The organism is Halobacillus aidingensis, assembly GCF_900104185.1.
Lineage (GTDB): Bacteria > Bacillota > Bacilli > Bacillales > Halobacillaceae > Halobacillus > Halobacillus aidingensis.
In genome coordinates this window covers 64,783-122,453 of the sequence record NZ_FNIZ01000006.1, presented here as the reverse complement: position 1 = coordinate 122,453, position 57,671 = coordinate 64,783, and the positions used below count along the sequence as shown (strand labels likewise).

50 protein-coding genes (2 of these 50 only partly in view) are annotated in these 57,671 nt (G+C 42.3%); 27 read left to right on the top strand and 23 right to left on the bottom strand.

Annotated elements, in window-relative coordinates; genetic code table 11:
* A protein-coding gene (locus BLS23_RS07830; protein ID WP_089651991.1) for a MurR/RpiR family transcriptional regulator crosses the window boundary here: on the bottom strand, positions 1 to 852 show its 5' portion. 6 nt of this gene lie to the left of the window's left edge; only the first 852 of its 858 coding nucleotides appear in the window; it begins with the start codon at positions 850 to 852; its stop codon lies off the left edge, out of view.
* Positions 853 to 1,198: 346 nt separating this feature from the next.
* On the opposite strand from BLS23_RS07830, the gene BLS23_RS07825 reads away from it, so the two are divergent.
* From BLS23_RS07825 to BLS23_RS07800, 5 genes are all read left to right on the top strand, one after another.
* Positions 1,199 to 2,248 carry a TRAP transporter substrate-binding protein gene (locus BLS23_RS07825; RefSeq protein WP_089651990.1) on the top strand — a complete coding sequence of 350 codons (1,050 nt, stop codon included), beginning with the start codon at positions 1,199 to 1,201 and terminating at the stop codon, positions 2,246 to 2,248.
* 75 nt (positions 2,249 to 2,323) lie between these two features.
* The gene (locus BLS23_RS07820) at positions 2,324 to 2,863 is read left to right on the top strand and encodes a TRAP transporter small permease (protein ID WP_089651989.1); all 540 of its coding nucleotides are present in this window, start codon (positions 2,324 to 2,326) and stop codon (positions 2,861 to 2,863) included.
* Positions 2,860 to 4,140 (top strand): TRAP transporter large permease, encoded by a 1,281-nt coding sequence (locus BLS23_RS07815; RefSeq protein ID WP_089651988.1) that lies wholly within the window; start codon positions 2,860 to 2,862, stop codon positions 4,138 to 4,140. The genes BLS23_RS07820 and BLS23_RS07815 overlap by 4 nt, the downstream gene beginning before the upstream one ends.
* A 733-nt stretch (positions 4,141 to 4,873) precedes the next feature.
* The gene (locus tag BLS23_RS07805; protein WP_089652073.1) at positions 4,874 to 5,770 is read left to right on the top strand and encodes an AEC family transporter; all 897 of its coding nucleotides are present in this window, start codon (positions 4,874 to 4,876) and stop codon (positions 5,768 to 5,770) included.
* Between the two features lie 15 nt (positions 5,771 to 5,785).
* Positions 5,786 to 6,049 (top strand): HPr family phosphocarrier protein, encoded by a 264-nt coding sequence (locus BLS23_RS07800; RefSeq protein ID WP_089651986.1) that lies wholly within the window; start codon positions 5,786 to 5,788, stop codon positions 6,047 to 6,049.
* 23 nt (positions 6,050 to 6,072) lie between these two features.
* Here the strand turns inward: BLS23_RS07800 and BLS23_RS07795 are convergent, their stop codons facing one another.
* From BLS23_RS07795 to BLS23_RS07780, 4 genes are all read right to left on the bottom strand, one after another.
* Positions 6,073 to 6,633: a transposase gene (locus BLS23_RS07795; protein WP_089651985.1), complete on the bottom strand. Its 561-nt coding sequence runs from the start codon at positions 6,631 to 6,633 to the stop codon at positions 6,073 to 6,075.
* 206 nt (positions 6,634 to 6,839) lie between these two features.
* The gene (locus tag BLS23_RS07790; RefSeq protein ID WP_089651984.1) at positions 6,840 to 7,037 is read right to left on the bottom strand and encodes a hypothetical protein; all 198 of its coding nucleotides are present in this window, start codon (positions 7,035 to 7,037) and stop codon (positions 6,840 to 6,842) included.
* A gap of 35 nt (positions 7,038 to 7,072) precedes the next feature.
* Positions 7,073 to 7,357 (bottom strand): hypothetical protein, encoded by a 285-nt coding sequence (locus BLS23_RS07785; protein WP_089652072.1) that lies wholly within the window; start codon positions 7,355 to 7,357, stop codon positions 7,073 to 7,075.
* Positions 7,358 to 7,401: 44 nt separating this feature from the next.
* Entirely contained in the window at positions 7,402 to 7,878 is a 477-nt protein-coding gene (locus tag BLS23_RS07780) for a sigma-70 family RNA polymerase sigma factor (protein ID WP_089651983.1), read from the bottom strand.
* A 162-nt stretch (positions 7,879 to 8,040) separates the two neighbouring features.
* On the opposite strand from BLS23_RS07780, the gene BLS23_RS07775 reads away from it, so the two are divergent.
* Positions 8,041 to 8,535: a sigma-70 family RNA polymerase sigma factor gene (locus BLS23_RS07775; protein ID WP_244157118.1), complete on the top strand. Its 495-nt coding sequence runs from the start codon at positions 8,041 to 8,043 to the stop codon at positions 8,533 to 8,535.
* A 32-nt stretch (positions 8,536 to 8,567) separates the two neighbouring features.
* On the opposite strand, the gene BLS23_RS07770 is transcribed toward BLS23_RS07775, so the two are convergent.
* Positions 8,568 to 8,948, bottom strand: coding sequence for a hypothetical protein (locus BLS23_RS07770; protein ID WP_089651982.1), 381 nt, complete (start codon positions 8,946 to 8,948; stop codon positions 8,568 to 8,570).
* A gap of 200 nt (positions 8,949 to 9,148) precedes the next feature.
* Between BLS23_RS07770 and BLS23_RS07765 the strand changes: the two genes are divergently transcribed.
* The gene (locus BLS23_RS07765; RefSeq protein ID WP_089651981.1) at positions 9,149 to 9,601 is read left to right on the top strand and encodes a VanZ family protein; all 453 of its coding nucleotides are present in this window, start codon (positions 9,149 to 9,151) and stop codon (positions 9,599 to 9,601) included.
* Between the two features lie 186 nt (positions 9,602 to 9,787).
* Here BLS23_RS07765 and thrB read toward each other — a convergent pair whose 3' ends face one another.
* The 3 genes from thrB to BLS23_RS07750 are packed head-to-tail and all read right to left on the bottom strand — an operon-like array spanning position 9,788 to position 13,045.
* On the bottom strand, positions 9,788 to 10,699 hold the full coding sequence (thrB, locus tag BLS23_RS07760) for a homoserine kinase (RefSeq protein WP_089651980.1): 912 nt from the start codon (positions 10,697 to 10,699) through the stop codon (positions 9,788 to 9,790).
* Entirely contained in the window at positions 10,696 to 11,751 is a 1,056-nt protein-coding gene (gene thrC, locus BLS23_RS07755) for a threonine synthase (protein WP_089651979.1), read from the bottom strand. The genes thrB and thrC overlap by 4 nt, the downstream gene beginning before the upstream one ends.
* Before the next feature lies 1 nt (position 11,752).
* Positions 11,753 to 13,045, bottom strand: a complete 1,293-nt coding sequence (locus BLS23_RS07750) for a homoserine dehydrogenase (RefSeq protein ID WP_089651978.1) — start codon at positions 13,043 to 13,045, stop codon at positions 11,753 to 11,755.
* A gap of 448 nt (positions 13,046 to 13,493) precedes the next feature.
* Here BLS23_RS07750 and BLS23_RS07745 point away from each other — a divergent pair, with 448 nt between their 5' ends.
* From BLS23_RS07745 to BLS23_RS07705, 9 genes are all read left to right on the top strand, one after another.
* Positions 13,494 to 13,733, top strand: a complete 240-nt coding sequence (locus tag BLS23_RS07745; RefSeq protein WP_089651977.1) for a hypothetical protein — start codon at positions 13,494 to 13,496, stop codon at positions 13,731 to 13,733.
* Positions 13,734 to 14,204: 471 nt separating this feature from the next.
* Positions 14,205 to 15,911, top strand: coding sequence for a phospho-sugar mutase (locus BLS23_RS07740; protein ID WP_089651976.1), 1,707 nt, complete (start codon positions 14,205 to 14,207; stop codon positions 15,909 to 15,911).
* A 317-nt stretch (positions 15,912 to 16,228) separates the two neighbouring features.
* Positions 16,229 to 16,684, top strand: a complete 456-nt coding sequence (locus BLS23_RS07735; RefSeq protein WP_089651975.1) for an IDEAL domain-containing protein — start codon at positions 16,229 to 16,231, stop codon at positions 16,682 to 16,684.
* Between the two features lie 271 nt (positions 16,685 to 16,955).
* Entirely contained in the window at positions 16,956 to 17,093 is a 138-nt protein-coding gene (locus BLS23_RS07730; RefSeq protein WP_089651974.1) for an anti-repressor SinI family protein, read from the top strand.
* A gap of 77 nt (positions 17,094 to 17,170) precedes the next feature.
* Complete coding sequence (locus tag BLS23_RS07725) at positions 17,171 to 17,821, top strand: hypothetical protein (protein ID WP_089651973.1); 651 nt, start codon at positions 17,171 to 17,173, stop codon at positions 17,819 to 17,821.
* Positions 17,761 to 18,357 (top strand): helix-turn-helix domain-containing protein, encoded by a 597-nt coding sequence (locus BLS23_RS07720; RefSeq protein WP_089651972.1) that lies wholly within the window; start codon positions 17,761 to 17,763, stop codon positions 18,355 to 18,357. The genes BLS23_RS07725 and BLS23_RS07720 overlap by 61 nt, the downstream gene beginning before the upstream one ends.
* Positions 18,358 to 18,566: 209 nt before the next feature.
* Entirely contained in the window at positions 18,567 to 18,800 is a 234-nt protein-coding gene (locus tag BLS23_RS07715) for a helix-turn-helix domain-containing protein (RefSeq protein ID WP_089651971.1), read from the top strand.
* Positions 18,801 to 18,824: 24 nt separating this feature from the next.
* Entirely contained in the window at positions 18,825 to 18,941 is a 117-nt protein-coding gene (locus tag BLS23_RS07710; RefSeq protein WP_115823905.1) for an anti-repressor SinI family protein, read from the top strand.
* Positions 18,942 to 18,976: 35 nt separating this feature from the next.
* A complete protein-coding gene (locus BLS23_RS07705) occupies positions 18,977 to 19,540 on the top strand; it encodes a hypothetical protein (protein ID WP_089651969.1) in 564 nt (187 codons plus the stop codon).
* A 479-nt stretch (positions 19,541 to 20,019) separates the two neighbouring features.
* Here the strand turns inward: BLS23_RS07705 and BLS23_RS07700 are convergent, their stop codons facing one another.
* Genes BLS23_RS07700 through BLS23_RS07685 form a run of 4 tightly spaced genes read right to left on the bottom strand, consistent with a single transcriptional unit; the run spans position 20,020 to position 22,729 of the window.
* Positions 20,020 to 21,282 (bottom strand): ArnT family glycosyltransferase, encoded by a 1,263-nt coding sequence (locus BLS23_RS07700; protein WP_089651968.1) that lies wholly within the window; start codon positions 21,280 to 21,282, stop codon positions 20,020 to 20,022.
* A 13-nt stretch (positions 21,283 to 21,295) separates the two neighbouring features.
* On the bottom strand, positions 21,296 to 21,667 hold the full coding sequence (locus BLS23_RS07695; protein WP_089651967.1) for an EamA family transporter: 372 nt from the start codon (positions 21,665 to 21,667) through the stop codon (positions 21,296 to 21,298).
* Between the two features lie 9 nt (positions 21,668 to 21,676).
* Positions 21,677 to 22,036 carry a DUF2304 domain-containing protein gene (locus BLS23_RS07690; RefSeq protein ID WP_089651966.1) on the bottom strand — a complete coding sequence of 120 codons (360 nt, stop codon included), beginning with the start codon at positions 22,034 to 22,036 and terminating at the stop codon, positions 21,677 to 21,679.
* Between the two features lie 9 nt (positions 22,037 to 22,045).
* Positions 22,046 to 22,729, bottom strand: coding sequence for a glycosyltransferase family 2 protein (locus BLS23_RS07685; protein ID WP_089651965.1), 684 nt, complete (start codon positions 22,727 to 22,729; stop codon positions 22,046 to 22,048).
* A 217-nt stretch (positions 22,730 to 22,946) separates the two neighbouring features.
* On the opposite strand from BLS23_RS07685, the gene BLS23_RS07680 reads away from it, so the two are divergent.
* Entirely contained in the window at positions 22,947 to 24,029 is a 1,083-nt protein-coding gene (locus tag BLS23_RS07680; protein ID WP_089651964.1) for a glycosyltransferase family 4 protein, read from the top strand.
* A 45-nt stretch (positions 24,030 to 24,074) separates the two neighbouring features.
* On the opposite strand, the gene BLS23_RS07675 is transcribed toward BLS23_RS07680, so the two are convergent.
* Together BLS23_RS07675 and BLS23_RS07670 are read right to left on the bottom strand one after the other, a co-directional pair.
* Entirely contained in the window at positions 24,075 to 25,091 is a 1,017-nt protein-coding gene (locus tag BLS23_RS07675) for a GNAT family N-acetyltransferase (RefSeq protein WP_089651963.1), read from the bottom strand.
* An 88-nt stretch (positions 25,092 to 25,179) separates the two neighbouring features.
* Positions 25,180 to 26,631: an O-antigen ligase family protein gene (locus BLS23_RS07670; protein ID WP_167356042.1), complete on the bottom strand. Its 1,452-nt coding sequence runs from the start codon at positions 26,629 to 26,631 to the stop codon at positions 25,180 to 25,182.
* Positions 26,632 to 27,164: 533 nt separating this feature from the next.
* Here BLS23_RS07670 and BLS23_RS07665 point away from each other — a divergent pair.
* Positions 27,165 to 28,442: a nucleotide sugar dehydrogenase gene (locus tag BLS23_RS07665; protein WP_089651961.1), complete on the top strand. Its 1,278-nt coding sequence runs from the start codon at positions 27,165 to 27,167 to the stop codon at positions 28,440 to 28,442.
* A gap of 16 nt (positions 28,443 to 28,458) precedes the next feature.
* Positions 28,459 to 29,172: a WecB/TagA/CpsF family glycosyltransferase gene (locus BLS23_RS07660; RefSeq protein WP_089651960.1), complete on the top strand. Its 714-nt coding sequence runs from the start codon at positions 28,459 to 28,461 to the stop codon at positions 29,170 to 29,172.
* Between the two features lie 24 nt (positions 29,173 to 29,196).
* On the opposite strand, the gene csaB is transcribed toward BLS23_RS07660, so the two are convergent.
* The 4 genes from csaB to BLS23_RS07640 form a co-directional block, all read right to left on the bottom strand.
* Positions 29,197 to 30,267, bottom strand: coding sequence for a polysaccharide pyruvyl transferase CsaB (gene csaB / locus BLS23_RS07655; RefSeq protein ID WP_167356041.1), 1,071 nt, complete (start codon positions 30,265 to 30,267; stop codon positions 29,197 to 29,199).
* Positions 30,268 to 30,369: 102 nt separating this feature from the next.
* Entirely contained in the window at positions 30,370 to 31,920 is a 1,551-nt protein-coding gene (locus tag BLS23_RS07650) for a putative polysaccharide biosynthesis protein (protein ID WP_089651958.1), read from the bottom strand.
* Positions 31,917 to 32,648 (bottom strand): WecB/TagA/CpsF family glycosyltransferase, encoded by a 732-nt coding sequence (locus BLS23_RS07645; RefSeq protein ID WP_089651957.1) that lies wholly within the window; start codon positions 32,646 to 32,648, stop codon positions 31,917 to 31,919. Before BLS23_RS07645 ends, BLS23_RS07650 begins: the two co-directional genes overlap by 4 nt.
* Before the next feature lie 105 nt (positions 32,649 to 32,753).
* On the bottom strand, positions 32,754 to 34,667 hold the full coding sequence (locus BLS23_RS07640; protein ID WP_089651956.1) for an S-layer homology domain-containing protein: 1,914 nt from the start codon (positions 34,665 to 34,667) through the stop codon (positions 32,754 to 32,756).
* A gap of 356 nt (positions 34,668 to 35,023) precedes the next feature.
* On the opposite strand from BLS23_RS07640, the gene BLS23_RS07635 reads away from it, so the two are divergent.
* The 4 genes from BLS23_RS07635 (at position 35,024) to BLS23_RS07620 (ending at position 44,311) form a co-directional block, all read left to right on the top strand.
* Complete coding sequence (locus BLS23_RS07635) at positions 35,024 to 36,460, top strand: N-acetylmuramoyl-L-alanine amidase (RefSeq protein ID WP_167356040.1); 1,437 nt, start codon at positions 35,024 to 35,026, stop codon at positions 36,458 to 36,460.
* A 73-nt stretch (positions 36,461 to 36,533) separates the two neighbouring features.
* On the top strand, positions 36,534 to 38,183 hold the full coding sequence (locus tag BLS23_RS07630) for a S8 family peptidase (RefSeq protein ID WP_089651954.1): 1,650 nt from the start codon (positions 36,534 to 36,536) through the stop codon (positions 38,181 to 38,183).
* 425 nt (positions 38,184 to 38,608) lie between these two features.
* Complete coding sequence (locus tag BLS23_RS07625; protein WP_089651953.1) at positions 38,609 to 41,866, top strand: S-layer homology domain-containing protein; 3,258 nt, start codon at positions 38,609 to 38,611, stop codon at positions 41,864 to 41,866.
* A gap of 237 nt (positions 41,867 to 42,103) precedes the next feature.
* Complete coding sequence (locus tag BLS23_RS07620; protein WP_089651952.1) at positions 42,104 to 44,311, top strand: 5'-nucleotidase C-terminal domain-containing protein; 2,208 nt, start codon at positions 42,104 to 42,106, stop codon at positions 44,309 to 44,311.
* 125 nt (positions 44,312 to 44,436) lie between these two features.
* Here the strand turns inward: BLS23_RS07620 and BLS23_RS07615 are convergent, their stop codons facing one another.
* Entirely contained in the window at positions 44,437 to 44,676 is a 240-nt protein-coding gene (locus BLS23_RS07615) for a DUF3006 domain-containing protein (RefSeq protein ID WP_089651951.1), read from the bottom strand.
* Between the two features lie 4 nt (positions 44,677 to 44,680).
* Positions 44,681 to 46,324, bottom strand: a complete 1,644-nt coding sequence (locus tag BLS23_RS07610) for an S-layer homology domain-containing protein (RefSeq protein ID WP_089651950.1) — start codon at positions 46,322 to 46,324, stop codon at positions 44,681 to 44,683.
* A 173-nt stretch (positions 46,325 to 46,497) separates the two neighbouring features.
* Here BLS23_RS07610 and BLS23_RS07605 point away from each other — a divergent pair, with 173 nt between their 5' ends.
* Positions 46,498 to 48,624: a S8 family serine peptidase gene (locus tag BLS23_RS07605; protein WP_089651949.1), complete on the top strand. Its 2,127-nt coding sequence runs from the start codon at positions 46,498 to 46,500 to the stop codon at positions 48,622 to 48,624.
* A 382-nt stretch (positions 48,625 to 49,006) separates the two neighbouring features.
* Positions 49,007 to 49,225: a ribbon-helix-helix domain-containing protein gene (locus tag BLS23_RS07600; RefSeq protein ID WP_089651948.1), complete on the top strand. Its 219-nt coding sequence runs from the start codon at positions 49,007 to 49,009 to the stop codon at positions 49,223 to 49,225.
* A 32-nt stretch (positions 49,226 to 49,257) separates the two neighbouring features.
* Here the strand turns inward: BLS23_RS07600 and BLS23_RS07595 are convergent, their stop codons facing one another.
* Positions 49,258 to 50,145, bottom strand: coding sequence for an accessory Sec system S-layer assembly protein (locus BLS23_RS07595; RefSeq protein ID WP_089651947.1), 888 nt, complete (start codon positions 50,143 to 50,145; stop codon positions 49,258 to 49,260).
* Positions 50,138 to 52,525 (bottom strand): accessory Sec system translocase SecA2, encoded by a 2,388-nt coding sequence (secA2, locus tag BLS23_RS07590; protein WP_089651946.1) that lies wholly within the window; start codon positions 52,523 to 52,525, stop codon positions 50,138 to 50,140. The genes BLS23_RS07595 and secA2 overlap by 8 nt, the downstream gene beginning before the upstream one ends.
* A 215-nt stretch (positions 52,526 to 52,740) precedes the next feature.
* Between secA2 and BLS23_RS07585 the strand changes: the two genes are divergently transcribed.
* Both BLS23_RS07585 and BLS23_RS07580 read left to right on the top strand, forming a co-directional pair.
* Positions 52,741 to 57,075 (top strand): S8 family serine peptidase, encoded by a 4,335-nt coding sequence (locus tag BLS23_RS07585; RefSeq protein ID WP_089651945.1) that lies wholly within the window; start codon positions 52,741 to 52,743, stop codon positions 57,073 to 57,075.
* 289 nt (positions 57,076 to 57,364) lie between these two features.
* On the top strand, positions 57,365 to 57,671 hold the 5' end (the start) of the coding sequence (locus BLS23_RS07580) for an N-acetylmuramoyl-L-alanine amidase (protein ID WP_089651944.1). 1,073 nt of this gene lie beyond the right edge of the window; 307 of the gene's 1,380 nt are visible here — the first part of the coding sequence; it begins with the start codon at positions 57,365 to 57,367; its stop codon lies off the right edge, out of view.

Below are 57,671 nucleotides of genomic sequence, written 5' to 3'. Positions count from 1 at the left end.
ACGCTTCCTTGAGATCGCATCACGCATGCGCTGCGTAGCGGTCTGTGCTTGTTCCTTCATTTTCACACTATAATTGACAAAAAGCGAGTCGATCAGCGAGAGGCCGGCGATCCTTGAAGCGAGGGCTTCCGAACGGAATTCCGTTTCCTCTGCGACGGTGTATAAAGACAAATCGACCACTTTTGTCAGTGGAGATTTAGCGAAGTTCGTAATGGCGATAATCTTCACATTGTTTTCCTTCGCGACATCCACAATATCAAGAATATCCTGGTTCGATCCGGTATGGGAAATGACGACCGCCACATCCGTTTCTCTCATTTGAGAGGCAGACATCAACTGCAAGTGCGTGTCCGGATATGCATACGCTTCCATTCCTGTCCGCATAAACTTGTGCTGAGCATCCATAGCAAGGATGTTCGAGCCACCACTTCCGAAAAAGAACACCCGATCGGCTTCAACCAAATATTCCATCGCTTTTTTTAAAGAAAGCGGGTTTTGGACATCACGTGATGTTTCGAGCGCTCGGATATTCGCTTGAAATACTTTTTCAGTAATTTCAAAGTCCGTGTCTTCTTCAGATATCTTTTCATGGATATCCTGGATCGGATTGACGATTTCGGATGCTAAAGCAATTTTCATGGCCTGGTAGCCTTTAAAACCTAAGCGCTTACAAAATCTGAAAACGGTTGCATCAGCGACCATAAGATCATCCGCGACCTGGTTAATGGTAGAGTGAACAATATCTTCTGTATTTTCTAAAATGTAATCAGCGATCAGTTTTTCTTTTTCACTGAACTGTGAATAAGAAGAACGGATTCTGCTAATGACGTGTTTCGTGGGAGCTTCAATCATAGGGATTCCTCCTTCGAATTTCCACTTTCTCTTATTGTATATGAAATTTATTTCAAAAGAAAGATTGGGGTCGGTGAAATTTTTTTCTAAAAAACTATTGAACTAAAAAAGATTTATTGTATAATCGGAATTACAGAAAATAATTTTCAGAGTTTTCCACAGCTTTTTTTTAGGTAATCTTTGAAAGCGCTTCTATTAGGGGGCGGGTGGAACTTGAACAAATGAAAGCTATTTTCTATGGAATCGATTCCTGTTTTTTGGCTTTTTGTTGAAAGCGGTTACTAGGAAGACGGGATGCACGCAAGCTTTGTGAAAAAAATTTTATATACAAGGGGAGAGGTAGAACATGAAGAAATTATTTGGTTTATTGTCGATGGTCCTTTTGATTACAGTATTAGCTGCTTGTGGTAACGGCGGAGCAGAGTCCAGCAGTGGCGATGGTGAAAGCGCTTCAGGTGACAGCGGCGAAACAAAAACGATTAAAGCCGGTATCGGTCTGAACAGTGATCACCCTCAGTACAAAGGTCTATTGAAGTTTAAAGAAATTGTTGAAGAGAAAACAGACGGCGCGATTAAAGTAGATACATATCACAGTGGTCAGCTAGGTGACGACCGTTCCATGACGGAAGCGCTTCAGCTTGGTACACAGGAAGTGGTTGTTCCATCTACAGCACCACTAGCGAACTTTGTACCAGAATTCAGCGTATTCGACATTCCGTTCCTTTTCCCTAACGAACAAGTAGCGGACGAAGTATTAGACGGTGAAGTTGGACAAGAATTGCTTGGAAAACTGGAAGAACAGAACCTTGTCGGGCTGGCATATTGGGAAAATGGTTTCCGTGACCTTACAAACAGTGAGCGTGCGGTAGCATCCGTTGATGACTTCGATGGTTTGAAAATCCGTACAATGGAAAACGATCTGCACTTGGATGCCTTCAAGGCACTAGGAGCAAACCCTACACCAATGGCATTCACAGAATTGTTCACAGCGATGCAGCAAGGTACGGTTGACGGTCAGGAAAACCCTTATGCAACAATCTATCTTCAAAAGTTCTATGAAGTTCAAGATCACGTATCAAACACACACCACATCTACAGCCCATTCGTATTCTTGATGAGCAAATCTTTCTATGATGGTTTGTCAGAAGATCAGCAGAAGATTGTAAAAGATGCAGCGGTAGAAGCAGGTAAGCATGAGCGTAAGTTGAACCGTGAAGCGAACGAAAAGTATTTGAAACAGCTTCAAGAAGAAGGCATGGAGTACACAGAAATCTCAGATGAAGCTCGCCAGGAAATGGTCGATGCTGTAGCTCCTGTCATTGAAGATTACAAGAGCAAGATCGGTGAAGAAACAGTAGACAAAGTTTACAAAGCGATTGAAGAAGCGCAAAAATAATAGAATGACAGAGGGTACGCTGTAGCGGGACTGCAGCGTATTCTTCTCCATTCAGGGTCAGTTGAGGTGAAGAAAATGAACATCATTCGAGCGATCGACCGCAGATTTGAAGAAGTATTGCTTGTCATTTTCTCGACCATCATGGTCAGTGTCATTTTCCTGCAAGTCGCAATGCGTGTGTCAGGAAATTCATTGTCCTGGTCAGAGGAACTCGGACGGTACTGCTTCATCTGGTTAGTGTATATCGGAATCAGTTACGGAGTGAAGAAACAGCGTCATATCAAAGTGGACGTCATGCTGCTTTTACTTAAAGGAAAAGCAAAATTGTTGCTCGCTATCATTGCGAATCTACTATTCTTAGTTTTCAGTTTGTATGTTGTCGTCAATGGCTACAGCATTGCTTCCCAGCTGCTATCGTTCGGCCAGCAGTCACCGGCCTTACATATACCGATGGGACTTGTTTACATGGCGACACCCGTCGGATTTGCCCTAACAGCGATCCGTCTCGTACAAAACTTGATTGTGCAGATCAAAATGTTGATTGGTAAAAAAGAACTCGATGTCGACGATGAACGCGATCGTATGCAGAAGCAGGAAGGAGAGGATGAATCATGACAACAATCGTATTATTCGGGACATTCGCCCTCTTCCTTTTGCTTAGTGTACCGATTGGAATCGCTCTCGGATTATCGACACTTGCGACCATCTTCTATACTGGCGCCATTCCGGTCCAGTTTTTAATGAAGGAACTCGTCACATCTGTCGACTCATTCCCATTAATGGCCGTTCCCTTTTTCATCTTAGCCGGTGAAATCATGGGGAAAGGCGGCATATCCGAAAGACTGTTCAACTTCGCGAACGCCCTCGTTGGTAACAAAACGGGTGGATTTGCGATGGCGACCATCGTTACATGTATGTTCTTTGCGGCGATTTCTGGTTCCGGACCGGCAACCGTTGCAGCCATCGGTGGGATTATGATCCCTGCCATGGTAAGACAGGGATATGATAAAAAGTTCGCGACAGCTACCGTAGCTGCTGCAGGTTCCATTGGTGTCATCATTCCTCCAAGTATTCCGATGGTCATCTACGGAGTTGTAGGTGGAGCATCCATCGGAGACATGTTCATCGCAGGAATTATCCCAGGATTTATCGTCGGTGGAGCACTTCTTGCTTGGGCGTACATTTATTCAAGACAACAAGGGTATAAAGGTCTGGCAGAGAAAACGTCCCTCGCAAACATCGGAAAAACATTCTGGGAAGCCAAATGGGCACTTGTCATCCCGGTCATCATCCTGGGTGGAATCTACGGCGGAATTTTCACACCGACAGAAGCAGCTGTTATTGCTGTTGTGTACGGTATGATTGCCGGCTTGTTCCTATACGGTGAACTCAGCATCAAAGACATGCCGAAAATTTTCGCAGATTCTGCTTTGACGACAGCGACTGTCCTCATCATTGTTGGATCCGCAACAGCCTTCGGTCGTCTGTTGACGATCGAGCAGATCCCGACACAAGTAGCCAACTTCATGTTATCTATTTCTGAAAATCAGATCATTCTGATTCTGTTGATCACATTGCTTCTGCTCATTGTCGGATGTTTCATGGATACGCTGGCAGCGATCATCATTTTGACGCCGATCCTGCTTCCGATTGCCGTAAACCTTGGTTACGATCCGATCCACTTCGGAATCATCATGGTCGTGAACCTGGCGATTGGTTTCATTACACCACCACTTGGCGTAAACTTGTTTGTCGGATCCGGAATCTCCGGGCTCTCCATCGAACAGCTGTCCCGAGCGATCATCCCATACTTTTTCGCGATGATTTTCTCGTTACTGATGATTACGTTTATTCCAGAGTTATCTCTTTGGTTGATCAGCTTCGCTGAATGATGAAAAAAGGACTGATCCTCCTTGTACGTCACCCGAGATCCCTTGCTTTTAGGCAAGGGGTTTTTCGGTTTATGGCTGGACTGTTATAAGACTTGAGTTTGAGATGTTTTGGGGTTCGTTGCTGAGTTGAGCGTCAGGGGTGGCTGGGAAGCAACTCGCTTTCCTGTGGGGGAGCGCCGAGCTTCCTCGGGCTACCGCCCTGCGGGATCTCGTCTATCTCCTTTTCCCACGGGAGTCTCGCAGCTTCCCAACCACCCCATTTGAAAATAAGAGAAATGAACCCACGTCTACTGATGGAGCGTCTACTCATAACCACTGATTTATCGAGAAAAAGCGCCATATATCAAGCTCTCACCACCGGTATTCCTAAATCATGGATGTTTAAATTCCTACACTTCCCTTATGCTAAAAGCTACTTATTCAGGAAGGGGGGTTCGAGAATCTCATAGGTTAAGGGGCGGAGGGGGATGGCGAGACTCCTGCGGGAAAAGAGTGCTTGGTGAGACCCCGCAAGGCGCGAGCCTGAGGAGGCTCACCGCGCTCCCGCGGAAAGCGAGTCATCCCCCGCAGCCCCGATCCACCTCACTAAATGTCTGGAACCTGGGTCTTCCACAATCGGGAGCTATAGTGGAAGAATGAAAAGTTAGTATAATGAAATCAATCAGTTAAAAAAGAAAGGCGGTGCGGACGCTGTCTAATGGATGGCGGGACGCAGCCGAACGGTAATTTTGTTATGAGTGTATTCATCCAAGTCGTATTGCCGGTTATTCTGATCTTCGGAGCCGGCTTTACCATACAAAAAATCGCTAAATTAGATGTGAAATCTGTATCGACGATCGCGCTGTATGTGATGCTGCCCTGTTTGGTTTTCCAAACATTTTACGAAGCGGATTTGAATGGAGAATATTTGATGATGCTTGTCTTCTCCGGACTGTTGCTTTTCAGCATTCTTGGGATCAACAAGATTGTCAGTAAGGTGAAAAACTACGATCAGAGCATGGAGAGCGGGTTGATTTTATCGACGGCGTTCATGAATTCCGGGAACTACGGCGTACCAATCATTCTGTTTGCTTTCGGTGAAGAAGGCTTTGTTTACTCCGTTTCCTTTATGGTCCTTCAGGCGATCATTATGAACTTTTTCGGCGTGTACTATGCGGCTAAAGGTACATCTGGATTGAAAATGGCGTTGCTTTCTGTTTTGAAAATGCCGCCGACGTATGCAGTACTTGTGGCACTTCCGATGAACCTTGGGGGAGTGCCTGTGCCTGAGAACCTCATGAACAGCATCGACTTGCTTGCAGCCGCGACGGTTCCGATGGTGATGGTCGTACTCGGCATGCAGCTCGCAGGAATTCCATTGAGAAACCTGGAATGGCCGAAAGTTTCCTATGCAACGACTCTTCGTCTTGTTGGTTCACCACTCATCGCCTTCGTTTTGACATTAGTGTTGCCGATGAGTGACATGATGGCCGCCGTGCTGATTGTTTCTGCTGCAATGCCATCGGCTGCAACGACGACGATTTATGCTGTTCAGTTCAACTCGAAGCCTGACCTTGTTTCAAGCATCACTTTAGTGACGACGTTATTCAGTATCGTCACCATTCCTATACTATTGAACCTATTCATTTAAAGGAGGAGTAAAGAAATGAGCGAAAAAGTATCCAAAGATGTGAAGGTACACATGAAAGAAACCCAAACAATTATGGAGCTGTCCCAGATCATCCAGAGCTACGATTCAGAAATCATTCTGAAGAAAGTGGTCCAGGGAAGCGTGCATGAAGCTAACCTGAAAAGCTTCTTAGGTTTGATTAACTTGAGGCTACAAGAAGGCGACGAAATCGAAGTCACCTGCATCGGCCCCGACGCCACCCAAGCCCTAGAAGAAGTTGAAACCTTCCTTCAGCCTTAATTGGGATAGTATGTAAGACCTGGTCACCCATTACTTGGGTGACCAGGTCTTACTTTATTTGCCAGTTGAACAAAAAACTCATACTGCTTCACGTCTTGGAAATAAGACAGAATGGTTGAGGTTGTAACGAACTCGGAGTAATAAGGGGTGGGGGATAAGTAGTGAGCGTAACTGCTCCACTTGTAGTCTTCAGGCTGGAAGGTGATGAGTGCCCGGCAAGGATTCAAGTGAATGTAGCGGCTGACTTGAAGCACGGCGTTCACATCATTTTCAAGTTTCGCTTTATAGGGGCCTTCGAAAAGATGACCGACATAGCCATATTTCTTGTTGAAGTACATCGCGTATTGGGAGTGGAGATCTTTCATGAAGGTACCTGGTGGAAGTTCGATTGTTTCGATGAGAAGGTGTACGTGGTTGGACATGAGGCAAAAAGAGTGGAGGTGGAACGGATGGGAAAGCTTAGCTTCCTGCAAGAGTGTTAAATACTTATACCTGTCCTTCTCATCATAAAAAATATCTGCTTTTCGGTTTCCTCTGGCCGTAATATGGTACCAGGCCTTCGGAAACCATCGACGTTTACGCATAACATCAATCCTTCCTCATTCAAATTCACACCTCTCCTTTATTCGACAAAAGCACTTAAACTCCTGCACCATTTCCAAATATTGTTGTACCAGGTATTACAATTTCTGGTGGACCAGGTCATACAAATAATTCCATTTATAATTCCACTTTGATTCCAAATTTAATGCGGCAATAAAAAAGATCCGTCGTTTTAGACGGATCTTTTTTATGTGGAGCTTTGTTTTTTCTTTTCTTTCCAGAACATGTAGAGGTTCAGGCATAGAAACGCGACACTGAAGATGGCGCTGAACGTCGACATTTCGATGGCGTTCGTGAACCATCCCAGAATTAAATAAATGAGAAAAAATCCGGCAAAACCGAGATAAAGCATCGTCTCTTCCTTTCCATAAAACGTCGCTTCCATTATAACATTCTATGGAACGTGGAGGAAAATCACGATCATTCCGGTGGATACATGTGAAAACGGTAGACGGTGAATTCATTGCCAGCTTCGATGCTGTAGGACTGAATGGGGAGGTGGGCAAATAATGTGCCGTCGGTTTGTTCGATGGAGATGTCGAGTACAAGTTCTCGATCTTCTAACAGGGGCAGAGGAAAAGGGTTGACGATTTCAACCATCCATTCGTAAGCCAAACGCTCGAGGAACGCATGGGTGAATGTTGTAGGCGCATCATCGAGCCAAATATTCGCAAGAGGAAACAAGGATCGGGACGTTTGTTCCAAAGAGGATTCCTCCGTTTTTCTTAAGTTAATAGTACTTTCCCTTTTCATTCCACTAATAAACCATTGGATATTTTCCTTTTAATTTGTTTCCGGGCTCTTTTAATAGTAGAAGGACTTTTACCAGATAAGCGAGCAATTTCTGCCACGGTATAACCGATATAGGTTTGCTCAAAAATAATTTGTTCATTAAGGGTGAGAGATGAGTAATGCTGGATGTCAAAAAGGAGAAGAGGTTCTTTCAGAGGGTCTTTCTCTAGAGGTTTTTGTTGGATGGAGAAGAAATGGACGGCTTCCCTGTCGCGACGGTTTTTTCGGTTCTCCGTTTGGAAATGCCTGTACAGGGTTTGAAAGAAAAAGGTGGAGAATTTGCTTCGTTCGGGGTCATACTTTTCCACACATCGCGCGTAAATGAGGTAGCTTTCCTGCTGGCAGTCTTCATAGGGCTCAGGGAGTTTCCAACGACGCAGGCAGGAATGGATAAGACGTTGATATTCATGGAATTCGAGGATAGAATCTTTCATGACACACTCCTTTCTATATATCTATTATCCTGTATTTCCCAATGAATGGGAAGCGAAAATCAATTTTTCCCTAGAGAAAAATTGAAAAATTTGCAAAATCATGACACCAAAACCCTTTTTTCTATCGATTATAGTATGAAGGATTATTTAGGAGGGTGTGTCGTGGTCACAGATGAAATGTTTGAAAGACTAGTATCAGAAAGTGAAGATTTGATCCATTACCATATTCATAAGCTGAACATCTGGGACAGAAATGGAGACTTTTATGCCGAAGGTCTTTTTGCTTTATGGAATGCCTACCGTACATACGACCCAGAAGCGGGAACATTGAAGTCATACATGCACTGGAAAGTCCGCAACGCCTTGATTGATAAAATTCGCAAAGACTCAAGAACGTATGAACAGGAAGAAGAGATCGCCGAGCAGATGGTGCAGGAAGGGCGCGATACATGGGAAGACGAGATTACGGATGAACTTCTATGGAAACAGGTGAAGGCGAGCCTCACACCTAACCAGTGGAAGTGGGTGTATCACTATATCATCATGGACCGTTCCATTGCGCAAATTGCCCATTTGGAAAAAGTAACCCCGGACGCCGTGAAAAACTGGGGCAGACACGCAAGGAAAAAACTGAAGGAACTTGGAACGAACATGTAAAAAGCCCCGGAGAAGGCCCCGAGACTTTGCGCTTATCTATTAATAGTTATGTTAATTTTGCTCAGTCCCAAGGCGCGTGCCGCTTTAATCATGCGGGCAGCTTCTTGCTCTGCATCCTGGATATGGACGTCATTTCTGGATATGCTCAGCGTCGTCCCGCCAGACAACATAGTCGCATCCTCTGATGTATTTTGATCTTCTTTAATAGACAAAAACGATTGTGGTTGTTCTTCAATCATATCTTCCTGACGCATACGATTGACGCGTCCGCGAATCTTACGACCGTGATACACGACGCTCGCATACGGGCATCCTGTCTCAGCAGCGATTTCTCGGTAGTTTTTATCTGTCTCGCCGATCAGACGCTTTACTTCGCTGAGGTCATAGTCGTACTGCTTACTCTTCTTCGCCATTTCGAATCCCCCTTTTTATTTTCTAGTAACATTGTATACAAATTTCACTCATAATAATAGTAGGAGTTAGTAATTCTTTAAATCTTTTAAATTTACTTACAGTTGTTGTAAACTATTAGGTATGTCAAAAGAAATGATAATAGAAAGTGTGACTTATTTTGTTTAAGAGAGTTATTTATAGTTTATTACCCCTGGGTGTAATGGGGTTGATTTTTTTCTTTTCTTCCCAACCTTATGAACAACAAGACCTACGTCCAACAATGAATTTTTATATGAATTTGGACCTATTAAAACCATTTCTGTCTCTGATTGAATTTACCTATTACGGGGAGACGATCAATATAGAAAACCGTGGAGTCGATGGAATGCTTGAGTTTCTCATTCGGAAAGTCGCCCACTTGGCCGTATTTTTCCTCCTCATGGTCACAACATTTCTCGCTTTTCATCACAACACTAATTGGAGATTTAATAGAAAGGTGATCGTTTCTTACATAATCACCGTTCTCTATGCTTGTTTTGACGAGTTTCACCAGTCGCTCACGCCAAACCGCACACCCTATGTTGGGGATGTGGTGTTGGATAGTGTAGGTGGTTTGATCGGGGTCTGCTTGATTCTTTTCTTTTTCTTAAGAAAAAGGAATCTTAAACGTTAATGCTGGATGTTCGTTCTGATATATAGCGCGCCAAAGGGAGAAGGGAGGCCAGATCGCGCCAAAGGGAAGCCGGATCGCGCCAAAGGGAGCGCAGGTCGCACCAAAAATCACGATCCACAGAAATGGGGAACCTTTGAAAAGAAAGCAAAAAAGAGAACCAGCGGATGATCCAGCTGGTTCTCTTTGCTATTTTTCAGGAGCTAATACGAATGTTTCCGCACCACTCAGATTCACTTGGAGCGGTTCAACTTGATAATCTTCCAGAGCCAATTCAAGCCGTTTTCGTTTACCTTCATCCCATACATCAAAAAGGGCGACGGTGGTCGGTCCTGCCCCACTGATGTAGTGGCCGAGCGATTGTTCTTTTTCCAGGATCTCTTTAAAAGAAGAAAAGCCGGGGATGAGAACCTGCCGGTAAGGCTGATGCCAGCGGTCGCTCTGCATCATTTTGCCGGCAAGCGCCCAATTTTTCGTAGCTAATGCGGCGACGAGGACATTGGCGCTCCCGCTATTGTTGACCGCCTGTTTGTAGTCCATTTCCACAGGCAGCAATCCACGGGCTTTTTCTGTTTCTAAATGATAGTCCGGAATGATCGCGAGCCAGGTCAAATCATCCATTCCTTCTGTAAAATGGACATAATCCAAATGCTCGCCATCGTAATTGGACACCATGATTCCACCAAAGATCGCTGGCCCTACATTGTCGGGGTGGCCCTCGATTTCGCAGGCGATTTTGAACTTCTCATAACGGCTCAAGCCGAGCCCGAGGAGATGATCGGCCAGTTCAATGCCTCCGACGACGGCGGTCGATGAGCTGCCGAGGCCGCGGGCGATCGGCACATCATTCGTTAGCTCTACATGGGTCGAAGGAAGCTCTTCATAACCCATGGCTTCTGCTGTGAATAACGCCGTTTTATAAATCAGGTTGCTTTTACCCGAAGGAATGTAGGGCTGGTCTTCTTCAGGAACGGAAAAAAACCACTCATCGGCCGGCTGACAGTCAAGCGTCACGTATTTTGATAGGGCAATGCCGACAGAATCAAATCCCGGGCCAAGGTTTGCGGATGTCGCAGGCACTCGGATTTGAAACCGGCTCATGATTGGACACCTGTCACTGCAGAAGCGAAAATGTTGTAGTCATTTTCAATGAGCGTCGGTTTGACCGGACTCTGTTCCATCGCTGTGGTTGGATCCTTCAACCCGTTCCCTGTTAACACATGAACGATTTTAGAACCTTGTGGAATCGTGCCGTCTTTCACTTTTTTGATCATACCTGCGATGGAAGCACAGGAGGCCGGCTCAGCGAACACGCCCTCTTTTTCCGCTAAATATTGATAGGCTTCAACGATTTCTTCGTCCGTGACTTCATCAATCAGACCATTCGATTCATCGCGTGCGCTCAATGCTTTATCCCAGCTTGCCGGGTTACCGATCCGGATCGCTGTCGCCAGTGTTTCCGGATCTTCGATGATCTGGTTACGTACAATCGCTGCAGAACCGCTCGCCTCAAAGCCCATCATCTGTGGCAGACCGGAACCATGTCGCTCATTGTATTCTTTGAACCCTTTCCAGTACGCTGTAATGTTGCCGGCATTACCAACCGGGATGCTTAATATATCCGGTGCAGAGCCAAGAGCATCACAGACTTCGAATGCGGCCGTTTTCTGACCTTCGATGCGGTAAGGGTTCACAGAGTTCACGAGTGTAACAGGTTCATTCTCCGCCATTTTCCGGACCATACGAAGAGCGTCATCAAAGTTCCCTTTGATTGCAAAAATTTCCGCGCCGTACATGACAGCCTGCGCCAGTTTTCCTTCTGCGATTTTCCCATCAGGAATGACAACGATGCAGCGCAGCCCTGCCCGGGCGGCAAACGCAGCAGCCGAAGCGGAAGTGTTCCCTGTTGAAGCACAAATGACAGCCTCTGAACCTTCCTCGATCGCTTTTGCCATCGCCATCACCATACCGCGGTCCTTGAAGGAGCCTGTCGGGTTCGCTCCTTCAATTTTTACATAGCCTTCAATTCCAAGGTCCTGCGAGATGGACGGAATCGGAAGGAGAGGAGTATTCCCCTCATGCAACGTCAGCTTTGGTGTTTTTTCGGAAACGGGTAAAAACTCTCCATACTCATGAATCAATCCACGCCACATGTCAGTTTCCTCCTTCTACACGGAATATGCTGTCGATGCTTCTTACAGAATCGAGCGACTCTATGTCCTGAATCGCTTTTTCAAAATCTTCCTCACTCACCTGATGAGTCACCATCATCAATTCACGTTCACCTTCCTGGTCGGTGGAACGCTGGGTGAACTGATCGAAGGAGAGGTCATATTGAGCGAAAATGTTCGTCAAGTCGTTCAGCATTCCAGCTTTGTCATCGACGTGAAGACGGATATACTTCTTCGTCAGCTGATCTTTTTTCGCTTTAACCTGCTTCGGAAATTGCGGCTGTACATACGCCGTACCTGTCGTACCAAGGCGAATGTTTTTCAGAACAGCAATCAGGTCAGCAACAACGGCTGTAGCTGTCGGCAGCTTCCCTGCGCCTGGTCCATAAAACATCGTTTCGCCAACAGCATCTCCATAAACGTAAACCGCATTGAATTCATCGTTAACAGCAGATAATGGATGCTCGAGTGGAAGCAGTGTCGGTTCAACGCTGACAGAAACTCCGTTGTGGTTATTTTCCGCAATTCCGATGAGCTTGATGCGATACCCCAGCTCTTCCGCGTAGGTAATATCATCAGAAGAAATGCCACGGATTCCTTTGATATCCACATCTTCTAAACTATAAGGCATAGAAAAACCTAAGATTGATAGAATTGTCATCTTTCTAGCCGCATCCAGACCGTCCACATCAGCTGTCGGATCTGCCTCTGCGAAACCTAGGTCCTGCGCTTCCTTCAAGACGCTGTCAAAATCAACGCCGTCCTGCGCCATCTTCGTCATGATGTAGTTTGTCGTCCCGTTGACGATTCCCATCATCTTTGTAATACGATCGGAGGACAAGCCATCCATGATCGAACGGATGATCGGAATGCCACCGGCCACACTCGCTTCATAATACAAGTCGCAATTATGCTTCTGGCAAGCTTCGAAAAGTTGCTCTCCGTGCTGGGCGACAAGATCCTTGTTCGCCGTTACGATATGTTTCCCGTGTTCAATCGCTTCTAATAATATAGTAAGCGTGTGATCGATCCCACCCATCACCTCTACGATGACATCAATCTCCGGATCTCTCGTAATATCCTGGTACTGATCCGTCAACTGGGTCTCAGCCGGAACCTCGCGGGGCTTAGACATGTCACTGACGAGCACAGACTTAATCGTGACATCACACCCTGTCTTATGTTCAATGCGTTCTTTATGATCGCGGAGGATCTCAATCACTCCACTTCCGACCGTTCCAAGTCCTAGTAGTCCTACGGTAATGGCTTTATTCATCGTTCACACTCCTTGTCTACTTGAAATAAACATTATTCTTTGTATAAAGGACATTGTAACGGAAAGGAAATTGAAGCACAAGACCGAATTATCCGACGATTTTAATATCCAGATATTGTATGACCTGGTACACCAATAAATGGAAGTCAAACTTCCCATTATAGACACTTTTTATAGTGAGCAGGTCATACATATTATGGAAGGTAGATTAAAGGAATTTACAGAACATTTACAATTAGTTAATAAAAAGCTGAAAAAAGAGTTTTATGGCTACTTTTATTCAAAGAAACTAAATTCTGAATATATATTAAGGGGGAAAATACATTTTTTTAGAATAATTTATTGTAAATTTTGTAAGGTCGAAAACAGAAGAAGATTAGGATATATTGACTATTCATGCAAGGTACTTTATAACTAATATGAAAATATATTCCAGGAGGTGGAAAGTATGAAATATGGTGAACCCCCGATGCTGCCAATTTCATTAATGCTTTACGATCGTTACATTAATGATCTTGTACAGAAATGGGGTGTATATACGAGAAAAGATGAATTTATTCGAGAAGGCATGAGGACGGCCTATCGAGTACACAAAGAAAAAGAAAATGTTTGTAATCAAGATACGATGCATATGGAAGTTTGTGGTGAAATCCACAAATCCCTACTTAATTTTTTCCCCTCAGATTAAAATCACACATGGAGCAGGAAAGGAAGAAGGCCGCTAGCCTACCTCAGCGACCTTCTTTTTTTTATGGAAATGATAGGGAGACCAGGTCATACAAATATTACCATCAACAATTCGTATAATAGAATCCCCATAAACAGGCCTTATTCTATTGATGGTAATAAAAGGTGTACCAGGTCATACATATATTTCCATAAGAGAACCCTCCTACTAAAATGTTACAATAATAGGAGCGGTTACATAGTTTATTAGCGTCTCGGTGTAAAAGGTTAAGAAAATGAAAAGATTTCTATCTAAATGCGCCGAAAAAACAGGAATTCCACCAAATAGTGGCGAATGAAAAGAACTAGAGAAGAACGAGTAGGAATCCTATGTCGGGCTGGGCTGATTCACCTGTCACTAGACGAATTTCCGCTCTTAGAAAATGACTTCCCTAAATAGTTAATGAAAAATAATCACGAAGGAGTGTTGTGCATGTGGAAAAATGATTACAACCGTTGGAAAGAATTTACCGAACTTGATGCCGATCTTGCATCAAATCTAGAAGAACTAACATCAGATGAGCAATCTTTGGAAGATGCTTTCTACAAGAACCTGGAATTCGGGACAGGTGGAATGCGCGGAAAGCTCGGACCAGGAACAAACCGCATGAACATCTACACGGTGAGAAAAGCAGCCGAGGGTCTGGCTACGTATGTCAACGATCAGGGCTTGTCCAACAGGGGCGTAGCGATCGCTTATGACTCTCGATATATGTCCAAGGAGTTTGCTGTTGAAACCGCTCGTGTCCTTGGTCACCACGGCATTCCTTCTTACGTATTCACGTCCTTAAGACCGACACCGGAATTATCTTTCGCTGTCCGTCATTTGAACGCTGCGGCAGGCGTTGTCGTAACGGCAAGCCACAACCCTCCGGAATACAATGGTTTCAAAGCCTACAACGAGGACGGCGGTCAACTTCCTCCTGAGCAGGCGGAAATCATGATTGATTTTGTAAACAAAGTGGAAAACGAATTGAAAGTCGAAGCAGCTGATCAGCAGGAGCTTGAAGAAAAAGGACTGCTTCGCTGGATTGATGATGAAGTTGATGCGGCTTATCTGGAAGCACTGAAAGGTGTAACCGTCCAGCCGGATATCAAAAAGGACCTATCCCTCGTGTTCACACCACTGCACGGAACCGCTCGTGATCTTGTGGAAAAAGGACTGGAGCAAAGTGGATTCACGTCTATTCATATCGTAGAAGAACAAGCGAAGCCGGATCCTGAATTTTCTACCGTCGCATCTCCGAACCCTGAGGAACATCAGGCTTTCGAAATGGCGATTGAACAAGGGAAAGCCATCGGTGCTGACTTATTGATGGCGACAGATCCTGATGCCGACCGCCTTGGGATTGCTGTTCCGAACGAAAAAGGCGAATATGTCGTCCTTACAGGTAACCAGACTGGAGCGCTTTTACTGGATTACATCCTCGGTCAATCCGAACAATTGCCGAAAAACGGTCTCCTGATCAAGACGATTGTAACGTCTGAATTCGGTCGGGTCATCTCAAACTCTTACGGCATCCGTTCCCTCGATACATTGACAGGCTTCAAGTTCATCGGTGAAAAGATCCGTGAATACGAACAGACAGGCGAGCACACGTTCATGTTCGGTTATGAGGAAAGCTACGGGTATCTCGTCAAAGACTTTGCCCGTGATAAAGACGCCGTCCAGGCTGCTGTCCTTGCAGCAGAAGTTGGTGCGCACTGGAAGAATCAAGGCAAAACGTTGCTGGACGCTCTTGATGAGTTGTATGAAAAGCACGGCTACTTCCTGGAAGACCTTCAATCCATGAAGCTCGAAGGGAAATCAGGGACTGAACAAATCCAGGCTATCATGGATGACTTCCGTAACGCTGAAATCAAACAAGCGGGTGGAAAGAAAGTCGTTGCCATCGAAGATTACGCGACGACCATTCGTAAACATGTACAGGACGGAACGGAAGAGGAAATCGATCTTCCGACATCCAATGTCGTCAAGTTCATCCTCGAAGACGATTGCTGGTTCTGTTTACGCCCATCAGGCACAGAACCGAAGATCAAGTTTTATTACGGTGTGAAGTCCGGGACTAGAAAAGAAAGTGAAGAACTACTGGCCGCAGTGAAAGCAACTGTTAACGAACGCTTGCATGCGCTCATCTAAATCATTAATCCTCGATTCCGTTTCCCGCGGAATCGAGTTTTTTTTATTATGGATTTACGTTAAGTCGTTATGAACCTACGTTAGGGCGCTATGCTCCTCAGTTAGGTCGTTATCCCCCAGCGTTAAGTCGCTATTCCGCTTCGTTAGGTCGTTATCCATCATCCTTAAGTCACTATGCACCCACCCGCCAACACCATCCTCAAAACAAACGAACACCCACAGCCCATTCCATATAAATCGCTTTCATTTTGTTGACAAATACGCGATAATAGAATAAAATACTGAAAATTCAGATTTAACGAAAAAGGGGTGGGCCCATGTTGAACATAAAAATGCTTAAACCATACTATGTTAAAGAAGACAAACGCTTCATTCGAGTCGTTCTAGCCTACCAGTACTTTTCGCTATTTATTGACAACGAGTTGTATCAGTTCATCCCAATGGAATCAAGAGAAATTATAATCGACCGCAATCGTCAACGGGTGCATAACGTTTTCGATATATTCGTCTTCCAGCGAGGCAAGAAAATGGTTTATGTTTCTGTCTCCGATTTACTCCAACTGCCTGAATTTATCAAGCACCTTCATTCGATTGTGTCGCCGTATTATGAAGAGGGGATCGAAATCAGTCAGCAATCATCTAAAGAAGTGAAGGAAATCATCCGTGAATTAGAAAAAAACAACCTTCGACGCCTCATCGACAAGGCGATCGATCAAAATGATGAAGACGCCTTCCGTCTTCTCACTGAAAAATGGAATAACATGTACACGTAAAAGTACCCAGGTATGACGGCTCTCATACCTGGGCATTTTTACAGAAACTCTATTCTACATAATACTACAATAAATTTATAGAAAAATCAGAAAACTATCTGAAATTTGTGATAAAAAAGTGAATAATGTTAAATTTCCATCTATACCCATCTATTATAATAGTAATTAATAAAACGATTAGCGAGAGCACGGAGCTCATGTGAATAAAGATTACGATCGTTCATGAAGCTCACCTCATCAGATCTAACCAGTATAGGGGGAGGTTGTCCGGATGGAGACGATGCGTAGAGAGTGTAAGTTGGATGACGAGTGGGTTACACTTTTAAAGGAAGCGAAAGCGCTGGGATTAAGTACGGAAGAGGTTAAACGCTTTTTACAAAAGAATCAAAAACAAAAGAAGACGGTTTGACACCCTTTACTTGAAAGGGTGTTCTTTTTTTGACATGATAGAAGTAATGAGTATTATGACGCAGTGAGGGGTCTATCATGACGAAATATGAAATTATAAATTTATTAAAGGATTGTTCCATCGCTCTAAACACCCCGGTTTTGTTAATTAACGACCGTAACAAATTGTCCTACCATTTTCCTGACAGCTTTCAAAAACCACCGTCCGTGCTAAGAGACTTACATAGAAGTTATATTAATGAGAGCAGAAAACGTCCATACACCATTCAGATGTTTACAGACCCTTATGACCAACATCTTTTTTTATATCCTATAAAGATGGAAGGAAAAGAATATGTGTTAGGTGTAGGTCCATTTTTGCAACAGGATGTATCAAGAAAACATGTGAAGATGAGTCTTGTCATGAATGATCTTGATGCGACTTACGAAGAACAGTTCGTTCAATATTACCAACAGCTTCCTATATTGAATCAAGTTCAGATTCAGTCGGTTAAACGGTTGCTTAACCAACTATTTCCGAAAAAAGAAAAGAAAGTAAGGTATGCACTAGAGGAAGAAAAATCCGCAGCCAATATCAAACTTTTACACAGTCGCTTCACTCATACCCTGAAATCATCGCATCGAAACAACATTTTATTGATCTCTTTAAAAAAGGGGATGCACGAGCTTTGGAAGAGTATCAGGCGCACAGAGAAAAAGCTCTCATCAACCCTGACGTGCGAACGATGAAGAATCATATCATCCGTCTTGTATCGGAGTTAGGTTACATATGCATTGAAAAAGGATCCCAACAGGATGAAATCACTTCCCTTTGTGACTTCTATATCAATTTCTTAGAGTCAAAGGCTTTGGTGGAAGACTTGAAATCTCTCGAACTGAACATTCTGCAATCATTTTTAGATCGGATTAAAAAGGTAGATGAACAGCCTTTCCATTCGCCACTTGTCGAACGAGCCCAGAAATATATTTTTCAGAATTTGACGAAGGAGCTCACACTGAAGAGCATCGCAGAAACGTTGAAAGTAAATCCCAACTACTTGTCAGGGGTGTTTACGAAAGAGAAAGGGGTGTCCATCACTCATTTCATTAACCAGCAGCGAATTAAGGAAGCGAAAGAGCTCCTCTTAATCACCCAGCACTCGTTGATGGATATTAGTACGTTACTCGGATACAACAGCCAAAGCTACTTCACGAGAGTTTTTAAAAGTATAGAGGGCATCGGTCCCAAAGAGTTCAGACGAAAATATCAAATGGAAAAGGGGTAAACAGCCAGGGAAAGTTATCCTGGCTGTTTTTTTGTTCTCAAAAAAGAAATGAAAATAGAGGATATCCATGATATCAGTAGTATTTTGTTTATAAAACGTAGATAGTAAACAAATTCCAGTGTTTCTTTTTAAGAACTGAAATATTATAATATTCTTTATAGAGAACACGAGAATGGAAGATCAATTTCAAAGAAGGTGAGGGAACATGGATGATGTCTATTGGGGAGAAAATCCGTGTGCTGCGTGTAGGAAAAGGGCTGTCTGTCAACGAATTTGCGAAAAAGTCCGGTGTTTCTAAGTCGTACATTAGTAATATTGAGCGAGACGTACAAAAAAATCCATCATTGATTATCATGGGAAAGCTAGCAAAGACACTAGATGTTCCATTAGAAGAATTACTGACACATAAGTACGGTGAAGACGACAAAACGAAAGTGAAATGAGGCTTGAATGAAAGGAGAAAAGGTTTGGGGAATGATGAAAATCGAATAGATAACGAGTGGCTGGATCTAATTAAAGAAGCCAAAGAACTGGGGCTCTCCATAAATGACATCAAAGGTTTTCTGCAAAACAAAAAATACTAAGAGCTTCTTAAAAAGGTACGGGAGGAGGAGCATGTGTGAAAAATAAAACGATATTTAAGCGTGAAGCCACCTTTAAAAATAGGATTAATCTTCCCATTCCTCCCATCCCACTAAAAACGGAAGAAAGCATCCGTTTAGATGGTGTGGTCGATCAGTATTCGCAACTATACCTGAAACATGGATGGTCTTTATTGTGTTCAAACAATGATGTTTTTGCGAATCACCATGAACGAGGCATTGAGAATGAATTTATGTTAAGCATTGCAGGAGATGAGTCTCCCTTATCTTATGTACAAGCAACGATTTGTTACCATCACCTGTTAGAGTATAGTGATCAAAGAACGGATGTCATATCACAGGCGATCATTGATGATGATTATGTTCGTCAATTGGATTTACTAGGAAAGTGGAAGTTAAAAAAGGTGAACAGAAGTTTCAATCCCATCTTCTTTTATGATTCCTTCATGCACCCTGCGGTCATCTTCTTCACTTACCATGTAGAAGGCTTGGAGGTCATCCAAAAACATGTGCACAGGTTTGACGTTGGAGGGAGTTATAAGCTCAGGACACTCCGGAGAACATGGGCTACCGTTTCTTAAATAGAGCGTCGAACGTCTCCTGTAAAATGTTATGAATGATGGAAGCTTAGTTCAACCAGATTATTTTGGGCTAGGCTTTTTAATTGTTTCATTCACGGGAGGTTGGAATTTTCATAAATTAATAATAAAATGCTTTTAATTATCTAAAAATTAAGCTATTATTATATGAGCGTTTGTTATTTAGACATATTTCCCAGGAAATAAATAGATTTTTGAAACCTTTTAACAGATGGAGTCGTCTAATATCGTAAATACATAGACAGCCGTCAGAAAAAGTCGTTTAAAGACGAAGGTTTAAGTAAATATAAGAGATTAAGAGAAAAGAAAAGGTGGGTAGCATGGATAATTTACAGGAAGTGTTACAGAACATTATTCAAAGAACAGAAAATGCTGAATTGCTATCGTCTAGAGAAGTTATTGATCAATTAATAGAGCAGCTTCAAGAATAAAAAAAAGACGCCCTTCGTGGACGTCTTTTTTTATTGCGGCTTTACGGGAAATGCTTTTTCCTTAAGCAATTGAATGGATGTGGTCAGAAAACCTGCAATGAATAAGAATATTATGAACATGAAAGGTTGGTTGTACCGGTCATAGGAAAAGAAAATATTGTTTAAGGTTGTCGTGTAGAGAATGAGCAATAGCAAAAACATGTATTCCCTTTTCCCTTCCCTCAGCATGAAAAAGACCGTTAAGGAAGCTAATCCTAAGTACATGATCCAAACTTGGATTTTATTGATCAGTTCCTTGCTTATGTTGAAAATTTCAATCCAGTAAAATTGAGTTTCCCATTGATGAATGGTTTTAAATTCGATATAAGACTTTAAAAACAGCCTTGGGTCCTCTTCCCACCATGTTTTAATTCTTTCTATGGCTGCTTCTTTTTGCAGACTTAATCTTTCGTAGGCATGTTCAGTGTCCATCTCTTTAATCTCTTGTTTGACTTTTTCATAAGGTTCGCCAATATTATATCCATGTCCCTGATAGGTTCCTAGAAGAAGAGGGTTCCCAGAACCACCTGTGAGTGGGATGAACTCATCATAATGGATATAATTCCTGACCCACCATGGGCCGAGAGTGATGAGTAAAATACCAATCGCGATCAGCGCTTGTTTTACCGCTAGTTTGAATGGGTACTTTTTAGTGATGAGATAGATGAGCAGTACAAATGGATATAAAGCGATCGTAGCTTTAAACATGATTGCACTAACGTAAAAAAGCATAACAAGAAAGAATTGAGACATTTTCTTTTCATTGGCTAATTTAATGGAAAAATAGATGAGACCAAGCAAGCAGGTCATAAATGGTGTTTCCGTCAACAATAAATTATCCGTCAATACTTGGGGTACAAAAATGGCTAAGAAAAAGGCGGCTATAAGCCCGACCTTGATATTGGCTATGTACTTGCCAAGGCAATAAACGAGATACACATTCAATGTACCTAATAGGATGAATAAGGTTTTAGCTGCATAAATGCCTACATCTCCATGGCCAAGAAAAAAGAAGACGCCTGCTAACAGGACTGTCTGGCCGGGCATGATGTGGACGGTCGGATGTGTAGGGTCATGATAGGTAAGCATACCCGTTTCAAGAAACGTAACAGCACTAGAGATATATCCAGCATCGTCACTGTTTAGAAAAAGAGACAATCCATAATTGAAAAGAGCAGTTAACCGTATGGCCAATGCTAGTCCCACAATTACCCAGATGAAGTGGTTTTGATATCGTTTAAAAAAAGAAATCATTATGTCGTGCTCCTTACATGCTGTTACTGGAGAAACCGATCAGTGAAACCCCGATCATGATTAATAGGACACCGGCGATTTTAGTCGTAGAAAGAGGTTCATTAAAGATAAAATAAGCGCCAAATACAGCAAGAATATAGGCGATGCTTTGAATAGGGTAAGCTACACTGAGTGGGACTCTTGTTAAGATAAACAACCAAAGGACGGTTGCAAATCCGTATAGAGTCAGTCCTCCAATGATAAAAGGTGATAAAAATAATGAAATGATTTCACTGATATTTTGAAAGTTGACTTCTTTCTGCATGAGGCCATACTTCCATAAAAATTGTCCGGAAACTAATACAAGGGTGTTCAAAAAGATTAAACCAAAGTTCACGATTCCCATTTAAAACATCTATCCTTTGAGTTGATTTTTCTTTATTTCTCTTATTTCTTTATTTAAATAAGCTAATTCCTGAGTTAAATTTTTAACTTTGTTTTGTTGTTTCGTAAGACTGATGGTGTGAAAGATTAATAGATTCAAGATGATTAAGAACGCGAGTACGAAAATAAGGGATGGCATATAAGCAATCCCGATGGAACCAGCGAGCTGATTGATTTTATCCAAGAATAATGCCAGTAAGACACCGATGCTTGCAAACATCAACCATATAAACGCTTGTTGATCTTGTAATTTATTTTTGGAAGTGAAGTACATCACTTGTGCGAAAAAGAATAAAGCTGAGACAATAACGATGATTTGTACGATGCTCATATGTCCTCCTTAAAATATCGACCTGATTAAAGAGAAGTATGTGACTTTTGTCATATAATAAATAGACTTGACGGGAGTAATGGAAGATTGCCCTCCCTGTCGGTTGTTCATTTCAACTTTAATTTCTTTGATTTTGAAATTCTTCTTCGTCAAATGAACCAACACTTCCACTTCTGGATAATCAATAGGATAATGATTGGCAAATTCCGCAATGACTCTTCGGTTAGCTACTCGATAACCAGAGGTCGGATCGGTAATTCTGATTCTAGCAAGTAGTTTAAGCATGGCATAAAAGTAATAGATTCCGATTCTTCTTGTGACGCTGCCTTTATAACCACTGCGCTCCACAAATCGGGAACCTATGATCATGTCATACCCTGTATTTTCAATTTCATCTATCAAGTTTCTCAAATCTACAGGGTTATGCTGACCGTCGGCATCCAGTTGAATCGCGTAATCATAACCGTTCCTTAACGCATACTTGTAACCGGTTTGCATGGCTCCCCCAATTCCTAAGTTATTAGGAAGGGTCAGGTGATGGATGCCATTTTCTTCGAGAATATAGGGGGTGCGGTCTTTTGAACCGTCATTAATAACGATATAGTCATAGTTCGTCGATGCTTTTACACTTTGAACGGTATCATAAATCGAATCTTCTTCATTATAAGCTGGTATAATGATAAGAACCTTCATACGTTCTTTTTTCTCCCTTCCATAATGGAAAATAATGTTTCAAATATTTCTGCACAAAGAATATTGTAACATACAGTAGGAAGAGGTACATGCTCAAATTCTCCTGTGAAATTGGAAATTAGATAATTTTTTACAATAAACGACATGATGGTTGCATCCGTATGATATAATGTAACCGCCAAAATCACGTAAATATTAAAAATAAGTGAGGATTTTTATGAACATATATGTAGAAATGACAATAGCGATTATACTTTCCATGACCGTCAGTTATCTGCTCGTCTTCCCGGTTATGAAGTTAGCGGTGAAATGGAAGATGATGGACTATCCTGAACTACGGAAAATACATAAAGAAGTGACTCCTCGGATGGGGGGACTTGCCATATTTGGAGGGGCTGCAGCGGGGATTCTTTTTATACGTCCGGATCTGCCTTACATCATTCCCATCTGTATCGGAGCCATCATTATCGTGTTGACAGGGCTTTTTGATGATCGTTTTCAAATACGCCCGATCATGAAACTTGGGGGACAAGTGTTAGCTGCGGCTATTCTGATCTTCTCGGGGTTGAAAATCGATGTGTTGAGCATCCCTTTTATTGGGATGGTCACATTAAATGAGCCCCTCAGTATCCTATTCACATTCTTTTGGATCATTGGAATTACGAATGCCATTAACTTAATTGATGGACTTGATGGACTTGCAGCTGGTGTTTCGACCATTTCCTTAATCAGCATTGCTGTTATGGCGCTGGCCATTGAACCGCAAGTGGCTATTGTTTACCTATGTATTGTCTTAATCGGAAGCAATATTGGCTTCCTTTTCCATAACTTTTATCCAGCACGCATTTACATGGGGGATACCGGCTCTCTTTTCTTAGGGTATTCGATGGCTGTCATTTCAATGGTCGGCTTATTTAAAAACGTGACCCTGTTCAGCTTTGTGATTCCGATTATCGTTCTGGCCATTCCGGTATTTGATACACTCTTTTCCATATTAAGAAGGCTTATCAACAAACAGAAAATCATGATGCCGGATAATAAACACATCCACTATCAAATTTTAGCTGCGGGCTTTAGTCATCGAGCCACTGTGCTTATCATTTATGCCTTCAGTGCATTATTCGGGTTTTTAGCTCTATTATTCTCCTTAACGTCTTTCGGGATCTCTTTGATCATCACGTTCGTTTTGCTATTATTGCTGCACTTATTTGCGGAAATGACTGGTGTCGTGTATCGAGGGAAACGCCCACTCATTGACCTCTTTACGAAAAATGAAAAAAAGAAAGAGAAAGACCATTAAAAAAAGTCTTGCTGACAGAAGTCAGCAAGACTTTTTTAGGTTCGTTTAAAAGGAGTCTACATCTCCAGGTGTAATAAACCACTTCTCTGGGTTTTCCAACCCGACGGTATGGGCTGAAATTTCTTTACCAACAAGGGGCATAGGACTGTCTTTATGGACAAATCCTTGTTTCTTCAGCGCCTTAACCGGTGGGGAGTGTTCTAAACACCAGGTCTGGATGATATCGGCATCGTGAAGATTGAGAAAAGCCTGGTGCAGAAGCAATGGCCAGACATCATCATGAAGGGCAAGCCAATCCACGATGAATCCGTTTGTGAATTTCCCTTCTTCCTTTGTCGTTACCACATATCCTTTTAACTCTTCGCCTTCATATAAACCGTACATGTCATAGGTGTTTTCCGGGTGATCATGATATCTCCAATTCAAGTAGGCGGAATCTCTTACTACCATAACGTGTGAATGGTCTCTTACTTGATCGGCAAGGCGGTCAAAGGAGTGGTCGCACTTGTTGATTTTCTTGAACGTATAATCATTGTCTATTCGTTTAGGTCCTCTGAATTTCTTATAGATCTTATCGAATGGTTTAAAAATCCCTATAGGACTTACTTTTGTTGATAAAAGCGAAAAAGGCTGCTGGATAAACATCCAGCGAGGCATGTCAGTCATATGATGGGCTCCTGTATAGCGCAGGAACAACTCTTTAGCTTTTGGGGCAGGGAAACCATAGAGGTAGTCTATGCCCGCATGTTCAGCTTCGACGAGCAACGAATCGTTTAATTTCTTATAAATGCCTTTGCCTCTGGCTTCAGGATCCACCATCGTATCGGCTCGCAGCCCAATCTTTGATTTCTTTCCGTCGATATAGGCTTCAGTTATCCATAAACTAATGTGGCCGAGAATTTTGCCACCTTCATCGTACAAGAGAATAAACGGCTCCGTTTGTTTTGGGTTATCTATAAATTTCCAACTCCAAGACTGGAGGGAGCGATCTTGGCGAAACGTTTTCTTGAAAAGTTCCTGAATTTGATTTTCATCTCCAGGCTGATAATGTCTGACAGTCATAGTTTTCTTTCCTTTCAAGGTGTATTGCTTTCACATTATAACAGATGAAAGAAAGTGAGGACTCCTGAAATAGGAGTCCTCACAGTCGTTAAGCTTTACGCAAACGATTATTAAGATGAAGCATATTCGTCAATAACAATACGATACTGATGGCAAGATAGATACTTACCGCGGGGGCGTAGAGCACGTGCCCTGCTAAAAACGCGATTCCCGTACCAAATCCGATGGACAGTAAGATCAAAATGTTTTGTGGATGTAACATTTCTCCCGGCGCTTTAAAGAGCAGCTTCAAGAACAGGCCAGCGATAATTAAGAATGGTGTAAGGATTAAAAGGATTCCTAGAATACCGAAAGAGAAAAAGAGGTCAAAGAAATCCATTTCTATCAACTTTCGAATGTCCTCATAATTTCCCGCGTACCCCATTCCGAAGGTCTTCTGTACAACATCTGCTTCTTCATACATGCCGTAGATGTGAGCGAAATAAATGTTCCGTGAACTCAAGATGATTTTAAGGATAGGAGATTCAATCAGTGCCTGCTCGCCAAGGGCTGCAGCAGCATCATCTCCGCCTTTGGTTCCATCTCCTTCTTCTCCTGAAGGATCCTCACCGGCTCCTTCTTCAATTCCATCTTGATCAGGGTCTTCCGTGGCTTCTCTTTGTTCATTGATCTGACCGACATCTCCTGAAACGTTCGAGAAAGTCGGAGAGAATGGCGTGGCAACCAAGAATAGAATCAAAAAGATCAGAGAGCTGATCAATCGTAAATGCAGGTGAGATTCTTTTGTCGTTGCTTTCACTTTTGAAATCAACCAATAAATAAGATAGCTCACAAAGACAATGACCGAAGCACCTAAGACGGCGAAGAAACCGACTTTCGTCCCGAGAAGGATGGATACAAGTGCAATGAAGATCATCGGGATAAAGTAATACAGCTTTTTAAGGTTGTCGACTTTATTCAACGTATAGATATAGACCAATGGGAATGAAATGGCGATGATTGAGCCGATTTCATTTCCGGAGTTGAACCAGCCTTTAAATCCGAACTTGTTCCATTCATACGTTTCTGAAGACGTTCCAGTAAGGATGGCAATGAACATACTGACAGCGATGATGACCATCGCAATCGTGATGGCTTTCATGATTCGCATACGTACGATTAACGTTTTATCTAACGTGGTAAACAATAACAGATACGCCCCGAGCATAATCGGGAAATAGACGGTTTTCGCCAGGAACTGCAGTTCAAGGAACGGATTAAAGATCGGTTTTGCAAAAAAGTTATAAATCAACCCGATCGTGAGCACAGCGGCTAAGGCTATTAAGTAAGTAATGACGTATTTCTTTAAGCGGCTGGAATTACCAAAGAAGATAAACCAGAGGGAAGCGGCCATGAAAAGGACTCGGACGATTATGCCGATTGTCAGGCTCGCATTCAACGCTTGCATTGAAAAGTATGTTAAAATATCTAGTATTGGCTGTATGATGATGAAGATCAATAAGAGCTTTTCGAACAGTTCTCTGTTTAATAATTTCGACATGAATAACACCTCAGTAAGTTTCCTTGAATATGGGTTTAGCCACATTGAAGTATAAACCATTACATGGAAGCTGTCTATAAATGATCGAACTTGTCTAACGGCGTTGAGAAGTCGAAATTTATGTTGATGCTCCAAGGGAAAAACAAGTATAATGAATAGTTGTGAATACATGATCATAATTGAAATTCCCATTGGATCTACAGGATAGAATGCTTCGTGTAAACAGATAATACGAGTAATGGAAACAAGGGATTATTCGCAATAAACAGAATAGTATGAATGTCTGAATGGAACGTCACAAACCGGCTGAAGAAACGAATAATATAAACAAAGCGCTTTTAAGCATAATCGAAACAAAGATATTCAAAGAATAAACTAATTTCTACATAGGAAATTATGTTTTTATATTATCATGGAACAAATCATTACAATTCATCCACATCAGGTCGCCTTTTAAGGATTACCGGCCAATCGTGAGTGCATCTGGTTAAGATGATCAGCAGGAATGTTTGGAAGAGAAAGGGAGTATTGGAATGAAGAAGTCATTATGTGTTGTCGGGTTAGGTTATATCGGGCTGCCCACATCAGTAATGTTTGCTATTCACGGCCATAAAGTTCATGGAGTGGATATCAACCATAAAGCAGTAGAAATGATCAACAATAAACAACTTCATATAGAAGAGAATGGATTGCAGGAACGGTTGGAAGAAGCCGTTGATGCTGGATTGTTCAAAGCTTCGGTAGAACCTACGGAAGCAGATGTCTTCGTCATTGCCGTACCATCTCCAATCCGTGAAGATAAAACAGCGAACCTTGATTACGTAAGGAAAGCGACAGAAGCGATTGTGCCTTTTGTTAAAGAAGGGAACTTAGTGATCCTGGAATCCACCGTACCACCGAGAACGGTTGAAGATGTCATGATTCCAGTCTTAGAACAGACGGGACTATCCATCGGCGAAGAACTTTTCGTTTCTCACTCTCCGGAAAGAGTTATTCCAGGGAAAGTTTTCCAAGAATTAGTGGATAATGACAGGATTGTTGGTGGAATCAATGATAAGTCTTCTACGATGACAAAGGACCTTTATGAATCTTTTGTTAAAGGAAACATCCATTTAACGGATGCCACAACAGCAGAAATGGCTAAGGTTATCGAAAACACATACCGAGATGTGAATATCGCTTTTGCCAATGAATTGGCTTTAATCAGTGATAAAATCGGTGTGAATTCATGGGAAGCGATCAAGCTGGCCAATTATCACCCACGTGTGAACATTCATACGCCGGGCCCTGGTGTCGGCGGACACTGTATCGCTGTTGACCCATGGTTCTTAGCAGAAATTGAACCTGATCTTTCTAAAATCATTCAGCTGTCTCGGAATACGAATGATTACATGCCGACGTATACGGCTGAACAAATTCAGCAAATATCGAAAGAACAATTCATCAACGATCCGAAAGTGGCTTTGTTCGGTCTTTCGTTTAAAGCAAACATTGATGACCAAAGGGAAAGCCCATCTCTGAAAGTGATCATGGAACTCGTTGAAAAAGGGATCAGTTTCACTACGTTTGACCCTCATATTAAAGAAAATGTGGCTTCTAACCAAACACAGGATATGGACGAAGCGCTCAAGGATGCCGACATTCTTGTCATCCTCACAGATCATGATGAGTTTAAACAACTTGACCCTGAGTATATAAAAGGTAAAATGAAAAATAGGCTTGTCTTTGATACGAAAAATGCGTTATCGTTAGATGAATGGAAAAATGCAGGATTCGTAACGAAGCGCTTGGGAGATTCAAAAAACGGATAAGGGTCTAGGTGAAAACATGAAGGAAAAGTTTTTAGGGGTTGACGTTAGTAATTACACATACGATCAGCTCAAGAAAAATATAATGACGGATATTAATGAGCACCGCAAGTCCTTTATTGTGGCCATCAACCCTGAAAAAATATTGCAGGCGCAGAAGGATGCAGACTTGTTACATTTGTTGAATACCGCCACCTATCAGATTCCTGATGGTGTGGGAATTCTTATCGCTTCCAGAATGACCGGCGGTACGATACGTGAGCGAGTCACCGGTATTGATATGCTGCTCGCCTTATGCGAACAAGCTTCCCTTCATGGAAAATCCGTATTTTTATATGGAGCAAAGCCTGGAGTAGCAGAAAAGGCCAGTCATCGTTTAAAAGAAATGTATCCGGATTTGAAAATAGCCGGCATCATCGATGGTTATGAAAAAGACCAGGATCATATAAAAGATACCATTAATCAGGCAAAACCTGATATTGTCTTTGTGGCATTAGGCAGTCCTAGACAGGAATACTGGATTGTCGACCACATGGAAGAAATGGACGCGAAAGTCTTCCAGGGAGTAGGGGGTTCTTTTGACGTTTTGTCCGGACGGGTGAAACGGGCACCAGCTGTCTTCCAAAAAGTCGGTCTTGAATGGTTGTACAGACTCATTAAAGAACCGTGGAGGATCAAACGTCAAATCAAGTTACCTACATTCTTGTTGAAGGTTTTGAAAACGAAAAAATAGAGAGCATCCACCTCAAGATGCTCTCTATTTTTTTTGTTGGATGTGATGCAAAGCCGCTCGCGCCGTTTCCTTCGCTCTCCTCGATAAGGTAGAAACCGTATGTTCCAGCTTTTCTTTGTGAGCGGGCAAATCTTCATACAGTCGCTCGACTTCTTTCGTAATGGCTGAAGACTCCCAACCCGGGTCGTTGACATCGACGGTGACAGGAAAATCGAGTTGGTCTGCCAATGCATCAATTTTAGGATCGTAGGAAAGGGCGACAAACGGCACAGAGCAAACACCTGCAAAAATAAGGGAATGAAGGCGCATGCCGATCAATACGTCCGCCTCTGACAACAAATGCAATTTTTCATCGATCGACATGTGGCCGGATACGACCTCTACATCCTGATTCAAACGTTGGGCAACTTTATTAGAAAAGGCTTCATCCGATTCTCCGTGCATAGGGATGAAACGAAGGCGATACCCTTTTTCTATACAGCCGGTGAATGCTTCCGTTAACTTCTCTACAAGTTTATCTGAGCCGCCCCATTCACGAATACTCACAGCAATCAAAGGTTTTTGTGAATTTCGGTCTTCTTCCATATCCTTGTAGTCGTATCCGAAAACGGGATCAGGGAAAAGATGAATGCTTTTTCTTACCCCGATTCTTTCAAGGAATTCTTTTGATTTCATATCACGAACAGAAATTCCAGTGACCCCATTCAAAGCGATGCGAACCAACAGTCGATGGAAAGGTTTTCGTATAGGTCCCATCCCTTGAGCATATATGAAAACAGGCTTCCTTAACCATTTGGCCATATGCATGATTCCTGTATAATACAAAACGGACCTCGGCCCGGTGGCATCTTGTAATAAGCTGCCCCCACCACTGATCAAGCCATCCGATTCCTTTAATATTCGAATGATTGCCTTATAATCCCATCGATTCACGGCTGATACTCCATAATCGCTTTCCGTCTTAGATGGACTCTGAGATAGAACAATGATTTGGATTCCAGGTTCGATGGCCTTCAGATGTTGGATCATCGATTTTAATATCGCTTCATCCCCTGTGTTATCGAAACCGTAATAACCGGAAAGTACGACTTTCATTGTTCCCACCTCTTCCACTCGCATAAAATATTTAATAACCTCCACCTGTTTACACGTATGGAGAAAACTTCTATATCATTAATTTCAACTAAACTAGAGCGATCACTTAAGCCATTTCGACAATAGAGGAACATGCTGAATCATCTCATGGTCGAAAGCCTTTAACTTCAGTAGCGATGGACAGTAAACCACTACAAAAAGTAAACCGGTCATGGCAACGAACGAAAAGGAGAAAACTCTGGACCATTCAAAGGGGTTAGCAAGTAAGTAAGTGGTCGCCGTCATTCCCCCCAACAGGACAGACATCACTAGAATTTTCAACAAGTGTGCCGGAAAGACAGGAACTTCGACAAGTCTCCTGATCATCCTGTTATTGATAACTACAATCAAAATGTAAGTAATCAATGTTGCTATTGCAGCACCTTCTATACTGTAAAAAGGAACGAGAACGGCATTGGCTATTGCTTTGATTAGAGTACCGAACAGAATGATTGTCGCCGCTAACCGGGAAGCATTCATTCCTTGTAAAATGGCTGTTCCGACGAGAGTCATAGAGATGAATACAGAGGAAAAGCCAGTAATGCTCAGCATGAGACTTCCTTCAGCGTTGGTGAAAAGTGCAACGTTGATCGGTACAGCTAGGGTGAGAAGAAGGACTGCTGCCGGCCATGACAAAACATGTGTCGCCCAGCGCGTCGTCTCGATCAGTTTTCTTGCTTCCTTTATATTCTTTGATTCTAAATGTTTGGTAAGTGATGGAATCAGCGGAAGCACAACAGATGTTGCGAAAACGGTCGCGATTTGCACGACCGCGAGTCCACGGCCGTAGATGCCATACAAATAGGTGGTTTCGCTTCCACTTTCCGTCCGTAAGAAATGAGGGACGGTGAGTGAATCGACCACGTTAAAAAGAGCCATAGTGATAGTACCTATGGCAATGGGCAGGGAGACAGATAGAATTCTTCTTCCCCAGACTTTAAATGTATTCAGATTATAGTTGTATTTTCGGTCAACCTTCATTTCGGAACGGTATAGTCGCGTTTTTAAATAGGCCATGGAGCTGAGTACGCCTAATAGCGAACTTACCATCACTCCAGCAGCTATATAAGGGGGGCTATACTCTAACGAAACCATATAAGAAGCAACACCGATAATAAAAATCACTCGAATGAACTGTTCAATGACCTGTGAGACAGCTGTAGGTCTCATATCTTCATACCCCTGGAAAAATCCCCGGTCTACAGCCATATAAGGAGCGAAGAGTAAGGTTAAGGAAACAGCGATTAAAGCAGGTTCTGTCGAGACACCGCCAATCAGCTGGGAGATCGAACGGGAAAAGAGCAGGATGATGCCCAGGCTGAATGCACCCAGCAGCAAGCCAAGGATCCGTGCAGTCTTTTGGATATTAAAAATATCCTGTTTTGTTCCTGATGCTCGTGCTTCAGCAATCAACTTCGAAATAGCGATAGGGATTCCAGCTACAGAAAGAATGAGAGCGACCATATAAACGGGATAGACAAGACTAAAAATCCCGAGCACTTCGTCTCCCGCAATATTTTGCAAAGGCACACGGAATAAACTTCCTAAGATTTTTGATAGTAGAGTAGCTACCGTTAATATTAAGGTGCTTTTTAGAAAAGTAGAAGGTTTCACGATTGAGAATCAGACCTTTGTCGGAAGACTTGGTAGGCAAATCTCGGCAGAGCAAGCATCCGTTTCCAACGGCTCGGCTGTTTGAGCAAGCGATAAAGCCACTCTAAATTCATGTTCTGCCACCGTAAGGGTGCCCGTTTCACATCACCAGCCACGACATCAATACTTCCTCCCACACAAATGAATACGCCCCGGTCAAAGTCAGAGAAGTTTTCTGCGATCCATCGCTCCTGTTTCGGTACGCCGAGAGCGACAAAGACAATATCCGGCTTCTTTTCTTTGATGTCTTCCGCCACGGAACAATCATTCCAGGTGAAGTACCCATTTCTATGGCCGACCACTTCGATATTCGGGTAGTCGATATTTATATTTTTTATAGCTCGATGCAGTGTTTCTCCTCTGGCGCCGAGCAAATAGATTCGATAGTTGTTTTCGTTCGCTTTTTCAAGGAATTCCATCATAATATCATAACCGGTCACCCGCTCAGGAAGAGGGGCTTTCAAGAGTTGTGAAGCTTTCACAATACCTATTCCATCAGCAGTTATATAGGAAGCTCGTTGAAGGCAGTCCATATAATAGGAATCATCATGAGCACGCATAACAATTTCAGGGTTTGCTGTTACGACGAAGGATTTTTCCTTGTTTTCTATATGTTTTTGTAATTGTTGGACTAAGGTGATATGGTCCATGTTGGTAAAAGGTATTCCTAAAATGTTTACCTGCTTCATTTTATGATGTGACTCCTTTAATTTACACGTTCATGCTCTCCATAATATAACATAAAACGGGGAGTAACATATAGTTGTTACTCCCCGTTTTTCGTGTAGTCGGAATTATTCAGCTATTGGGAGCTTCTCTAAGCTCGTTCCATAAGCACCGTAACCGTGACTGTAAACGTAAGCTTGTTCATAATCATGGTCACTGTAGGCTTTTGGCGTGATTTCATACCATGTGCCATTTCCTTCTATGGTGTTTAGAATCTGCACATTTGATGCAGGTTTTTTCATTTGGTAAAGCAAGTTGTCTGTCCCTGTTTCAGGCGTAGAACGGACATTAACGTTTGATGTTACGGTTTTTGCAAGTTCATATTGACCGTATTCCGGCTCTGTATCGTATTTCTCGCTCAAATAGGCATCTGCTCGATACATGAATCCAGCGATTTTCTGTCCCCAATAAGGATCTGATGCCCAGCGGACATTCATGCCGGAACTCTTGTTTCCTAAGTGAGCTCCATTAGCTTTCCAATTCTCCTGGTTGAAATACCCTGGAACAATAAAGTCTTTAGCAGCTTCTAAAATACCTGTTTCATAATTATCATATGTCTTTGCACCTTCCATTGGATCTGAATCAATGGCATTAATCCCAAATAGATTATTTTTAGTTACTGCAATCTGGCTTGTTCCCCATGTACTCTCATGAATAGCGTGTGCCATGAGGTAAAGGGCATTCGTGCCATGAAGTTCTTCTGCCTTTTTGAAAGATTCCCCCGTCCCAATCAGCATGTTATCCGGACGTCCATATTCTAGATACTCATTCAATTGTTCAGCTGTGTATTTCGTTTCTGTGTACAACGGCATGCGGTTGAAGTATTGATAAACTTCCCCTGCATGATTTCCATTTTCATCGTAAAAGCTATTCCCATTGTCACTATAGTATTTGGTGCCTTCTTTCATGAAAGAAGGTGCAGGACCGTACATGTAAGTCTTAAGGTCATCTGTGATAGGAAAGTAAATATAGTGGTGGAGATTCCCTTCCTTAACGGAATAGTAGCTTTCACCTTTAACTAAATGTGCTGGAATCAAGTTGAATTCTTCTTTCTTAACGAAACCCTCTGTATCTGCGACTTTGACTTCTAAAGAGTCTTCATTTACATTCAATAACTCTACCTCGATACCAGCCTGGATGTAAGTGGCGTGAGAAGTAAAGGATTCGCTTGTGAAAATGGTAGCCTTAGCATTCGCCACAGCTGTTCCTTCTGAAATCCATACGATCTGATTTCCTCTTAATACAACTTGGTTACCTTCAGCGTTCTTCACAGCTTCTTCATATGTTTCATATTCGCCTTCAATCACTGGATCTTCCAATTCAGTAAGAGACGCAACTTTAAAGTCCATCTCCACAGGCGGATAAAGAACTTTCAGTAAACGATTGATCACAGCAGCCGTTTCCCCACGAGAAGTTTCATCGTAAGGGGCAAAGAACAACGTTCCATCTTTTTGCTGCTTACCGCTGATAATCCCTAAACTCGTCAAGCGTTCTACTGATTCAACGGCATAATCACGGATCTTGTCGTTATCTTCAAAGGCTAACTCTTTCCGTTCAGAAATGACATTCTTGGAATCAGCCGCATTCATAATCATGACCGCCATATCCTGGCGGGAAATGATTTCTTTAGGGCGGAACGTCCCATCCGGATACCCATTGATTAACCCTTGGCTGTAAGCCGTCATAATGGGGCCATAATACCAATCTTCTGGTTGGATATCACTGAAATGATCAGGAGAAACATCCAGTTCCGTTTCATCCAATTCTAAAGCTTTGTTAATAAAAACAGTAAATTCTGCACGAGTGACTGATTTCTCTGGTTGATATGTACCATCTTCGTACCCGGTCATAATTCCGGCTTCAATTAATGCTCTTAAGTCTTCTTCGAAAGGTGTTCCTGTGATGTCATCTTCGGCATGAACAGCGGAGCCGAAAGACGCGAAGAAGAGGAGAAAAAGCATAAGTAACGATATTTTTTTCACAATCCATCCTCCTTTATTTACCACTATTAATCTATCAAATAATGAACAGGATGAATAGTTTAATTCAAGAATTTTTGGAAAAGTGGGGTCAAAAGAAGGAGAAAATACCCTTTTTCATGATAAATAAATCTATAATTCTACAAAAAATCATAAAATGAGACTTTCGTATGATGTAATTCCTTGATATAGTGAACGATATAAATAGAGACAAAAATTTGGTTTCGTTTACATAAAATTACAAAATAGCACAGGAACCCATAAAGGAGTGGTCGGTGAGTCATTTTTACAAATGTCAAAGTGAACGCGAGGATTATGGACAATCTAAAATACTATTTAGAAGGAGCATGAGAATTACTATGCTGAAGAAAATTGGAAGTCTGCTGTTTGCCCTTTCTGTTTTGTCCCTGGTCATTTTCCATCCGATTCAAGAAGTTTCTGCGGAGACATTAAGTGATATACCGGATCGATCTAAAGAAAACATTAATCTTTTAATAGAAAAAGAGATTATCTTTGGTTATACAGATGGTACATTCAAGCCGAAAAATCCTGTTTCCAGACAAGAAGCTACAGCAATGATTGGTCGTGCTTTAAATTTAGACAACACAAAACAAAAAACGACTTTTCCAGATGTCACCTCTGATATGTATGCTTCAGGTTACATAGCTTCTGCGACAGAAAAAGGAATCATTACAGGCCATTCCGATGGAAGCTTCCGCCCGAATGAAACCGTAACGAGAGCTCAAATGGCTATTATCATTTCCCGGGCTTTTGATATTAAAGGGGAGACGAAGAAATCTTTCCCTGATGTTGCGAATGACAGCCTTTACTATGAAGCGATTAATTCCATCGCTTCCGCGGGGATTTCTGTCGGGTACCCGGACGGCACATTCAAACCGTACAATAAGCTGACTCGAGAAGAGTTCTCGATTTTAGTTGCTAAAGCCATTAGTGAAAATGGAGATTACGTTGTTCAGGAACCATCAGAAGAAAAGCCTGAACCTCAAGAACCAGAAGAGCCAAAAGATGAAACCCTTGATGTGTTGGATGAAAGAATCGTAACTGCGGATTCTTTGAATGTACGTCAAGGTCCAAGTATTGATTACGATATCGTTGGAAAATTAACGACAGGCAACGCCGTGAAAGTTCATAAACTTGAAGGGGACTGGGCTTATGTTTCTTACGGGGGACTAAAAGGCTATGTCCACACCTATTATCTTGTCGCTAAACCAGGGGAGGCAACACCTCAAACGGTAGCCATTGATCCAGGGCATGGAGGCAAAGATCCAGGTGCATCAGCCAACGGCTTAGTAGAAAAAGAAGTCGTTTTGGATGTTTCTTTGATGGTCCGTGATTATCTGAAAGACTCTGGGATCAATGTGGTGATGACACGTCAGAGTGACTGGTATCCATCTCTGGATGGACGAGTAGCCATTGCTCAAAAAGGCAAAGCAGATGCTTTTGTCAGTGTCCATGCCAATGCATTCATGAGCAGTGCGACAGGGGTTGAAACTTTCTATTATGCGGCGGGCATGACCGATCGTGAAAGAAAGAGTTACTATCTGGCGAAATTTATCAATGATCGTTTATACAAAGCGATGGATATGAATAACCGCGGAGTCAAAAATGCAGGGTATCGAGTGATCAAAGCGACCACTCTACCATCTGTTTTGACAGAGATCGGGTTTCTTACGAACGATAATGATGCAAGAAAACTTAAAACTCAACATTATCGTGAAGAAGCGGCTCAAGCTATTGCTTTAGGGATCATTGATTATTACAATTGGAGAGATTGATAAATGAAGAGCGGGATTTTGTTCCGCTCTCTTTTTTTTAGCTTCATAGATTATATTCCTAGGAGGTCCTTAAATGAAAGAATGGGTAAAGGTCTGTTTGATCGCTTTTCTAGTAGTCGCTGTAACACCATCCCTCGTCACTGCATCAACCGAGATAGAAGACCCAAAAAGAGTGATTCTTACATACGAAAAGGATGAAGGGTTGGGCTTCTTGGACGAGATTCCTCACACGATTCATCATAATTATGAACGGTTAGGAGCAGTAGCGGTAACGGTAAACCAAGACGATCTTCCATTATTGGAAAACGAAGAGGCGGTTACTTCTATTGAGGAAGACCAGCAGGTGAAAGTAAGTGCTCAACAAGAAGGGTGGGGATACACAAGTGTAGGCACGCAAAAATCTGAACACCTCGGCCTGGCTGGTGATGGAGTGAAAGTGGCTGTCATTGATACAGGGATTAACACAAATCACCCAGATTTAAAGGTCACTGGTGGAGCGAGTTTTGTGGAAGGCGAGACATTTGTAGATGATAATGGGCACGGCACCCATGTAGCGGGAATTATCGGAGCTTTAGATGATGATGAAGGAACGATAGGAATAGCTCCTAAAGCACAACTCTATGCGGTGAAAGTATTGGACCAGGATGGAAATGGTCTTGTCAGCTCTGTACTTGCTGGGATTGAATGGGCCATAGAAAAAGAAATGGATATCATCAACTTAAGTTTGACGGCTTGCACTCCATCTGATCTAACGAAACAAGCGTTGCAAGATGCGAAGGATGCAGGGATTATAGTGGTTGCTGCTTCTGGAAATAGAGATGTATGTACATACAATGATGTAACGGATGTTCTTTATCCAGCCAGGTATCCGGGGATCGTAAGCGTCGGGGCGGTCGAAGAGGACCAATCGGATTCTGGCTATACCTATGGAGGGCCATCGCTTGATTTTACGGCTCCTGGGATGAATATAAAGAGCACCTATATCACTACGGAAGATCAACAGAGTGGTTATGAAACGCTGAGTGGATCTTCAATGGCGGCCCCACACGTCACTGGCGTTTTGACCTTATATAAAGAAATGTTCCCGGAGTTCGATAAAGACGAACTGCTGAATATCGCGATCAATAACAGTTTGGACCTTGGAGAGGATGGCAAAGATAACATTTACGGACATGGGATGATCCAGGCACCTACCACACCTTTTTCTGATTTTGAAAGAGACCGTTGGTACAGCGTAGCCCTTGAATTGATGGCTCGAAACAATTGGATCAGTGGATATAGAGATGCTTCTTTCATGCCACAAAAAGAGATTACGAGGGAAGAAGTTGTTTCCATAATCGGTAGAATCCTGGACTTAGACAATGAAAAGAGAGAAACACGATTTTCGGATGTCCCCAAAGAAACATTTGGATCTGGATATATAGACTCAGCGGTTGATGCTGGATTTGTTAATGGATATCCTGATGGCACATTTAGGCCGAAAGATTCGGTCACACGTGGAGATATAGCTATTCTTATTCATTATGCTTTCAATATAGAGGAGGATAAAGAATTAGAATCTTTCCCGGACATATCAACAGAAGATTATTATTACGACAGTGTAACCACCCTGAAAGACTCAGGAATTGTTAATGGATACCCAGACGGGACCTTTAGACCTATGGAAAACATCTCAAGATCCGAGGTCGTTTATATGCTTTATAAAGTAATAGAATTGAAATAATCTAGGAATAAAATTGAAATAGCCCCACCGAGTATATATTCGGTGGGGCTATTTTTTTGAAAAAATACCAGTAAAATGTTAAAGATCTCATACATTATGCCGATATTTTCTATGTAAACGCCAAATTTATGTAAATTTATTGGCGCTTTTGGAAGGAACACCCTATTTTGTGTTGTATACCTATGTAATGAGTTTGTAATTGGAAATCGAATCTACTAAAAATATTTTCTTCCAATTTATTAGGTAAAATGGTTGACCTTCCATTATAAGTGAAATATACTAAGACTTGTGTCATCAGGAATTTGTTGTAGTTTTATTACTTATCTTGGAGATTTGTATACATAAAGACTCATGATGGCATCTACGATCTATGAGTCTCTGGGATCAGTATTATTTTATAGTATATTCAAGGAGGAATTATTTACATGTCTTACAAATCAAAGTCACAACGTAAATTGTTTGCTACATCATTGACAGCTGCTATGGTAGCTTCAGCGGTAGCACCAGTTGCAGTTTCTGCAAGTACGGATTCAAACTTCCCTGACCTTCCGGACGGTTACCAGTTCAACGAAGCGATCAATGCACTAGTAGCTGAAGGTGTCATTAACGGTTATCCGGATGGAGAATTCCACCCAACAGACAGCATCAACCGCGGTCAAGCAGCAGTAATGCTTACAAAAGCTCTTAAACTTGATACAGACGTTGCAGCGGCTGACTTCCCTGACGTTGATCAAGAAGCTTGGTATGCAGAGTACGTAAATGCACTTGTAGCTTCCGGTGATATCAACGGTTACCCGGATGGAACATTCGGTCCACTTGATAACATCAACCGTGCTCAAATTGCTGTACTTCTAGTGAATGCATATGACATTCCGACAAAATCTGCCGATACTACTTTCGAAGATGTAGATGGAGATGCTTGGTACACAGAAGCAATCGAAACTCTATACGCACACGGTCTAATTTCTGGTACGAACCAAGAAGGAACAGAGTTCAGCCCGATGGAAGACATGCGTCGTGATCACTTTGCATGGTTGCTTTACAATGTGGAAAAAGAATTCGGCAGCCTATTTGATGAGGATGCTCCAGAAGTAACAGTATCCAGCGCGACTGTTGTCGATAAAGATACAATTTCTGTAACGTTCTCTGACGGTGAAACGATGGAGTACGATCTCGATGAAGTACTTGTTGACGGTGAAAACGAAGTAACTGTTGAATACAAAGGTGAAATGTACACAGTAACCGTTGACTTTGACGCTCCAGACAACCCTGGTGACGATGGAGACGATCCTGATGTTGAAGCGGATACAGCTATCCAAGGTTTCGTAACTCCTGGCGCGACAGTTAAAGTCGGTGACGAAGAAGTAGTTGCTGATTCAAATGGTTATTATTCCATCCCAGCAACTCCAGGACTAGTTGAAATTGAAGTAAGCAAAGAAGGTTACTTCACGAAGACGGAAGAAGTAAATGTTACTCGTAACCACAAAACGGCTGAGAACATTTCTCTTGAGCTTGTAAACGTAAGTGAACTAGCGATTGAAGGTAACATCGTTGATGACAAGACTGGTGAGTCTGTTGAAGGGGCTGAAGTTACTCTTCAAGAGAAGAATGGTGATGAGTGGCTGAACCTTGGTACGGCAACTACACTAGAAGATGGCAAGTACGGATTCTATAACAGTGGTGTTTCTGCTGACGATGGCCGCACATCTGTAGAGTTTAAGAACGTCTTGAACCAGCGTGTGAACGAAATCAGCACAGACAGTGAGTACCGCGTAGTAGTTTCTAAAGACCTTTCAAGCAGTAACCTTGACGAGGTTTACCACGAGACTACAACAGAGTTCACTTCTAGTGATGACATGGCTCTTACAACAGTTGGAACTGAGTTTACTCCAGTTAAAGAAATCGAATCTATGAACCTTTCAGGTGTTTGGAACACTCAAAACGGTTCCGTAGAACTTCTTGATGTAGATGGATCCAGTGTACTAGCTTCCCTTGAAGATGCAGATCTTAGTGATGATACTAAGAACAGTAACGATAAATACGAAGCAGAATTCAACTTGGTTGAAGCATTCGGTAAAGAAGTAGTAACTCTTCCATCTGGAACATACTTCCTTCGTATCAACGATGCTGACGCTGCAACTGAGATTGTAGCTGTTGAAGTTACTGAAGGAAATAACACGACTTCCACTGTTTCTCTAGAAGCAGCGCAGGAAGTACAAGCTACAAGCACATTCACTAGCTTCCCTTCTGATTCTACAGGTGAAACATTCGCTGGAAGCCTTAACGTTTACAAAGAGGTAAACGGAGTGGAAGTATTAGTTGATACATTAAATGATGGCGACCTAGAATATAAAAAAGATAGCAATGCCCTAGTAGCTTCTTATGATTTTGATACAGCAGAAACTACTGATTACAAGTTTGAAGTTAAGGGTGATTACATCCTTGAGCCAGTTTCTGAAACTGTTACCGTTGTTAAAGACAAAACAACTTCTCCATCACTAGAAGTTGAACCAGCAGGAACGGCTTCTGCAGATGTAGCATTGTTGGATAATGACGGAAAAGCACTTGATCTTCCTGAAGGCACGCATGTTCCTGTTAATGCTGAACTTGTAAATGCTGATGGTGAAACAGTTAAGACTTCAAATTACCTTGAATTGGATGCTGTAAATGATGGAACAGGTGATTTCACAATTGCACCTAATTCTCCATTCTTCGATAGCGTTGAACCTGGTAAATATACAATCAAAGTATCTGCACCAAACTTTGAGTCTAAAACATCAGAAGAGTTTGAAGTTGTAGAATTCACAGACCAATCTCCAGCTGATTTCGGAATCAAAGCTGATCCAGAAGTTACTGTAGAAGGATATGTACGTTATGACGGAGATCTTGAGAACGAAGAAGTCTTTGGTAATGTATATGTTTACAATCAAAATGGTACTCTAGTTGCAGTAGATGGAGTTAAGTGGGATGATGCTGCAAATAAAGGTACTTACATGATTGGTGATGATGAAGATCTAGCGGAAGGATCTTACACATTCGTCGTTCGTGGACCAGGTGTCTTCGAAACAGTTACAGATACAATCACTGCTAATAAAGGAGAGCAAACGCTTAACTTCGCTGTTGAAGGCGGATCTCAAGCAATCGCTAACCTTACATTGGTAGATACACTAGGTAATAAAGTGTCTGGAAACGATGTTGATGTTACGATTACAGATAAGTGGGATGACCCAACAACAACCGCTGATAACGTTTACTCTGTAAACAGTTCTAAAGCAGGTAGCTTCGTAACTCCAGCTTACCTTTCTGAAGGAACATACACAGTAGATGTAGACGGTGATGCTGGCGTTTACAACGATACAGAGTTCGGTTTATCCGTTGGTAAGAACGAAACAGTTTACGAGCGTATCACAGTTCAAAACACTGAAAATGACCTTCTATTCAACGTATCTGGTACAGTTACAGGACTTAATGGATCAGACGTTGTTGTAGCAGCAATCGATGAAAATGGAAATGTTGTTGCTAAAGATTCTGGTGTTACTGAATCTTATTCCCTAGACGTACCAAACGGTAACTACGAAGTAGCTGTCTTCGCTGACGGTACTTATGTAGGCGACCAAGAGGTATCCGTAGAAGATACAGATCTTGATAACATCAATTTCTCTCTAACTTCTACATCTCGCTAATTTAATCAAGCTTATCAACCCTGCAGAGGATATTCTCTGCAGGGTTTTTTATGAATCTTTGAAAGTACAAAATTTGTAAAGAAATCGTTTGAAAATCTTTAAAGTTATGAAAATTGTGTAGGAAATGATAGAAAATTCTTGTAAGATAGAAATGTATGGGGGTATTTGTCCCTTATTAAGTTACATAGAATGGGACCGAAGTCCGCCAGAATATATATTCAAGGAGGAGTCATTTTAATGAAGAAAGTTAATAAGAAAAGTGCTTTATTCCTATCCTCAGTGAGTGCCGCTCTAGTTGCATCAGCTGTAGCCCCAGGTACAAGTGTATCCGCAGAGGATGTATTTCCAGATGTCCCTTCCGATCATCCCTACCATGATGTGATTCATGCTCTAGCTGAAGCTGGAGTTGTAACCGGTTACGAAGACGGAACTTTCCAATTGTATTCTTCTGTCACTCGTGCGGAGGCAGCAGTCATGATGGCTAGAATTCTTGATTTAGATATGGAAACAGGAGAGGGTTCTACTTTTTCTGATGTATATGAAGGAGATTGGTACGCTGCCTCCATCAATGCCCTACATGAAGCGGGGTACATCAGCGGTATGGAAGACGGTACTTTCCAACCGAAAAAAGAAATGACTCGTGGTGAATTTGCTCAATTGATTGTAGAAGCCTATGGTCTTGAGAGTGATGCAAGCGAACATCCATTTGAAGATGTCCAAGAAGGTGCCTGGTATGAAGATGCCATTGCGACCCTTTATAATCTTGATCTCGTAAGCGGTCAAAGTGAGACGAAATTTGGACCGAAGGATGACATCCGCAGAGGGGACTTCGCCTGGTTGCTTGCGAACACAGATTATGAGTATGGATTCACACTAGGTGATGAACATTTTGAACTTTCTTTAATGCACACCAATGATACGCATGCTCACTTGGATGATGTCGCTAAACGTGTGACAGCCGTAAATGAAGTGAGAGCAGAAAATCCGGATGCACTCCTTCTTGACGCTGGGGATGTTTTCTCTGGAACTCTATATTTTAATGAATTCAAAGGCCAGGCAGATTTAGAATTTATGAATATGATGGGTTACGATCTGATGACACTTGGAAACCACGAATTCGATCTTGGTTCAAGTGCAGAGGGACATAAGGCTCTTGCTGATTTCGTCGAAGGAGCAGATTTTCCTTTTGTAAGTTCGAACGTGAACTTCTCTCAGGATGAGAACATGAAAGGACTTTATAACAGCTACATCAGCAAGAAGCCTGCAGATGGTGAAATCTACAATAGTGTCATTAAAGAAGTAGGCGGGGAAGAAGTTGGTTTCTTCGGATTGACGACAGAAGAAACGGCTGATATCTCTAGTCCTGAAGCTATTACTTTCGATAACTATATTGATACAGCTGAAGAGCGAGTGAAAGCACTGGAAGCCCTTGGTGTTGATAAGATTGTTGCTCTGACACACATTGGGTACGATGATAACCCGAACTATGACAATGATCAGTTGTTGGCCGAAGTGGATGGAATTGACGTAATTGTCGGAGGGCACAGTCATTCGAAACTTTCAGAACCAGTGGAAGTGACAACCGATGAGAATGGAGATCCTAAAGATCCAACCGTCATCGTTCAAGCCGGCCAATATGGAGACTACCTGGGTACATTGGATGTAGAATTCGATGATGAAGGTGTCGTCGTCGGTTACGCGGGCGACTTGATCGATGTGAGTGAAAAAGAAGCAAACGCTGAAGCGGCTGCCGCTCTTGAAAAATACACTTCCAAGATCGAGGATATCCGTGACGAAGAGAGTGGAGCTGTTGCTACAGAAGCCTTCCCGAATCCACGTCTGGAAGATGGCGACGAAATCAGTGTGCGTAACAGTGAAACGGCACTGGGTAACCTCATCACCGATGGAATGCTGGATAAAGCGAAAGAGTACAACCCGGATACAGTCGCAGCCTTCCAAAACAGTGGCGGAATTCGTGAAGCGATTGACAAAGGACCAATTACGATTGGTGAGATCTTAACGGTTATGCCATTTGGTAATACACTTGCAACTATGGAACTGTCCGGCGCTGAAATTATGGAAGCATTAGAGCACAGTGTGAGCAATGCACCTAAAGAATCTGGTGGATTCCTGCAAGTTTCTGGGTTGAACTATACGTACGACAGCTCCCTAGCTGTTGGTGAACGCGTACAATCTGTTGAGCTGAATGTTGATGGAGAATGGGTTGCATTAGATGAGTCTGCGACTTATACGGTTGCAACAAACGCATTCACAGCTAAAGGCGGAGATGGTTACGATGTCTTTGCCAACGCCTATGAAGAAGGGCGCGTGACAGACCTAGGTTCATCAGACTGGGAGAACTTCCGTGACTATGTTGCTGAACTAGGAGAGGTAACACCAGTAATTGAAGATCGTATCGTAGACGTAGCATCAGAGGAACAATAAAAAACAAGGAAAACGCAGGAGATAATCTCTCCTGCGTTTTTTTAATGTGAATATATGGAATAAAATGCCACACCAGGTCATCCAATATATGGATGACCTGGTGTGGCAATGTTTACCATTGATATTCACTTGGAGTTGGGGCGGTTTTTCAGGGCTTCTAGTTTTGCTTTGGCTTGTTGTCTGCGTTTTTTGGTTTGCTTTTGAAGGATACGGTAGTCACCGATGTCAGATGTCTCTAGTAGGTCTCCTTCTTTAGCAGACTCGGGTAATAAATTTCGATCTACCAGTTTTTCTGTAGCCTCGTTTCCTTTTAACAACAAGACAGCCTTGTTACCTTCAAACCGATCGATCGTGTACGTTGGCATAAGATCACCCCAGTGTAATTTCTGGTCGCATTTCTTCTAATGTAACTTCTCCAATATAGCTGACATTTAACAATTCGCTATACGTCTCAAATGGACCATTCGCATTTCGATAATCAATAATATTTTGGGCTATTGTCGGGCCGACGCCTGTAATTTCCTGAAGCAATTCAAAACCAGCAGTATTTACATTGATAGGATAGGAGACCTCTCCATCATCGGATCCATTTCCACCACCAGATCCTGAATCATTATCATTGTCTTCAGTCGTACATTCATCACTTCCGTCAAAGGAAGAACCATGGACATCATAAGTGGTTCCATTTGTAGTGATAGTAATGTCGCCTGTATCACATGTGGAATAAAGATCCGTTCCGTGATCCCATAAGCGGTTGGTTACTTCGGATTCAGGGTGACCGTAATGGTTGTCCCCATAAGATAAAATCCCGACTTCCGGGTCTACATAATGGACAAATTCATCTGAAGTCGAGGTCTCAGCTCCATGGTGGCCGACCTTTAGGATTTCTGCTTCGACATCATATAAACGACTCATCGTTTGTTCGTTTTCTACCGTAGCATCCCCTGTTAATAAGAAATCAATCTCATCATAGGAGGCCTTCAATACAATCGATGACTCATTGTTATCACTCGATGTATTTTCAGAATTAAGGACTTTAATGTCCAGTTGTGAAAAATCTAAAGTAGTTCCTTCTTCCGCTATTTCAAGAGGAATATCTTTTCTCTCAATTAAATCCAAATACTCAAAATACGTATCCGTCGTATGCGTCTTTCCGCTATCCAGGACTTTATTTACTTTGATGTTTTCCATAACATCAATCAATCCACCGATATGGTCCGCATCCGGGTGAGTGGCGACAAGTAAATCAATTGTATCGATTCCTGCCTTAGACAAGTAATCCACGACTTCTTCTCCCGCAGATTTCCTGCCACCATCAATCAGGATCGTTTTTCCTGAAGGTGTTTCAATCAGTGTGCTGTCTCCCTGGCCAACATCAATAAAATGAGCCTTCATTTCAGGGTCTGGCCGTAAATCTTCATTAATAGTAAATGCAAGGATAACAGAAAACTCAGCACGAATGATTGATTTCTGCGGTTGGAAAGAACCATCTCGATAACCATTAATGATTTGAAGTGAAGCCAATTCTTCGATTGATTCTTTGGCCCAGTGATATTCCAGATCATTAAATGTTGCTGTGTGATCTGTCCCTTCAACGTCATAGGCTTGGTCGATCATGTAAGAAGCTTCGGCACGGGTGATGGGTGCTGATCCTCTGAATGTACCATCCGGGTAACCACTGACCAGTCCTTTTTCTTCTGCAATGGCTATGGCCTCATAATAAATACTATCTTTATCCAGATCACTGAAATCCGGGTGAGATTGAGGCGTTTCATTCGGATACAAGTCATTCACGAGCATCATGGCTGCCTGCTGGCGTGTAATGGGATCCCTCGGCCCAAATAAGCCATTTCCGTAGCCGTTGATAATTCCTTCATCATTAAGGTATAAAATTTCTTCTTTCGCCCATGGCGTCTGGTCTAAATCATGAAAGGTTTCTTCCGCGCTCACCATATTCCACTGTCCAGTTAACAAAAGGGTGAGCATGATGATCCATGTTGTTAAAAACCTCATCCAAGTTTCCTCCTCATTTTATGTTTAATATCTCTAATACTAGGAAATTAACATTATAGAGTGGTTATGTAAATAAAAAGTAAAAGATTGACAACTTTTGTAACATAAATCTTATAATCAGCCGTTTATGTTACAATTAGATTACAAGAAATAGAATAGTAGGAGGAACTCTCATGATAAAAAGACCCCTGTTTTTAGTGCTAATTACTTGTTTTATGATAACTTTGTCGGGTGTCTTCATTCATACGAAGGTAAATGCATCATCAGATTTTCAAAACATCCAAGAATCCTATGAAAAGGAACAATACCAAAAAAGTTCATTGAGAGTAGATCTATCACAAATAGACCAACGTAGTATAGTAGTGAAAGGAAGTAAAACCTCCGTTCAACACGTTATACATACATATAATCTAAAGCCACTGGATGTATCAGAGGCGCTAAGTAAGCGAAACTTTCATGTACTTCAAGTGCCGGAATCACAAAATTACCAGGAAGTTTTGCAGAAACTGAAAAGTGAAGCGAATCTTCAACGTGTGGAACCGAACTATATCCGAACATCGACTGCTGCACCTCAAGACCCTTATTACGAGGAACAATGGCAATTCGATCCTTTAAATATGAGTGGGGTTTGGGGGATGCGCGGCTCCCATGATACAGTGATCGCTGTTTTGGATACAGGAGTGAACGCTGATCATCCCGATTTGAAGGGGAAGATCTTACCGGGTTATAACTTTTTAGATGATACAACAGATTCCTCGGATGATCATGGCCATGGAACCCATATTGCTGGATTAATTACAGCGAATGCAAATAATGAAGGAATTGTCGGTGTGAATCCATCAGCTAAAATCCTTCCCTTGAAAGTAGCTGGAAATGAAGGGAATGTCAGTTTTTCCGCAAGTTTGGATGCGATCTACCATGCTATTGATCAAGGTGTCGATGTGATCAACATGAGCTACTCCAGTTATCAAAAGATGGACAGTGAGCGGGAGGCCCTCTATGAAGCCTATAAAAAGGGGATTGTATTGGTAGCTGCTGCATCCAATGATGACTCTTCCAAACCTGCGTATCCAGCTTCTTATCGACCAGTCATCAGTGTTGCGGCAACAGACGAAATGGATCGCCCAACAAGCTTTTCTAATTATGGAAACTGGATTGATTTGACAGCCCCGGGACAGAACTTAGTAAGTACCCATTACAAAGGAGGCTATGCCTATAATGATGGGACTTCCTTTTCATCTCCTCTTGTGGCGGGAGTGGCAAGTTTAGTGAAAAGTCATCATCCTTCCTGGGATCCTTCGGAAATTGAGTGGGCCATGCAAAATACAGCGAAGACGTTTACGGGAGTGACTTGGAACTTATATGAGGGATTCGGTATTCCTGATGCATCTCTATCTATCAATAGTCAGCCCTATGACTCAAGTGCAGATGCAGCGGACACGTATGGAGATGCTTACCAGATGACAAGTACAGACGTAAGCAACCGAATTGGAAAACCGGGAGACACAGACTGGTACACGTTCGAGGTTGAGGGAGATGGAGAAACAAAGATCAGCCTTGACCAGTTGGATGACCATATGGACCTGGTGGGAGTTCTTGTAGACGAAGAAGGAAACCACACCATCCTGGATGACTATGGAAAAGGTGAGAAGGAATCCTACACATTTACAGCAGAACCAGGTCAATATCACTTGCAGGTCTTTGAATATTACAATCATTGGTCATCAAAATCTTACAAACTGAATGTAACGACTCCAAATCGTGAATATGAACCAGCAGCTCAAACGTTCCCGGACGTCAAAGGGACGTGGGCTGAATCTTATATCAATGATCTAGTAGAAGAAGAATTAATGGTCGGCTACCCAAATGGCAATTTTGGTTTCAAAGATTCGATTACACGCGCATCTGCTTCGGTCATGATTGCCAAAGAGATGGATTTACCACTGAAAGAATCACGCTTTTCTGATGTCAGCCCCGACCATTGGGCAGCGAAGTATATAGGAGCGATGGAAGAAGAGGGAATCTTTCTTGGCTATGACGACGGGACATTCAAACCGAACAGAGCTTTATCACGTGAAGAAATGGCGAGCTTGGTTGTCCGTGCTTACGAGTTAACAGGCGATAAGGAGAATGAGTTTACGGATATTCAAGAGGGAACATGGTCGTATGAACCGATTTCCATCCTAGAATCCAACGACCTCGTATCAGGTTTTCCAGACGGTACATTCCGTCCTAAGAAAGAAATCAACCGCGCTGAATTTGCAACGCTCATGGCTCGTTTATTACAGAATAATAGGTAAAAGAAAAAGCCAGCTTCTATCCAAGAAGCTGGCTTTGTTAGGTCGTCTAGTTTTAAACAGGCAAGATATCTCTCAAATAATCAGTCGAATGAACTTCAAATGACTTAGATGAAAACAGGTGTGATCAAAGTTATAAGAAATAAACGATAAAATCATATACTAATCTAGTGATTCAGAGGTATCAAAAAGAAACAGTTGAATACATATGGTCTAGTATTAAACAACTAACATCTATAATAAAAGGCCTAGGTAAAAGGATGATGGTAGAAAGAAAAAGTTTACAAATTTGGTGGAATGTTAATAATCCTTATGATAATCTATGAATAATAATCTTAACAACCATAGGTAATGGCAAAAGAAAAACAGGGGGACATCAACGAAGATGAAAAAGCAGGTAAGTGTAAGGGTCAGTGAGTCATTAAATGATGAAATTGAGCAGAAAGCGAAAGAACTGGGGCTTAGTAAAAGTTCCTTTATTTCATTCTCCACACAATTTTTTCTGAATCAATTGAACCATATGGAAAGCTCACCAGCTTCTAAAAGTGTAAACATGTATGAATTGTTAAGAACAAATATGGAAAATACATATAAAGAACAATAAAAAAGCCACTAAAAAGTGGCCTTTTTTTATGTTTATTTAGGGTAAACCTTCCATCTGGACAAGTCGACCTCATCACGGTTTACCTTGTTTTTTGGGAATACAAAAGTCCATGGCTTACTTGTATGGGCTTTTACTTTTAAATCATTCAGTTTAAATCCACCCTTAGCAATGACCTTTCCTGTTGCATCTTCAACTATAAGGGGAATGGATTTTAAAGTAATATCTTCTTCATTTCCATTTCTCACAAGAAGAGTCACATGCAAATTGCCCTCGTGGCCAAAAGTCACTTGCAATCCTAAGAAGTTGACTTCTCCGGGCTTTGGTGGGGTTATATTACTCACATATTCTTCAAGTTTATCAATTTCTTTCGTATCCAATGATTTTTCCCAAGTCTCTTCAAGATCCAGGGAGTGTTTTCTTGTGTGGGTCTCGAAAGCTAACTTCCAACCATTGACCGGGATGTTGGTATCACCATTGATAAAGTCCTTTTGATGAAAGGCGAAAATCCATGGACGGCTGGATCGCCCCGGTAACAATCCTACATCAGTGAGATCAAAATGCTTTCGAGCCATTATTTGTCCTTGCTTATCTAATAGCAAGATTGAGGTAGGTTTGAAATTAATTCCTCTTTGCAAAGAATTACGTAGAAAAGCTTTGACGAGAATATTTTGATCCTTCTTTTGAATATCAAACCCAGAGACACTCACTTGATTCGGTTTGAGCGGGGGCAGATCACTGTTATAAAAGCGATAAACATACGCTTCTTCTTCCGGAAGGTGCCAGTCCGGATGGAAAGACAATTCCGTGTAGACTTCTTCCGTATCCTGAACCTCTTCTTCTTTTCCGGTGAATAAGGAAGCATCGACCGCGCCTTCATCATACACTGTCGCTTCTTTCTCTTTCTTTCTCCATTTAAACATTCGATTCAGCCTCCTTTTCCTGTTGTTTCATGAGCTGCGGCTTCATCACTTGAGCTAGCATGAACACCATCTCTTTATTGATTTCGGCATAATTATGCTGGAAGATGTCATACCCATCTTGTTGGTAGAGGCGCAGCGGATCTTCTTGTTGGTATTGTCTGATCCCGACACCTTCTTTTAATCGTGTCATCATTTCTAAATGGCGCACCCAAAGCTTGTCTAGGATATCAATGGAGAACTGGCGCAACTTCAGTTGGAGTGATTCATCCTCAGACCATAACTGAACTCGTGCGCAATACTCATCGGCATAGGAAAGAACATCTGCTTTTAATTGCTCTAAATCCTCATAATGCTTTTCTGTTAACGCTGGAGTGGCGCCTGGTGCACTTCGCTGAATTTCATTTTCAAGCCTTTCGAGCGGCCAATTCTCTGGGACAACAGTTTCCGGGCATAGTTTCTCTATTAGATGTAAGAAGTGCGTGCGAACTTGTTTGGAAATAAGATTGAGAATATCTTTTTCAACCAGAAGTTTCTCTCTGAATTCATAAATGACCTTACGTTGATCATTGACGACATCATCCATTTTCAGTGTAAACTCCCGAACGTTATAGTTGCTGCCTTCACTGATCAATTGAGCGGTATCGACGAACTTGTGAATGTCTTTGTTCGTCACCTGTCCCTGGTCATTCGTTTTGATGGATTTCATTTTTCTTTCCTTCTCATCACTGGCAAAACGAACAATCAAATCGTCCTCTAGTGAGATAATGAATTGAGAAGAACCTGGGTCCCCTTGACGGCCGGATCTTCCTTTTAATTGATTATCGATTCTTCTCGCTTCATGACGCTCGGTTCCGATGACATGAAGACCGCCTAACTCCGCAACTCCTTCTCCAAGAACAATGTCGGTACCGCGGCCAGCCATATTGGTAGCGATGGTGATCTGTCCTTTTTGTCCGGCTAAGGAAATAAGGCGTACTTCTTGTTCTACACTTTTCGCGTTCAATAGTTCGTAGGAAAGATCGGCCTCGTCCAAATAGCTGGCGACTTCATCGGATTGCAAAATGGAAGTGGTACCAATCAGAATTGGTTGGCCGGTACGGTGGACGCCTTGAACTTCGCGCACCAATTCTTCGTACTTCTGTTCTTTTGTAAGGAATACTTTATCAGAACGGTCTTTTCTGGCTACGGGTTTGTTCGTAGGAATTTGGACAACATCCATGCCATAAACCGTTTGGAATTCTTTTTCTTCTGTTTTAGCTGTCCCCGTCATTCCAGCTAAAGAAGGGTACATACGGAAATAGTTTTGAACGGTGATGGATGCTTGAGCCTTGTTTTCTTCCGTAATCTCAAGACCTTCTTTTGCTTCGATGGCCTGATGGAGACCATCAGACATCGTGCGCCCTTCCATCATCCTACCTGTAAACATATCAATCAGTTTGATTTCCTGGTCGTGCACGATATAGTCCACATCTCTTTCAAAAAGAACATTGGCTCTTAATGCTTGAATCATATAATGATAGAGCGTTTGATGTTCGAGATCATAAAGGTTATCAATACCGAAAGCACGCTCGATTTTGTTCATGCCATCATCCAGCAGATTGACGGCTTTCGTTTCAGGATCAAAGTGATAGTCGACATCTGCTTTGAAGGAACGAGCGAGCATGGCGCCTACTTTATGTAAATTCGCGCTAGGTTTCATTTTTCCAGCAATGATCAAGGGTGTTTTCGCTTCATCGATCAAGACGCTGTCGATTTCATCAACGATGGCATAGTGGTACGGACGTTGGACTTTTTGATGGACGGCTGTCACCATGTGATCCCTTAAGAAGTCAAAGCCGAACTCTGTTCCGATTCCATAAGTGAGGTCAGCCAGGTAGGCTTTCTTTTTATCCGCCGGTGAGATTTCAGGAACATTCAATCCGACCGAAAGACCTAAGAACTCATATAAAGGCCCCATAATCTCCGCATCTCTCCGGGCAAGGTATTCATTGACCGTAATGACGTGGACGCCTTTGCCTTCTAAGGCTCTAAGATAGGTGGGCAGGGTAGCGACCAGTGTCTTTCCTTCACCTGTCGCCATTTCGGAAATATCCCCATCTGTCAGCACAAGGCCTCCAATTAGCTGGACATCAAAGTGGCGCATGCCAAGGATCCGTTTTGCAGCTTCACGTACGACCGCAAATGCATCATTACGAATATCATAAATCGATCGGCCATCCTCTAGTTCTCTTTTGAAATGATCTGTTTTCGCTCGTAGTTCCTCATCACTAAGTTTTTTATAAGTTTCCTCTAGTTCGTTAATCTTTTCTATGTATTTATTATACTTTTTAAGCTGCCGTTCACCTTTGTTCGGCAGTATACGCTTCACTGAATCTATCATTAGTCCTAGACGCTCCTTGATGTAGTAGTCATTATCTTTCAGTTTACCATGTTCCTGCTAGTCATTTCTACACAACGAAGGGAGTGTTTGGAAAATTTGTAGAAAGGAGCGGGTAATTGTTTGATTAGTAAGAATAATACGAATATAATGGAGAGGCATGAAGAAAGGGGGAGTATGGTAGCACGATTCTGGAAATTATTGAAGGAGGAGAAAAATTGAATTTGAAAAAGACGTTAATTTTGTTCTTTGTATTCCTTCTAGCATTCTCTCATTCTGTTTTCGCTGCAGCTGGAATTCCAAACAAAAATTTGGAAGGTTCAACCAATTCTGCAGATAAAAAGACAGAACGAGTATTCTCGCTGGAAGATGACCGTGAGAATTATGGACCAAATGATGAAGTACGAATCATTGTTGAATTAGAGGATGAGCCTACCATATATTCGGCTCAGAGTTTAGGGAAGAGTTACAGCGAATTATCAGAAGCGAATAAGAACAAATTGCGGGAGGAAGCTTTAGATGCGCAAGCGAAAGTGAAAGCTGCCATCAAGAAGCAATCCGTCCCGATGGATTACAAGCAAAGCTTTACAACAGTAGTGAACGGCTTTAGCGGTACAGTTAATTTCAAAGCTGTAGAAGTGATTGAAACACTACCAAATGTCGGCAAAGTACATATCACAAATGAATACGAGCGCCCGACAGAACAGCCGGAAATGCTTTATAGTAAAGAGCTTGTCAAAGCCCAAAAAACCTGGCAGGAGTACGGATACAAAGGCGAAGGGATGACTGTAGGTGTGATCGATACAGGAATCGACCCTGAGCACCAGGACATGGTCCTGAGTGAAGAGACGGATCCTGAAATTAGTAAGGATGATGTCGATACACTAAGACAGTCCGGTGAATTGAAAGGGAAATATTTCACGGAAAAAGTCCCTTATGGTTACAACTATGCAGACGAGAATGACACGGTACTAGACCTGGGTCCTGATGCGAGTATGCACGGCATGCACGTTTCCGGAACAGTAGGTGCCAACGGAGATGAAGACAATGGAGGAATTAAAGGTGTCGCTCCGGAAGCTCAAATCCTTGGATTGAAAGTTTTCGGTAATGATCCTCAAATGCCATCCACTTATGGAGATATTTACATTAAAGCGATTGATGATGCGATTCTACTAGGAGCGGATGTCATCAATATGAGTCTTGGTTCAACAGCAAGTTTCGTTGATGCTGAAGATCCAGAACAGAAAGCGATTGCAAGAGCTGTTGAAAATGGTGTCATGATGGCTATTTCCGCAGGTAACTCTGCACGCTTGGGAGAAGGCTTCGCTAATCCGCTGGCTTCAAATCCTGATATCGGGGTAGTGGGAGCGCCAGGTCTTTCGACAGAGTCCCTGCAAGTCGCTTCTTTTGAAAACGAATACCTGATGCTGGACGGATTTAATACGCGTGTAGATGGGGAAGAAGGCATCCCTGTACCATTCCTTTCAGCGAGTGAGGTGCATCCTGACACGTTAGAAGAAGGATACCATGAATTGGTTTATGCTGGACTCGGACGCACACCAGGTGATTCAGATGTTAACCCGGAGGCGAACGATTTTGAAGGCGTTGATGTTGAAGGGAAGATCGCTCTCATTCAGCGCGGGGAATCCACATTCGTAAGTAAGACGCTGAATGCCCAAGAACGTGGGGCAAAAGGGGTCATCATCTTCAATAATGTTTCTGGTTATATCAGTATGGCATCAAGCGGGGAGATCAATATTCCTCAATTGTCCATTCTGAAAGATCTTGGGGAGAATTTGAGAGATCAATTACTAGCAGGAAGCACCGTTGAAGTTTCCTTTGGAGGAGAAGAAGTAAAATCGATCAACCCTGAATTCGGAAATCTTTCTTCCTTCACTTCATGGGGAGTAACACCGAACCTTGATTTCAAACCTGAAATTACAGCACCAGGTGGGAATATTCTCTCCACTTTGCAAGATGATCAGTATGGTTTGATGAGTGGTACATCCATGGCTGCTCCACACGTAGCTGGAGGTTCAGCGTTAGTGATGCAACGCTTGGAAGATGAATTCGACCTTTCTGGTGAAGATCGTGTAGAAATGGCTAAGAATCTTCTTATGAACACATCTAAGCCGCAAGAAGATACAGGCTTGTACAATGACTTCTACCAATCAGGACTTGCATTCTCTCCACGCCGACAAGGGGCAGGTCTGATGGATCTTCATGCGGCTATGCAGACTCCTGCCATTGTTACTGAGAAAGAAACAGGTTTAGGTAAAGTCGCTTTGAAAGAAATGGATGGCAAAGAATCCTTCACATTGACCGTTGACAATTTCAGTGATGAAAACACGGTGTATAATGTGTCGGGTACCGTTCAGACAGACCTTGTATCAGAAGGTGAAAACCTTGTAGAAACACAAGGAATCTACAAGGAAGGAACAATCAGTGAAGAATCACCGTTCGCAGGTGAATTTCCGATTGAAATCACTTCAAATGCTGGAAGTGAAGTGGATGGCGAGTATCAAGTACTTGTACCAGCCAATTCTTCTATCGAAATTGACGTAACCGTTGACTTAACAGAAGGTATTGACTGGTTCGGAAACCAGCCGTTGGATGAAATCTTTGAAAATGGCTACTTTGTAGAAGGTTTCGTAACCCTTGAAGACCCTAATGATGTGAATGCACCACTTAATGTTCCTTATGTAGGTTTTGATGGAGAGTGGGATCAAGCACCAATCGTTGATGATACCATCTATGAAAAAGATGGCGATTCTTTCTATGGTCAATCAGGTCTCCTTGCTCCATACGGAACAGAACTTCATTATCTAGGTGTTGACCCATTATTAAGTGAAGAGGAAGCCCTTGTTGGTTCCCGCAATAACATTGGTTTCTCACCGAATGGAGATGAAATGGCAGATCGAGTCATGCCGATTCTTTCCTTCTTAAGAAATGCAAAAGAAGTAGAGTTCAATATTCTAGATGAGGATTTGAAAGAATTGCGTACACTCCGTTCCCTTAAAGAAGTAAGGAAAAATTACTTTGATGGAGGAGCTGCGCCATCGTATTCGATTTACGATCAAGGTGTATGGGACGGTAAAGTAGATGGAGAGTTCGTTGAAGACGGTCTTTACTACTATGAAGTAAAATCTGTTGTCGACTATCCAGATGCTGATTGGCAGTCCAAAGTGATTCCGGTCCGTGTCGATACGAAGACCCCTAATCTAGAAGTATCCTATGATTCTTTATCAAAAGAAATCACCTGGGATGCGGAAGATCAAGGTGCTGGACTTTCCCATTATGACGTCATTGTTAACGGAGAAGATGTGACGGAAACACCTTTAGCTGCAGATACAGATGCTTACACAGTTAAGGCTGAGGAAGTTTCAAGCGTGAAGGTCGTCGCTTATGACTATGCGGGGAACACGACAACAGACAGCGCGCTTGAAGGTGAAGATGATACCGTTCCATCTGTGAATGCTCTGACACCTCTAGCACTAGAACCTACAGACAGTAGAGAAGTAATCGTCACTGGTTATGTGACGGATGATTCCAAAGTGGAAAAACTTACAATGAACGGTAAAGAAGCGAAACTGACATGGGATGCAGAGAATGAACGTTATTCTTTCAATGAAACTATCAGCTTCAAATCTGACGGATTCAAAGAAATCGAATTCCATGCCGTTGATGACAGCGGAAACGATATTTCTTTCGTTCGTCGTTTCATGATTGATTCCACAAGCCCAGAGTTGGCGATTGAAGGTCCACACTACACGGAACAAGATGAAGCAACACTTGATGTATTCATGGCAGACAACTTTGATGAGCTTCGCTTGACTGTCAATGGGGACGAAGCGTACGCTAAAGCCTTCAAAGAGCCATATGAAATGAGAGCGATTGAAGAAACGCTCGAGCATACGGTCGAATTAGAAGATGGCAAGAACACGTTCACGTTAGAACTCGTCGATCTTGCGGGCAATACAACGACGAAGCAAATTACAATCTACAAATCTGACGACGCACCAGCTTCCTTCGATGATGTAGCGGATGGTTACTGGGCGAAGGATGCGATTGAAAAGCTGAACGTTGCTGGTATCATTTACGGTTACCCGAATGGTGACTTTGGTGTAAACGATGATATTACACGTGTTCAAGCGGCTCAAATGATTACTCGTGCGCTTGGTTTAGAGACAGACAATGTCGAAGATCCAGGATTCAGCGATGTTGAAGCGGGCGACTACGGATATGATGCCATTGCAGCCATTGCCGAAGCAGGCATTATGGTCGGTTCACCAGATGGTGAGTTCAATCCGAAAGCCACGTTGAAACGTTCTGAAATGGCGAAAATCGTTGTCGATGCCTATGACTTGAAAGGAAGTACGGATGATCGATTCAGCGACGTTCCTGTCGCGCATTGGGCTTCCAGCTATATCAACACACTAGCAGCCAATGAAATCACTGTCGGTTATCCGGATGGAACGTTCAAGCCGAACAAAGAAACCACACGTGCAGAATTCGCTCGTTTCCTTGCGAAAGCAGAAGACGATCGTTTCTAATCACAATGAATAAGTAAAGCCGGATGGGACCCTACCCATCCGGTTTTTTTATTTTGAGTGTGGGATTCATTGTTCGTAGGTTAACTATTAAAATTTGAAAGACTTGTGGATCATGATTTAAACAAATTTTCAGGTGGATCGGGGCGAGGGATATTTTAGATATTTTTGACTTACTTGGAGGGCTTTCTTCTTAGTAGCAATTAAGTAAAAACACACTATGATAGTGAATAGTTTCCAAGTATAATAGCAATAGAAACGAAAAAACTCGAGAAAGGGAGATTTTTGGAGAATGTTGCAAAATCGTATTAAAATGTTGGTGTTCCTTTTAGCTTTAGTCACAGCAGCTGTTTGGCCATCGAATGTGGCAAAAGCTGCTTCTTTATCGGATATACCTGATCGGTCAGAGGAAGAAATCAATTATTTGATGAATCAAGGAGTATTGAGCGGTTACCCGGATGGAACCTTCAAGCCCCATAAGGAAGTAACGAGGGAAGAAGCGGCGACATTAATTGCTCGAGCGCTCAAGCTCGACGGTACTCAAAGAAACACGGTATTTTCGGATGTTTCACGTTATTCTTACGCTTCTGGATACATAC

Coding starts and splice junctions, on each gene's coding strand:
- BLS23_RS07825 (WP_089651990.1), top strand. CDS start 1,199: ATGAAGAAATTATTTGGTTTATTGTCGATGGTCCTTTTGATTACAGTA.
- BLS23_RS07820 (WP_089651989.1), top strand. CDS start 2,324: ATGAACATCATTCGAGCGATCGACCGCAGATTTGAAGAAGTATTGCTT.
- BLS23_RS07815 (WP_089651988.1), top strand. CDS start 2,860: ATGACAACAATCGTATTATTCGGGACATTCGCCCTCTTCCTTTTGCTT.
- BLS23_RS07805 (WP_089652073.1), top strand. CDS start 4,874: ATGAGTGTATTCATCCAAGTCGTATTGCCGGTTATTCTGATCTTCGGA.
- BLS23_RS07800 (WP_089651986.1), top strand. CDS start 5,786: ATGAGCGAAAAAGTATCCAAAGATGTGAAGGTACACATGAAAGAAACC.
- BLS23_RS07795 (WP_089651985.1), bottom strand. CDS start 6,633: ATGCGTAAACGTCGATGGTTTCCGAAGGCCTGGTACCATATTACGGCC.
- BLS23_RS07790 (WP_089651984.1), bottom strand. CDS start 7,037: ATGGAAGCGACGTTTTATGGAAAGGAAGAGACGATGCTTTATCTCGGT.
- BLS23_RS07780 (WP_089651983.1), bottom strand. CDS start 7,878: ATGAAAGATTCTATCCTCGAATTCCATGAATATCAACGTCTTATCCAT.
- BLS23_RS07770 (WP_089651982.1), bottom strand. CDS start 8,948: ATGGCGAAGAAGAGTAAGCAGTACGACTATGACCTCAGCGAAGTAAAG.
- BLS23_RS07765 (WP_089651981.1), top strand. CDS start 9,149: ATGGGGTTGATTTTTTTCTTTTCTTCCCAACCTTATGAACAACAAGAC.
- thrB (WP_089651980.1), bottom strand. CDS start 10,699: ATGAGCCGGTTTCAAATCCGAGTGCCTGCGACATCCGCAAACCTTGGC.
- thrC (WP_089651979.1), bottom strand. CDS start 11,751: ATGTGGCGTGGATTGATTCATGAGTATGGAGAGTTTTTACCCGTTTCC.
- BLS23_RS07750 (WP_089651978.1), bottom strand. CDS start 13,045: ATGAATAAAGCCATTACCGTAGGACTACTAGGACTTGGAACGGTCGGA.
- BLS23_RS07745 (WP_089651977.1), top strand. CDS start 13,494: ATGAAATATGGTGAACCCCCGATGCTGCCAATTTCATTAATGCTTTAC.
- BLS23_RS07740 (WP_089651976.1), top strand. CDS start 14,205: ATGTGGAAAAATGATTACAACCGTTGGAAAGAATTTACCGAACTTGAT.
- BLS23_RS07735 (WP_089651975.1), top strand. CDS start 16,229: ATGTTGAACATAAAAATGCTTAAACCATACTATGTTAAAGAAGACAAA.
- BLS23_RS07730 (WP_089651974.1), top strand. CDS start 16,956: ATGGAGACGATGCGTAGAGAGTGTAAGTTGGATGACGAGTGGGTTACA.
- BLS23_RS07725 (WP_089651973.1), top strand. CDS start 17,171: ATGACGAAATATGAAATTATAAATTTATTAAAGGATTGTTCCATCGCT.
- BLS23_RS07715 (WP_089651971.1), top strand. CDS start 18,567: ATGATGTCTATTGGGGAGAAAATCCGTGTGCTGCGTGTAGGAAAAGGG.
- BLS23_RS07700 (WP_089651968.1), bottom strand. CDS start 21,282: ATGATTTCTTTTTTTAAACGATATCAAAACCACTTCATCTGGGTAATT.
- BLS23_RS07695 (WP_089651967.1), bottom strand. CDS start 21,667: ATGGGAATCGTGAACTTTGGTTTAATCTTTTTGAACACCCTTGTATTA.
- BLS23_RS07690 (WP_089651966.1), bottom strand. CDS start 22,036: ATGAGCATCGTACAAATCATCGTTATTGTCTCAGCTTTATTCTTTTTC.
- BLS23_RS07685 (WP_089651965.1), bottom strand. CDS start 22,729: ATGAAGGTTCTTATCATTATACCAGCTTATAATGAAGAAGATTCGATT.
- BLS23_RS07680 (WP_089651964.1), top strand. CDS start 22,947: ATGAACATATATGTAGAAATGACAATAGCGATTATACTTTCCATGACC.
- BLS23_RS07675 (WP_089651963.1), bottom strand. CDS start 25,091: ATGACTGTCAGACATTATCAGCCTGGAGATGAAAATCAAATTCAGGAA.
- BLS23_RS07670 (WP_167356042.1), bottom strand. CDS start 26,631: ATGTCGAAATTATTAAACAGAGAACTGTTCGAAAAGCTCTTATTGATC.
- BLS23_RS07665 (WP_089651961.1), top strand. CDS start 27,165: ATGAAGAAGTCATTATGTGTTGTCGGGTTAGGTTATATCGGGCTGCCC.
- BLS23_RS07660 (WP_089651960.1), top strand. CDS start 28,459: ATGAAGGAAAAGTTTTTAGGGGTTGACGTTAGTAATTACACATACGAT.
- csaB (WP_167356041.1), bottom strand. CDS start 30,267: ATGAAAGTCGTACTTTCCGGTTATTACGGTTTCGATAACACAGGGGAT.
- BLS23_RS07645 (WP_089651957.1), bottom strand. CDS start 32,648: ATGAAGCAGGTAAACATTTTAGGAATACCTTTTACCAACATGGACCAT.
- BLS23_RS07635 (WP_167356040.1), top strand. CDS start 35,024: ATGCTGAAGAAAATTGGAAGTCTGCTGTTTGCCCTTTCTGTTTTGTCC.
- BLS23_RS07630 (WP_089651954.1), top strand. CDS start 36,534: ATGAAAGAATGGGTAAAGGTCTGTTTGATCGCTTTTCTAGTAGTCGCT.
- BLS23_RS07625 (WP_089651953.1), top strand. CDS start 38,609: ATGTCTTACAAATCAAAGTCACAACGTAAATTGTTTGCTACATCATTG.
- BLS23_RS07620 (WP_089651952.1), top strand. CDS start 42,104: ATGAAGAAAGTTAATAAGAAAAGTGCTTTATTCCTATCCTCAGTGAGT.
- BLS23_RS07615 (WP_089651951.1), bottom strand. CDS start 44,676: ATGCCAACGTACACGATCGATCGGTTTGAAGGTAACAAGGCTGTCTTG.
- BLS23_RS07610 (WP_089651950.1), bottom strand. CDS start 46,324: ATGAGGTTTTTAACAACATGGATCATCATGCTCACCCTTTTGTTAACT.
- BLS23_RS07605 (WP_089651949.1), top strand. CDS start 46,498: ATGATAAAAAGACCCCTGTTTTTAGTGCTAATTACTTGTTTTATGATA.
- BLS23_RS07600 (WP_089651948.1), top strand. CDS start 49,007: ATGAAAAAGCAGGTAAGTGTAAGGGTCAGTGAGTCATTAAATGATGAA.
- BLS23_RS07595 (WP_089651947.1), bottom strand. CDS start 50,145: ATGTTTAAATGGAGAAAGAAAGAGAAAGAAGCGACAGTGTATGATGAA.
- secA2 (WP_089651946.1), bottom strand. CDS start 52,525: ATGATAGATTCAGTGAAGCGTATACTGCCGAACAAAGGTGAACGGCAG.